The organism is Caballeronia sp. LjRoot29 (genome assembly GCF_964252755.1).
Taxonomy (GTDB): Bacteria; Pseudomonadota; Gammaproteobacteria; order Burkholderiales; family Burkholderiaceae; genus Caballeronia.
Map to the genome: position 1 here is coordinate 1 of NZ_CAXUPU020000007.1, position 57,671 is coordinate 57,671.

Annotated in this window: 47 protein-coding genes; 19 read left to right on the forward strand and 28 right to left on the reverse strand. The window is 61.1% G+C overall.

What is annotated here, in order from left to right; all coding sequences use genetic code 11:
* Positions 1-826: 826 nt before the first annotated feature.
* From ACSQ83_RS10480 to ACSQ83_RS10495, 4 genes are read left to right on the forward strand one after another with little or no spacing between them, the layout of a single operon-like run.
* Positions 827-2,107 carry a DUF445 domain-containing protein gene (locus tag ACSQ83_RS10480; protein ID WP_436228085.1) on the forward strand — a complete coding sequence of 427 codons (1,281 nt, stop codon included), beginning with the start codon at positions 827-829 and terminating at the stop codon, positions 2,105-2,107.
* Positions 2,108-2,167: 60 nt separating this feature from the next.
* Positions 2,168-2,644 (forward strand): nuclear transport factor 2 family protein, encoded by a 477-nt coding sequence (locus tag ACSQ83_RS10485; protein ID WP_414953468.1) that lies wholly within the window; start codon positions 2,168-2,170, stop codon positions 2,642-2,644.
* The gene (locus ACSQ83_RS10490) at positions 2,641-4,632 is read left to right on the forward strand and encodes an amylo-alpha-1,6-glucosidase (protein ID WP_436228086.1); all 1,992 of its coding nucleotides are present in this window, start codon (positions 2,641-2,643) and stop codon (positions 4,630-4,632) included. The genes ACSQ83_RS10485 and ACSQ83_RS10490 overlap by 4 nt, the downstream gene beginning before the upstream one ends.
* Positions 4,633-4,673: 41 nt before the next feature.
* Positions 4,674-7,406, forward strand: coding sequence for an MGH1-like glycoside hydrolase domain-containing protein (locus tag ACSQ83_RS10495; RefSeq protein ID WP_436228087.1), 2,733 nt, complete (start codon positions 4,674-4,676; stop codon positions 7,404-7,406).
* A 57-nt stretch (positions 7,407-7,463) separates the two neighbouring features.
* On the opposite strand, the gene ACSQ83_RS10500 is transcribed toward ACSQ83_RS10495, so the two are convergent.
* Both ACSQ83_RS10500 and ACSQ83_RS10505 read right to left on the reverse strand, forming a co-directional pair.
* Positions 7,464-8,528 carry a TAXI family TRAP transporter solute-binding subunit gene (locus ACSQ83_RS10500; protein ID WP_414953523.1) on the reverse strand — a complete coding sequence of 355 codons (1,065 nt, stop codon included), beginning with the start codon at positions 8,526-8,528 and terminating at the stop codon, positions 7,464-7,466.
* Between the two features lie 189 nt (positions 8,529-8,717).
* Positions 8,718-10,334, reverse strand: a complete 1,617-nt coding sequence (locus ACSQ83_RS10505; RefSeq protein WP_436228088.1) for a hypothetical protein — start codon at positions 10,332-10,334, stop codon at positions 8,718-8,720.
* 561 nt (positions 10,335-10,895) lie between these two features.
* Here ACSQ83_RS10505 and ACSQ83_RS10510 point away from each other — a divergent pair.
* Both ACSQ83_RS10510 and ACSQ83_RS10515 read left to right on the forward strand, forming a co-directional pair.
* Positions 10,896-13,355 carry a putative bifunctional diguanylate cyclase/phosphodiesterase gene (locus ACSQ83_RS10510; RefSeq protein ID WP_436228089.1) on the forward strand — a complete coding sequence of 820 codons (2,460 nt, stop codon included), beginning with the start codon at positions 10,896-10,898 and terminating at the stop codon, positions 13,353-13,355.
* Between the two features lie 74 nt (positions 13,356-13,429).
* Positions 13,430-14,095, forward strand: a complete 666-nt coding sequence (locus ACSQ83_RS10515) for a TenA family transcriptional regulator (protein ID WP_436228090.1) — start codon at positions 13,430-13,432, stop codon at positions 14,093-14,095.
* Between the two features lie 20 nt (positions 14,096-14,115).
* On the opposite strand, the gene ACSQ83_RS10520 is transcribed toward ACSQ83_RS10515, so the two are convergent.
* Both ACSQ83_RS10520 and ACSQ83_RS10525 read right to left on the reverse strand, forming a co-directional pair.
* Positions 14,116-15,699, reverse strand: a complete 1,584-nt coding sequence (locus tag ACSQ83_RS10520; protein WP_436228091.1) for an aldehyde dehydrogenase (NADP(+)) — start codon at positions 15,697-15,699, stop codon at positions 14,116-14,118.
* Positions 15,700-15,756: 57 nt separating this feature from the next.
* A complete protein-coding gene (locus tag ACSQ83_RS10525; RefSeq protein WP_436228092.1) occupies positions 15,757-16,689 on the reverse strand; it encodes a dihydrodipicolinate synthase family protein in 933 nt (310 codons plus the stop codon).
* Positions 16,690-16,809: 120 nt separating this feature from the next.
* Here ACSQ83_RS10525 and ACSQ83_RS10530 point away from each other — a divergent pair, with 120 nt between their 5' ends.
* The 8 genes from ACSQ83_RS10530 (at position 16,810) to ACSQ83_RS10565 (ending at position 22,232) form a co-directional block, all read left to right on the forward strand.
* The gene (locus ACSQ83_RS10530) at positions 16,810-17,769 is read left to right on the forward strand and encodes a LysR family transcriptional regulator (RefSeq protein WP_436228093.1); all 960 of its coding nucleotides are present in this window, start codon (positions 16,810-16,812) and stop codon (positions 17,767-17,769) included.
* Between the two features lie 175 nt (positions 17,770-17,944).
* Positions 17,945-19,177, forward strand: coding sequence for a sensor histidine kinase (locus tag ACSQ83_RS10535; RefSeq protein ID WP_436228094.1), 1,233 nt, complete (start codon positions 17,945-17,947; stop codon positions 19,175-19,177).
* A 56-nt stretch (positions 19,178-19,233) separates the two neighbouring features.
* A complete protein-coding gene (locus ACSQ83_RS10540; protein ID WP_436228095.1) occupies positions 19,234-19,530 on the forward strand; it encodes a type II toxin-antitoxin system RelE/ParE family toxin in 297 nt (98 codons plus the stop codon).
* 10 nt (positions 19,531-19,540) lie between these two features.
* Positions 19,541-19,831 carry a HigA family addiction module antitoxin gene (locus ACSQ83_RS10545; protein ID WP_414953457.1) on the forward strand — a complete coding sequence of 97 codons (291 nt, stop codon included), beginning with the start codon at positions 19,541-19,543 and terminating at the stop codon, positions 19,829-19,831.
* A 65-nt stretch (positions 19,832-19,896) separates the two neighbouring features.
* Positions 19,897-20,061: a hypothetical protein gene (locus ACSQ83_RS10550; protein ID WP_436228096.1), complete on the forward strand. Its 165-nt coding sequence runs from the start codon at positions 19,897-19,899 to the stop codon at positions 20,059-20,061.
* A gap of 131 nt (positions 20,062-20,192) precedes the next feature.
* Positions 20,193-20,918 carry a haloacid dehalogenase type II gene (locus tag ACSQ83_RS10555; protein WP_436228097.1) on the forward strand — a complete coding sequence of 242 codons (726 nt, stop codon included), beginning with the start codon at positions 20,193-20,195 and terminating at the stop codon, positions 20,916-20,918.
* Between the two features lie 59 nt (positions 20,919-20,977).
* Positions 20,978-21,703, forward strand: a complete 726-nt coding sequence (locus ACSQ83_RS10560; protein WP_414953454.1) for a haloacid dehalogenase type II — start codon at positions 20,978-20,980, stop codon at positions 21,701-21,703.
* Between the two features lie 43 nt (positions 21,704-21,746).
* Positions 21,747-22,232 carry an Lrp/AsnC family transcriptional regulator gene (locus tag ACSQ83_RS10565; RefSeq protein ID WP_436228098.1) on the forward strand — a complete coding sequence of 162 codons (486 nt, stop codon included), beginning with the start codon at positions 21,747-21,749 and terminating at the stop codon, positions 22,230-22,232.
* 28 nt (positions 22,233-22,260) lie between these two features.
* Here the strand turns inward: ACSQ83_RS10565 and ACSQ83_RS10570 are convergent, their stop codons facing one another.
* From ACSQ83_RS10570 to ahpC, 9 genes are all read right to left on the reverse strand, one after another.
* Entirely contained in the window at positions 22,261-23,379 is a 1,119-nt protein-coding gene (locus ACSQ83_RS10570; RefSeq protein WP_414953452.1) for an LLM class flavin-dependent oxidoreductase, read from the reverse strand.
* On the reverse strand, positions 23,376-24,608 hold the full coding sequence (locus ACSQ83_RS10575) for an acyl-CoA dehydrogenase family protein (protein ID WP_436228099.1): 1,233 nt from the start codon (positions 24,606-24,608) through the stop codon (positions 23,376-23,378). The genes ACSQ83_RS10570 and ACSQ83_RS10575 overlap by 4 nt, the downstream gene beginning before the upstream one ends.
* A gap of 24 nt (positions 24,609-24,632) precedes the next feature.
* Positions 24,633-25,568 (reverse strand): ABC transporter substrate-binding protein, encoded by a 936-nt coding sequence (locus tag ACSQ83_RS10580; protein WP_436228100.1) that lies wholly within the window; start codon positions 25,566-25,568, stop codon positions 24,633-24,635.
* Between the two features lie 140 nt (positions 25,569-25,708).
* Complete coding sequence (locus ACSQ83_RS10585) at positions 25,709-27,298, reverse strand: rhodanese homology domain-containing protein (RefSeq protein WP_436228101.1); 1,590 nt, start codon at positions 27,296-27,298, stop codon at positions 25,709-25,711.
* The gene (locus ACSQ83_RS10590) at positions 27,295-27,891 is read right to left on the reverse strand and encodes a cysteine dioxygenase (protein WP_414953448.1); all 597 of its coding nucleotides are present in this window, start codon (positions 27,889-27,891) and stop codon (positions 27,295-27,297) included. The genes ACSQ83_RS10585 and ACSQ83_RS10590 overlap by 4 nt, the downstream gene beginning before the upstream one ends.
* Before the next feature lie 14 nt (positions 27,892-27,905).
* Positions 27,906-28,985: an LLM class flavin-dependent oxidoreductase gene (locus ACSQ83_RS10595; RefSeq protein ID WP_436228102.1), complete on the reverse strand. Its 1,080-nt coding sequence runs from the start codon at positions 28,983-28,985 to the stop codon at positions 27,906-27,908.
* A gap of 180 nt (positions 28,986-29,165) precedes the next feature.
* The gene (locus tag ACSQ83_RS10600; protein ID WP_436228103.1) at positions 29,166-29,669 is read right to left on the reverse strand and encodes a hypothetical protein; all 504 of its coding nucleotides are present in this window, start codon (positions 29,667-29,669) and stop codon (positions 29,166-29,168) included.
* 246 nt (positions 29,670-29,915) lie between these two features.
* Positions 29,916-31,505 (reverse strand): alkyl hydroperoxide reductase subunit F, encoded by a 1,590-nt coding sequence (gene ahpF, locus ACSQ83_RS10605; RefSeq protein ID WP_436228104.1) that lies wholly within the window; start codon positions 31,503-31,505, stop codon positions 29,916-29,918.
* A 133-nt stretch (positions 31,506-31,638) separates the two neighbouring features.
* Positions 31,639-32,202 (reverse strand): alkyl hydroperoxide reductase subunit C, encoded by a 564-nt coding sequence (gene ahpC / locus ACSQ83_RS10610; protein WP_414953444.1) that lies wholly within the window; start codon positions 32,200-32,202, stop codon positions 31,639-31,641.
* A gap of 265 nt (positions 32,203-32,467) precedes the next feature.
* Between ahpC and ACSQ83_RS10615 the strand changes: the two genes are divergently transcribed.
* Entirely contained in the window at positions 32,468-33,163 is a 696-nt protein-coding gene (locus tag ACSQ83_RS10615; protein ID WP_436228105.1) for an NADPH-dependent F420 reductase, read from the forward strand.
* Between the two features lie 54 nt (positions 33,164-33,217).
* On the opposite strand, the gene ACSQ83_RS10620 is transcribed toward ACSQ83_RS10615, so the two are convergent.
* A complete protein-coding gene (locus ACSQ83_RS10620) occupies positions 33,218-34,885 on the reverse strand; it encodes an ABC transporter substrate-binding protein (RefSeq protein ID WP_436228106.1) in 1,668 nt (555 codons plus the stop codon).
* Positions 34,886-35,218: 333 nt separating this feature from the next.
* Between ACSQ83_RS10620 and ribA the strand changes: the two genes are divergently transcribed.
* Positions 35,219-35,869: a GTP cyclohydrolase II gene (gene ribA / locus ACSQ83_RS10625; RefSeq protein ID WP_414953441.1), complete on the forward strand. Its 651-nt coding sequence runs from the start codon at positions 35,219-35,221 to the stop codon at positions 35,867-35,869.
* A 23-nt stretch (positions 35,870-35,892) separates the two neighbouring features.
* On the opposite strand, the gene ACSQ83_RS10630 is transcribed toward ribA, so the two are convergent.
* From ACSQ83_RS10630 to ACSQ83_RS10645, 4 genes are all read right to left on the reverse strand, one after another.
* Complete coding sequence (locus tag ACSQ83_RS10630; RefSeq protein ID WP_436228107.1) at positions 35,893-36,630, reverse strand: 2OG-Fe(II) oxygenase; 738 nt, start codon at positions 36,628-36,630, stop codon at positions 35,893-35,895.
* Between the two features lie 118 nt (positions 36,631-36,748).
* Positions 36,749-37,363 carry a recombinase family protein gene (locus tag ACSQ83_RS10635; RefSeq protein ID WP_436228108.1) on the reverse strand — a complete coding sequence of 205 codons (615 nt, stop codon included), beginning with the start codon at positions 37,361-37,363 and terminating at the stop codon, positions 36,749-36,751.
* 128 nt (positions 37,364-37,491) lie between these two features.
* Entirely contained in the window at positions 37,492-37,995 is a 504-nt protein-coding gene (locus tag ACSQ83_RS10640; RefSeq protein ID WP_414951192.1) for a hemerythrin domain-containing protein, read from the reverse strand.
* Positions 37,996-38,046: 51 nt separating this feature from the next.
* Complete coding sequence (locus tag ACSQ83_RS10645) at positions 38,047-40,359, reverse strand: helicase C-terminal domain-containing protein (RefSeq protein ID WP_436228109.1); 2,313 nt, start codon at positions 40,357-40,359, stop codon at positions 38,047-38,049.
* Positions 40,360-40,674: 315 nt separating this feature from the next.
* On the opposite strand from ACSQ83_RS10645, the gene ACSQ83_RS10650 reads away from it, so the two are divergent.
* A complete protein-coding gene (locus ACSQ83_RS10650; RefSeq protein WP_436228110.1) occupies positions 40,675-44,862 on the forward strand; it encodes a CheR family methyltransferase in 4,188 nt (1,395 codons plus the stop codon).
* Between the two features lie 28 nt (positions 44,863-44,890).
* Here the strand turns inward: ACSQ83_RS10650 and ACSQ83_RS10655 are convergent, their stop codons facing one another.
* The 9 genes from ACSQ83_RS10655 to ACSQ83_RS10695 form a co-directional block, all read right to left on the reverse strand.
* The gene (locus ACSQ83_RS10655; protein ID WP_414951194.1) at positions 44,891-46,036 is read right to left on the reverse strand and encodes an acetate/propionate family kinase; all 1,146 of its coding nucleotides are present in this window, start codon (positions 46,034-46,036) and stop codon (positions 44,891-44,893) included.
* Between the two features lie 5 nt (positions 46,037-46,041).
* Complete coding sequence (locus ACSQ83_RS10660; RefSeq protein ID WP_436228111.1) at positions 46,042-48,429, reverse strand: phosphoketolase family protein; 2,388 nt, start codon at positions 48,427-48,429, stop codon at positions 46,042-46,044.
* Positions 48,430-48,595: 166 nt separating this feature from the next.
* The gene (locus tag ACSQ83_RS10665) at positions 48,596-49,045 is read right to left on the reverse strand and encodes a hypothetical protein (protein WP_436228112.1); all 450 of its coding nucleotides are present in this window, start codon (positions 49,043-49,045) and stop codon (positions 48,596-48,598) included.
* Between the two features lie 29 nt (positions 49,046-49,074).
* Entirely contained in the window at positions 49,075-50,373 is a 1,299-nt protein-coding gene (locus ACSQ83_RS10670; protein ID WP_436228211.1) for a PQQ-dependent sugar dehydrogenase, read from the reverse strand.
* An 82-nt stretch (positions 50,374-50,455) separates the two neighbouring features.
* The gene (locus ACSQ83_RS10675; protein ID WP_414951198.1) at positions 50,456-50,623 is read right to left on the reverse strand and encodes a hypothetical protein; all 168 of its coding nucleotides are present in this window, start codon (positions 50,621-50,623) and stop codon (positions 50,456-50,458) included.
* Positions 50,624-50,729: 106 nt separating this feature from the next.
* Positions 50,730-51,095, reverse strand: coding sequence for a DUF3175 domain-containing protein (locus ACSQ83_RS10680; RefSeq protein ID WP_436228113.1), 366 nt, complete (start codon positions 51,093-51,095; stop codon positions 50,730-50,732).
* A 23-nt stretch (positions 51,096-51,118) separates the two neighbouring features.
* A complete protein-coding gene (locus tag ACSQ83_RS10685) occupies positions 51,119-51,727 on the reverse strand; it encodes a UdgX family uracil-DNA binding protein (RefSeq protein WP_414951200.1) in 609 nt (202 codons plus the stop codon).
* Positions 51,728-51,733: 6 nt separating this feature from the next.
* On the reverse strand, positions 51,734-53,278 hold the full coding sequence (locus tag ACSQ83_RS10690) for an FAD-dependent oxidoreductase (protein ID WP_436228114.1): 1,545 nt from the start codon (positions 53,276-53,278) through the stop codon (positions 51,734-51,736).
* Positions 53,279-53,348: 70 nt separating this feature from the next.
* Positions 53,349-54,269 carry a LysR substrate-binding domain-containing protein gene (locus ACSQ83_RS10695; protein ID WP_414951202.1) on the reverse strand — a complete coding sequence of 307 codons (921 nt, stop codon included), beginning with the start codon at positions 54,267-54,269 and terminating at the stop codon, positions 53,349-53,351.
* 107 nt (positions 54,270-54,376) lie between these two features.
* Between ACSQ83_RS10695 and ACSQ83_RS10700 the strand changes: the two genes are divergently transcribed.
* The gene (locus ACSQ83_RS10700; protein WP_436228115.1) at positions 54,377-55,675 is read left to right on the forward strand and encodes an MFS transporter; all 1,299 of its coding nucleotides are present in this window, start codon (positions 54,377-54,379) and stop codon (positions 55,673-55,675) included.
* 155 nt (positions 55,676-55,830) lie between these two features.
* Positions 55,831-56,682, forward strand: coding sequence for an NAD-dependent protein deacetylase (locus tag ACSQ83_RS10705; protein WP_436228116.1), 852 nt, complete (start codon positions 55,831-55,833; stop codon positions 56,680-56,682).
* A 49-nt stretch (positions 56,683-56,731) separates the two neighbouring features.
* Here ACSQ83_RS10705 and ACSQ83_RS10710 read toward each other — a convergent pair whose 3' ends face one another.
* A complete protein-coding gene (locus ACSQ83_RS10710) occupies positions 56,732-57,583 on the reverse strand; it encodes a PA4780 family RIO1-like protein kinase (protein WP_436228117.1) in 852 nt (283 codons plus the stop codon).
* Positions 57,584-57,671 lie beyond the last annotated feature (88 nt).

Consider the following 57,671-nt stretch of genomic DNA (forward strand, 5'->3'; position numbering starts at 1 on the left):
GCGCTTTTAACAGCTCTACCCTAAGTGTCCACAGCGTGCAGTTTCTATTCATGGGTGCCCCAAAAGCACGGTGCTCGCCAGAGCCACGGATGTGTGAACCCCTCCTTCTCGCGAATCCTGACAGTAAAACGCTTCGCCCCGTACGCTCTCGGGCCAGCACTAGCGACTGAACCTGCCCAAGGAGTACCCCGCGCTATCCGCGGAAAACCAACCTCCAATTTGTATGCATGCCGAACCATCTTTTAAACCACCGGGAAATGGATCTGCAGAATGCATAAAGCCTAACCCGGAAAATAACAATGCAAACTGATAGCTAACCCGCGAAGCCCCGCAGCGGCAAATACGCGTGAGGCCGTGCCGGTCCGTGGAACACGGGTGCTTGCCCGAGAGCGTACGGGGCGAAGCGTTTTACTGTCAGGATTCGCGAGAAAGAGGGGTTCAAACATCCTCCGCTCTGGCGAGCACCGTGCTTTTGGGGCACCCATGAAATGGAACTGCACGCTGTGGACACTTAGGGTAGAGAGGTGAAAGCGTTTTCTTTGCTTCGTTTCTTTTTCGCTTTGGAAAAAGAAATGACGTGCCGCCACGCACAGTGGCTAATAGTGATAAAGAAATCAGCCAAGATATAACCTGCGAAGACCTGGAAAGCAGCAACCCGGCATAGACCCTGACCACCACGCCCAAAAACACCACCCTGACCCTGCCCGCTAACGCCAGAACCCAACACCCCAACCTCGACCCATAAAACCCCTTCCGCGAATCCACCGACCTCCAGTGTCACTGGTATGCTGGCGCCCTTGTTCCACCAACAAACCCCCCGACCAAGATGGCAACGCAGGACAAAGCACTCGCACTAAAGAAGATGAAATGGTTCGCCGCCGGCCTTCTCGTCGCGGCGGCCGCACTCTTCGTGCTCGCCAAGAGCCAGCACGACGCCGGCGTCTGGGCGTGGGTCTCGGCTTTCGCCGAAGCCGCCATGGTCGGCGCGCTGGCCGACTGGTTCGCGGTTGTCGCGCTGTTCCGCCACCCGCTCGGGCTGCCGATCCCGCACACGGCTATCCTGCCCGCGAACAAGGCACGCGTGGCCGATAACCTCGCCGAATTCGTCCGCGATAAATTCCTCGGCACCGACGCGCTCGTTGCCCGCGTGAACGCCTTCGATCCGGCCGGCCGCCTCGCGATCTGGCTGGCCGAACCGGCGAACGCGGCATTACTCGGCGCAAAAGCGGTCGCGGCGGCGGCCCAGATGCTCGATTTCGTCGACGATGAACGCGTCAAGACAATGCTCCACGAAGCCCTGCGCCGCCGCGCCAAACAGTTCGACCTGGCGGGCGCGGTAGGCGGATTGCTGTCCACGCTGACGGCGGACCGCCGCCATCAAATGCTGCTCGACGAAGGCCTGCGCGAACTTGCGCAATGGCTAGACCGTGAGGAAGTTCAGGCCATTCTCGCGGCAAAAATCCTCGACGTGGCGGGCGAGGAATATCCGAAGCTGATCGGCATGCTCGGTTTCGTGGGCCTGAGCGCGGAAGATCTCGGCAACAAGTTCGCCGGCGGTCTGGTTCGCGGCGCAAACAAGTGGCTGCACGACATCAGCGAAAACCCGGAACACGAGCGCCGCCAATCTTTCGACCGGACGGTGGAAGCATTCATCGAACGCCTGAAAACGGACCCGGCATTCCGCGCACGCATCGACCAGCACAAGCGCGAATGGCTGGAACGCCCGGAATTGCGCACCTACGTGAACGGCCTGTGGGACGAATTCAAGGACTGGCTGCGCCGCGATCTCGCGCAAGCAGATTCGACGCTGCACAAAAAAGTGACGGGCGCATCGGCATCGTTCGCGGCAGCGCTGGGCAGCGATCCGGCGTTGCGCGAGTCGATCAACGAGCACATGCGCGACGCGCTCAAATCGCTTGCACCGGATCTGCGCGACGGCATTGCCAAGCATATTGCCGCGACCGTGCGCAATTGGGACGACGCCACGCTCGTGCGCGACGTGGAACTGAGCGTCGGCCGCGACTTGCAGTTCATCCGCGTGAACGGCACGCTGGTGGGCGGTGCGGTCGGCCTGATCATTCACGCAGTCTCCATGTTCATGGTTTAAGCTGCGGAATTAGATTGGTGTAGCCGCGGTCAGCTAATTTCCCTCTGGACGAGACCGACTATGACGGACCCGAACGCCGCGTTGATCCAGCGCTTCTACGAAGCCTTCCAGCGTTCCGACGCCGAGGCGATGGCGGCATGCTACGCGCCCGATGTCGAGTTCCGCGATCCGGTGTTCGGCGTGTTGCGGGGCCGCGAAGCGGGAGATATGTGGCGCATGCTGATTTCGCGCGCCGCTGAATTCTCCCTCACTTTCAGCAACATCCAGACTGTCGGCCAGACCGCGACGGCGAACTGGGTCGCGACCTATCGTTTCACGCAGACCGGGCGCAAGGTGATCAACCGCATCAACGCGCGTTTCGCGATCCGCGATGGCCTGATCGTCGAGCATCAGGATAGTTTCGATCTCTGGACCTGGAGCCGTCAGGCGCTCGGACTCAAAGGCTGGCTGCTCGGCTGGTCATCGATCGTGCAAAACAAGATCCGGGCGCAAGCCAGCAAGGGTCTTCGCGCCTACCGGCAGCAGCCCCAAAAATGACACGCCTCGAATGCCCTGCCAGTGAAGGCTGTCTCAACGACGAGTGGCTCGAAGCCGATGCGCTTGGCGGCTTCGCATCCGGCACGGCGGGCACCGAACGGACCCGCAGATATCACGCACTGCTTCTCACCGCCACGCAACCGCCCGCGGGGCGCATGGTGCTGGTGAACGGCGTGGAAGCATGGCTGGAGGACGCCTCCGGGCAGACGCGCGTTCCGCTGTCCATGCAGCGTTATGGCGACGGTTCTGTCTGGCCGGATCCCTCCGAAAGCCTGCTTTCCTTCGATACCGACCCGTGGCCCACGTGGCGCTTCCAGGTCGGCGACAACCATATCCTGACCGCTGAACTGTTCGTCGCGAAGGCAAGTGCGCAGACGGTGATGCGCTGGCGGCTCGACGGCGAGGCATTCACGCTCAAGGTTCGGCCATTGCTTTCCGGCCGCGACTATCACGCGCCGCATCACGAGAACCCGGCGTTCAATTTCAATTACACGGCGACGGGCGATCAGGTCCGATGGCAAGCGTATGGCGACGTGCCGGCGGTGGTCGCGGCATCGAATGGATCGTATGTTCACGCGCCTGACTGGTACCGCAATTTCTGCTATACCGCCGAGCGCGAACGCGGCATGGACTTCAACGAAGACCTCGCTACGCCCGGAATCTTTTCGTTCGATTTATCGCTTGGCGAAGCGGTGCTCGTGTTGAGCGCGAATGAGGGCGCGAAGACCAACGCCGTCGATACCGCGAAGCAGCTCGCTGACATTGAACGAGCCCGCCGTGCAGCTTTTGCAACGCCGCTGCATCGTTCTGCCGATGCCTACATCGTGGCGCGAAACAAGGGCAGTACGATCCTCGCCGGTTTCCCGTGGTTCACGGACTGGGGCCGCGACACCTTCATCGCGATGCGCGGCCTGCTGATCGCATCCGGCCGATACACCGACGCCGAATCCATCTTGCTCGAATGGGCCGGCACGCTCTCTGAAGGCATGCTGCCGAATCGTTTTCCCGACAGCGGCGCGCCGGAATACAACTCGGTGGATGCATCATTGTGGTTTGTGATCGCCGTGCACGACTATCTCGCGACGGGCCACGCTGAACGGGAAGCGCAGGACCGGTTGCAGCAAGCCGTCGATGGCATTCTCGACGGCTACTCACGCGGCACGCGTTTCCAGATCGGCGCCGATCCCGACGATGGCTTGCTGCGAGCCGGCGTTCCCGGCGTGCAACTGACGTGGATGGACGCGAAGGTGGGCGACTGGGTGGTGACGCCGCGCATCGGCAAGCCGGTCGAAGTGCAGGCGCTGTGGATCAACGCGTTGCGCATTGGGTCCGCATGGAATCCGCGCTGGACGGAACCGGCCTCGCGTGCCACGCAGGCTTTTCAGCAACGTTTCACCGATCCGGCTAGCGGTGCGCTCTACGACGTCGTTGACGCCGATCACCAATCCGGCAAGCTCGACCATTCCATCCGTCCGAACCAGCTTTTTGCCGTGGGCGGCTTGCCGTTTGCGGTAATAGAAAATAGCGTCACCGCACGCGCGGTCGTCGATCAATGCGAGCAGCTTTTGCTGACGCCGCTCGGCCTCAGGACCTTGTCGCCGAATGATCCTGCCTATCAGGGCCGCTACACCGGCGCGCCGCTGGAACGCGATGGTGCGTACCATCAGGGCACGGTCTGGCCGTGGCTGATGGGGCCGTTCGTTGCGGCGTGGCTGCGGGTTCACGGCGACGATCAATCAACGAAAGCGGTCGCCCGCGAGCGTTTTGTCAGGCCCCTGCGCGACCATCTGCATGCTGCGGGGCTGGACCATATTTCCGAAGTGGCGGACGGCGACGCGCCGCATACACCCGGCGGCACGCCATTCCAGGCGTGGTCGCTCGGCGAACTCATGCGTCTCGAACGTCTGCTTGATAATCCACTTGATACGCAACTTGATAGTCAACCCGCTGACCCCGCCGATCCTGCCGAGATGCCGCAAACGCGCTAGATTATCGGTCTTTCCGTCACGCTTTTAGTCAAGGACGTCCCATGCCGCCACTGCGCGCCACCAAGTCACTCGACACCATCGAAGGAGCCCGGCTCCATTCCACAGACTGTTCGCGCTGGCAACGCTGGGGACCGTATCTCAGCGAGCGTCAGTGGGGCACCGTGCGCGAGGACTACAGCGAAAACGGCACCGCCTGGGACTATTTTCCGCACGATCATGCGCGCAGCCGCGCTTATCGCTGGGGCGAAGACGGCATTGCCGGATTCGGCGATGACCACCTCAACTGGTGCGTTTCGCTCGCGATGTGGAACGGCGTCGACCCGATCCTCAAGGAACGTTTGTTTGGCCTGACGAATGCGCAAGGCAACCACGGCGAGGACGTGAAGGAGCTGTACTTTTACGTCGATGGCACCCCGACGCATTCCTACATGCGCATGCTGTACAAATATCCGCATGCCGCATTCCCCTACGACGATCTCGTCGCGGAAAACGGCCGACGCGGTGCGGACATGCCGGAGTACGAAGTACTCGACACGGGCGCGTTCGAAGACAACGCGTATTTCGATGTCCATGTCGAGTACGCGAAAAATACGCCTGAAGATATCGTGATGCGGGTGACGGTCGAAAATCGCGGGGATCGCTCCGCTTCGCTCGACCTCCTGCCGCAGATCTGGGCGCGCAATACGTGGTCGTGGCAGCCTTCGAAAAAACCTTCACTGACCTTGCAATCCGATGCAAAGGGCAGCCGCGTGATAGCGCAAAGCGACGGCCACGAGCCACTGGTCGTAACCGCTGAAGCGCGCGGCGACGCCACGGTCAACTGGCTGTTCTGCGAGAACGAAACCAACGTCAGGCGCTTGTTCGGCTCGGAAGGGGCGGGACCGTTCAAGGACGGCTTCAACGACTACATCGTGCAGGGCGAAGAAAGCGCCATTCGCCGCGACACCGGCACGCGCGCCGCCGCGCACGTGCATCTCGAGTTTGCCCCGAACAGCCGCACGGTCGTGACCATGCGCTGGCGCCCGGCGTCGGATGTGGATTGCGACCGGCAACCGCTTGATATCGACGCGCTGTTTGCTCGCCGTATTGCGGAAGCCGATGCCTTTTACGCGGGCCTCCAGCATGAAATTGTTGACGCCGACCAGCGGCTCGTACAACGTCAGGCGCTGGCAGGCATGCTGTGGTCGAAGCAGTTTTACCAATTCGATGTCACGCGCTGGATGGACGGTGATCCGTTGCAGCCGAAACCGCCAGCCTCCCGCAAGCGTGGCCGCGATGCCGACTGGCGGCACTTGTGCAATGCGGACATTGTCTCAATGCCGGACAAGTGGGAATACCCGTGGTACGCATCGTGGGACCTCGCGTTTCATGCGGCCGCGTTTGCACTGGTCGATCCGGCATTCGCGAAGAAACAATTGCTGTTGCTGGTGAAGGACCGCTACCAGCATCCCAACGGGCAACTGCCCGCCTACGAATGGGCGTTCGGTGATGCCAATCCGCCGGTTCACGCATGGGCGACATGGCGCGTTTATGAAATCGATCGCGCCATTACCGGCAAGGCGGATCGCGACTTCCTTGAACTCGTCTTCCACAAGCTGCTGCTGAACTTCTCGTGGTGGGTGAACCGCAAGGACGCCGACGGCCGCAACATCTTCCAGGGCGGTTTCCTCGGGCTGGACAACGTCGGCATCTTCGACCGCTCGGCGCCGCTGCCAACGGGCGGCCGCATCGACCAGTCCGACGGCACCGCTTGGATGGCCGCGTATGCGCTCGACCTGATGCGGATCGCGCTGGAACTGGCGGTCGCGAATCACGTATTCGTCGATATCGGCGTGAAGTTCTTCGAGCATTTTTTGTACATTGCCGAGGCGGTCAGTTGCAGCGATACGTGTGACACCGGTCTCTGGGATGAACGCGACGAGTTCTTCTACGACGTGCTGCAACTCCCTGACGGCACGAGCGTGCCAATGCGCATCCGCTCTATCGTCGGCTTGATTCCGCTGTTCGCGGTCCATGTGCTCGAAGAGCATTTGCACGGCCAGTTGCCGGGCTTGCGGGACCGGCTGACATGGTTCCTCGAGCATCGGCCTGATCTCGCGAAGCTGGTGTCGCGCTGGAACGAGCCGGGCAAGGGCAATAGCCTGCTGCTGTCGGTGCTGCGTGGACATCGGATGAAGGCGCTGCTCAGGCGCATGCTCGACGAAAGCGAGTTCCTGTCCGACTACGGCGTGCGTGCGTTGTCGCGAGTACATCGGGACGCGCCGTTCGTGCTCGAGCACAACGGCGACCGCTTCTGCGTGCAGTATCTGCCGGGTGAATCGGATTCACGCGTGTTCGGCGGTAACTCGAACTGGCGCGGGCCGATCTGGATGCCGGTCAACTATTTGCTGATCGAATCACTATACGAATTCCATCGTTATTACGGCGATGATTTCCGCGTGGAATATCCGACGGGATCGGGCGAGAAGCGCTCGCTGAGTGAGATAGCCGACGAACTCGCGCGCCGCCTGACGCGCCTGTTCCTGAAGGGCAAGGACGGCCTGCGCCCGGTCATGGCCGCGTATCCGCAACTGCAGGCGGACCCGCGCTCGGAAGACCTGGTGCTGTTCCACGAGTACTTTCATGGCGATACCGGCCGAGGCGTGGGCGCGTCGCACCAGACCGGCTGGAGCGGGCTGGTCGCGCTGCTGTTGCAGCCGCGCGTAAGCATGGTCGCGCAGAACCTGCCGGTCGGCGGCGAGGTCTATCCCGAAGTGGAACTGGCAACGAAGTAACCGAAACGACAAAGCAGGCAGGCGGGCTCATTCCGCCTGCCTCTCCCACCGCCCGCGTCATTCGTTATTGCACAACATCAACACCTTTTCTGCATCGGTGCATGGGCGCTTAGGTGCGTGTTGCGTCACGGGCGTAGCCGACTCGCCGCTGCCAGCCGACGCCATCTTCCGGATGCACGCCCGCAAGTGTTTTTCTATCGGCGGATAGTATTTCCAGCCGCGAGTGAGCGGTGGCAATTCCATCTTCACCTGCTTCCATTTCGGATGGCCATTGGCCTGCAGCTCATCGAAGTGGGTGCAGAGCGAGTCGGCAAACTGCGTCATCGCGCCGACGGTACCGCGCAGGTTGTAGTCGTAAGTCACCAGAAACGCCTTGACGGTGAACGTCGGCGAATCTTCCTTGATCCAGTTCGGATAACTCGACGTGCGGATGGTCGCCGGGAAATACGTCTGTTCAGCACGCGCGGTCTCGGGCGCTGAAGGATCGACCTTGAGCAGTTTGATCTGGCTCAGCAGGTCCGGGTTCAGGTCCTGGAACAGCTTGGCCGGCTGCCCCGCGATGATGACCGCCACATCGAGTTTGCGCACGATCAGCTTGGCGAGCGCGTCCTCGTTGCTGTAATGCTGCGCGTTCTGGTCGGGGATCGGGCTGTTGAACATCAGCCTGTAGATCGTGGTTGCCGATTGCGCCGTGCCGCTGCCGATCAATCCGACGCTGATGTTCTTGTCCTTGATCTCATGGATGTAGTTCAAGGGCGAGTCCGCCCGGACTACGAAGTAAATTTCTTCGTTATACAAGGGCATGATGAGCCGCAAAGGCTGGATGATCTTGCCTGCTTCCGTGTTGCCGGCCTTGGCCATATCGAGGTAAGCCTGGTACACGTCCGACTGCACGAGCGCGAATTTCACGCCCGGTTCGTAACGCATGCGCTGCACGTTTTCGGCGGAGCCCTTGGACGCGAGAACGTCCAGGTTCATGCCGATCGGATCAGCCACTATCTTCGACAGGTCCTGGCCTATCTGGATGTAAGTGCCGCGTTCCGGTCCGGTGACGATCTTGTAGTCGGATTGCGCATGCGCCTCCGCAACGAGGCCGGCGAGCCCGAAGAGGGCGAACAGCATGAAGAAGAAAGTCTTGCGCATGATGTCGTGTGAGTCGTTTTAATGTGTTGGCCAACTTTCATTACACGTATAGACCACAGTGGCCTGCGTCTCCCGGCGCGGCCTTCAACCTCCTAAAAGTCTCCTGTTCCCTGTCTCCCGGGTGTTTCTGCAGCGTGTTTCTACCGCGTGCTTCCTACTGCGTGCTTCCTACTGCGGCGTGGAGCGTTGTGCCGGCGACGGGCTCTTGCTCCAGCCCGACTCCAGGATTGCGCGCTCCTCCTCGTCGGCATTGGTCGAATTGAAGGCCGGCACATGCATTGGAGCCGCACTAGTCAGGTTGCGACCTGAGGCGGCCGTGCGAGCCACGGGAGGCGACACAATGCCCGCCCGCACCGGCGCAGCTTCGCTGACCGGTGCGAGTGGCCGTGTCGACGTCGGTGAGGCGGTATCGCTCGGAATCTGGGCCGCGGTCGCCGGAGGATTGCCCACCAATGCGGTAGCGGGCATCGCGTCCGGACCGTCCGGCATCGGGACAAACGCGGGTGCTGCCGAACGAGATGGCGCAGCCTCTTGCAGCAGCGGCGTGCCGGTCGCTGCCGACGTGAGCGGAGCCTGCGAGCCCGTGCTGACGCGCGCCGCTTCTGGCGCGGCCCGTGCGGCGACAGGCGAGCGCTTGGTCGTGACGACCGTGGGTGCGACCGGCGCCGCTGCCAAGGGTGTTTGAATGGGCGTGGGCACTCCCATCGCGGCGACGGCTCGCGCATGCTCGGCCGCCGAGACGCTGACGGCGGGCTTGTGTGTTGACGCAGGCGCAACCGTGGCCGCTACACGCGGAGCGGGGGCATCCATGGGCGCAGGCGTCACTGCTGCCGTGTTCGCATTGTTATGGCGGCCGCCATGCGCCGCCGTGGTCGCGGGAGCGGGCGCGGGTTTATTGAGCCATCCCGAACGGGCGATTGCGTGCTCGACGAGGGTCTGCGCTTCCGCATTGCTGGCATCGATTGTCAGCACGACACGGGCGTTCTGGCGCACGCACAACCATGAGCCGATCGCTTCGCAACTGTGCGCGGCTCGCAGCATCTCGTCTCGTGCGTGTTCCAGGCTAGTGAGGTCTGCCTGGGTTTGCTGCACGTTGGCGGCGCTCAGTTGTGACGCCGGGATCTTCGAGAAACGCCGCCGCGCCGTGGTCAGGTCGCCGCGCGTGATCGCGTCTCGCGCGGCCTGCAGGTTGTCGGTCGCGCTGGCTAGCGGCGTTGCCGCGCGGGAGGAGGTATCGGTGGGCAAGGCTTCGCGGGCGGCGACGGAGGGCGTTGCCGCTGTTTGCGCCTGCCTGGTTGTCATGGCCGTGGCCGCGGCAGCGGACCTCGCCGGGGGCGCTGTGGGCGCTGGCGTATCGTGGGCGGTTTTCATATCGATGACGCCATACGCGCTATGCTCGGCCGGCGTTTCGGAGTGGGTGGTGGTATCAACGCGGCTGCTGCCGCGCTGCGAATAGATCACGCCGCCGGCTACCAGCACCAATGCCACGGCGCCCAGCGTGATGGTTCTCGATACGTCCCAGCGCGGCTCGCCGGTGCCGGCCAGCCCGGACTCGTCCGTCATGCTCGGGTAGGGCGGCGACACGTTCAGGACTTCGCGACGCGCGCCGAAAGGCAAGCGCAGGTTTGTTGAGAGCGCGGTGGTTTTCGCCGCGCTTGAGTCCGGGCCAACCGGGCCGTGATCGGCGCCGCAGTGCGGACACATATCGGCATCGCTCGGGATGTCGTTGCCGCAACGCTTGCAGGTCACGGAATCGGCGGATGTGGGAAAGAAGAGATGGGCCATGCCAGAAACCTCCCGGGACACAAGGGTTGTCCCTCCCGCTTGCGTGTCCGGTTTAATCGGACAATACCGTTACTCGTATGATGAAATGCTTCGGACTCCCTAAGCTAAACAATCGCCGAGAGAGCCGGAATCAATATGTGACATCTCCGTGGCGGCGTCAACACGCTAGGGGATCGATCACGCGGAGCTTGCGCCACAGCGCTTAAATGCCTGCTTAGGCCCCGCCGGTCAAGGCGCTGGCGAACAGGTAAAAGCGGCCGGTGGTTTCGTCGGCGGGAGCCTAGGTTCTGTCCGAATATGGCGCTTTAAGGCACGCCTAAACAGGCCGCTGCGGATTCAAAAACAACAGCTTGAGCCCATTATTCTTCGGTGTTTACGCTGAATAGAACACCCAGTAATAAATTTGAGCCAGACTCGCAATTTGGTAGGATGTAAGCGCGCTGCGAGAGGCTGGGCGCAACACCCCTAAAGCCGCCAAAAATACAAGTGACTCACCATCCGATGCTCGCCGCGTGACCTCGGCAACTCACCCGGCATCGGGCCTGGAGAAGGGACATATCGATGGACATGCCGTCTAAGGGCGAGAATGCGCAGCTCATACGGATCACCTGGCCGTTTCTGGTCGTCATTCTTGTCCTGGTTTCGCTCGCCATTTTCAGTATCGACATCATGTCGTCGGTACGGGCCTACATTGGCGGAGAAAGTATCTGGTCGAAGGGCCAGAAAGATGCGGCTTTCTATCTGAACCTGTACGCCGAAACCGGCTCCGAAAGCAGCTACAAGCAGTATCTGACCGCCATGGACGGCCCGCGCAACCTGCGCACGGCCCGTCTGGCACTCGACCAGCCCAAGGCTGATCCGGTCACCGCACGCCGGGCGCTCATGGCGAGCGGCGTACATCCCGACGACGTCAGCGACGTGATCTGGACCTTCAAGATGTTCCGCCACGTCAGCTATTTCAGCGAGGCGGTCGGCTACTGGACCCGCGGCGACGCCGAAATGGCGAAGCTGGAGCGGGTCGGCAACGAGCTGCACGCGCGGGTCGCGGCCGGCGGCTTGCCCATGACCCTCGTGAGTGCCTATAAAGCGCAGATTGCGACGATCAACGCGACCATCGCGCCGCTCTCCTGGGCTTTCTCTCAGGTATTAAGTACTGCATTCCGTAAGACGGCGTCATTGTTACTGACGGTCGACCTGGTCGCCGCGCTACTGCTCGTGTGTCTCTCAACGGTGCATGTGCGGCGGCTGATCGGCCAGCGCGGGCGCATTGAAGCCGCGCTCAAGCGAAGCGAGGCGCGCGCGAAAGCGACGCTTGGTTCCATCGGCGAGGCGGTGATCGCGACGGGACCCTCAGGGCATATCGAGTTCATTAACCCGGCGGCCGAGCGCATCGCCGGACGTCTGGCGGACGACTGTCTCGGGCGGCCGCTGATCCAGAACTTCAGGTTGCTTCACGCCGATAGCCGCCAGCCGCTCAACCCGATCGAAGACGCCCGGGCGGGCACGCGCCCAGATGGCGAAGCCGCTGAAATGCTGCTGCAGCGGCGCGACGGCGCAGAGATTCGCGTGCAGGCGGTGACGTCGCGCATCAGCGCGGCAGGCGCATCGCCGAACATGGCCGATGAGGAATCCGGCTTCGTGCTGATCCTGCGCAATATGACCCGCGAGTACGAATATATCGAAAGCCTGGCTTGGCAAGCCACGCACGACGGCCTCACGGCGCTCGTGAACCGCGCCGAATTCGAGCGGCGCCTGCAACATGCGCTGGGTACGCGCTGGAGCGAGGTGGCGTCGTGGCTGCCGGCGGCATCGGCGCTCCTGTTCCTCGATCTCGACCGTTTCAAGGTGGTCAACGACACCTGCGGCCACGCAGCCGGCGACGCCATGTTGCGTGAAGTCGCGTTGCGCTTCGAGGCCAGCCTGCAGCCCGACGACACGCTCGCGCGGCTCGGCGGCGACGAGTTCGGCGTGCTGCTGCAGGGTTACGACACCCCGGGCATCCAGGAGGTCGCGGAACGCCTGCGCGCGTGCCTGAATGACTTCGTCTTCAACTGGGAGGCGCAGCCGTTCACCACCAGCGTGAGCGTTGGCGTGGTTGACTTGCGCAACACGGAAATGAGCGTGGAAGAGGCCATGCGGCTCGCCGATATCGCCTGCTACATGGCGAAGGAACGCGGCCGCGACCGGGTGCAGCTGGCGGACCTCGGCGACCGCGAACTGGCGCGCCACGCAAGCGAGGTATCGTGGGGACGACGTCTGAAGCAGGCGCTCGAACACGACGACTTCTGCCTCTACGTGCAACCCATCGTGGCCGTCGGCGAGGGCTTGCCGGCCTCATCGGAAGGGCAGCGCGCCGAATTGCTGTTGCGCATGCTCGACCCGACCGTGACCAACGGCGTGATCGCGCCAACGCTGTTCATTCCTGCCGCCGAGCGCTATGGCCTCATGACGGCGATCGACCGGTGGGTGATCCGCAATGCCTTCGATATGCTGTCGCGTACCCGTCATAAGCGTTTCAAGGAATACGCGATCAACCTGTCGGGCGCGTCGGTCGGCGATGAACGTTTCCTCGGCTTCGTGCGCGAGCAATTTCAGCGCACGGGCGTCTCGCCTGGCATGATCTGCTTCGAAATTACGGAGACCACCGCGATTGCCAACCTGGCATCGGCGGCGCGGTTCATGCACGAACTGAATGCGCTCGGCTGCCATTTCGCACTCGATGACTTCGGCGCCGGCATGTCGTCGTTCGGTTACCTGAAGCATCTGCCCGTGGAGTATTTGAAGATCGACGGCAGTTTCGTGACCGACATGGTGCTCGATCCGGTGAGCCGCGAGATGGTCGCGGCCATCAACGAAATGGGCCACTCCATGAAATGCCGGACCATTGCGGAATACGTGGAAAGCGAAGGGATCCTGCGGGCGCTGCATGCCCTCGGGGTGGATTACGCGCAAGGGTATTACATAGGGCGGCCAACGCTTTGGACAGAGCCGGCCGTCCTGACATTAGCTAAGGAGGCGTAATGGGGGGTGGGTTTACAAGAGAGGGCGACCTCAAGAACACAGCAAGCTACCCACTTTGGTTGCAGGAAGTTTTGTTGGAAACCGGCGCGGCGAAAAACCGTGTGACGTCTCATCCGCTGTTTCGGTCCTTGCGCGACGCCGAGCTTGGCCCGCGTGAAATGCGTGCGTTCCTGATCAACGGCTGGCCGGTGATCAATCAGTTTCCGCAGTACATGGGCATGAACCTGCAGAAGATCGGACCCGAAGAAACGCCGGGCTTGCGTATGGCGCGGCGGTATCTCACGCGTAATATCCGCGTCGAGCAGAACCACGCCGATTACTGGGTCGACTGGGCCGCGGCCCACGAGGTAACGCGCGAGGACCTGCAAGCCGGCGAAGCGCCCGCGCTTGCGTTCGCACTGAGTCACTGGTGCTGGAAAAGCAGCAATGCGGACCCGCTGCATGCGTCGATCGCGGCGACAAATTTTGCCGTTGAAGGGGTGACCGGAGAATGGTCGACGCTGCTTTGCAGCCGCGACACCCTCGCGTATAGCTACCCTGAACCGATCCGCAAGAAGACCATGCGCTGGCTCAGGATGCACACCCATTACGACGACGCGCATCCGTGGGAAGCGCTCGATATTGTCGCCACCATGATGGGCCTCACGCCGCGCATGGCCGACATCCGCGAAGTCAAACGCAGCATCCAGCGCAGTTACGAGTACTTCGAGGTCAGCTTGAACTGCTGCCTCGAAGTGTGATTGCCCGCCGCTTTAGGTCCTTACTTCCCTAACTGCAGCTTGCCGTCGAGCCGCCGGTTCAGACCGAGCGGATTGGCGGTCTTCAATGCGTCCGGCAACAAGCCGTCGGGCATGTCCTGGTAGCTGACGGGACGCAGGAAGCGGTCGATGGCGAGACTGCCCACGGACGTTGATCGGCCGTCGGCGGTGGAGGGAAAGGGGCCGCCATGGACCATGGCATGTCCAACTTCGACGCCCGTACCGAACCCGTTGACAAGAATCCGTCCGGTGCGCCGTTCGAGCGCTGGCAGGAAACGGCGTGCATCGTCGAAATCCGCTTCGTCGATATGCAATGCCGCCGTCAACTGGCCTTCCAATTGTTCGACGAGCTCAAGCACGGTGGCCAGGTCCGGGCATCGGACGATCAGTGAAGCCGCGCCAAAGATCTCCTCATGCAATTCCGGGTTAGCGCGGAACGCTGCAGCGGTGGTCGAGAACAACGCCGCTTGCCCTTGCGTCGCGCCTTTCGCTGCACAACCTCGCGCGAGTGTCTGGACCTCGCCGTGTTCCGCTGTCTTGTTCACCGCCGATTCGTAAGCCTTGTGAATACCCGGCGTCAGCATCGTGGCGGCCGGCGTCTCGCTCAACGCAGCACCGGTTGCTTCGATGAACGCATTGAGCTCGGGGCCATCAATTGCCAGCACCAGGCCAGGGTTCGTACAGAACTGGCCGGCACCCAGCGCAAGCGAGCCGGCGAAGGCCTTGCCGATCGCCGCGCCGCGGTTTTTCAACGCGTGCGGGAACAACAAAACCGGGTTGATGCTGCTCATCTCGGCGTAGACCGGAATCGGTTCGCGACGCGCCGCTGCCAGCTTCATCAGCGCCGTGCCGCCGCCGCGCGAGCCGGTAAAGCCGACTGCCTTGATGCGTCGATCCGAGACGAGACCCTGGCCGATGTCGCGGCCGCTATCGAAGAGCAGGGAGAATGTGCCTTCCGGCAGACCGCAGTCCGCGACCGCTTTTTGCACGGCGCGTCCGACCAGCGCCGACGTCCCCGGATGCGCCGAATGCGCCTTCGCGATCACGGGACAACCGGCGGCCAGCGCGGAGGCAGTGTCGCCACCGGCAACCGAGAACGCCAGCGGGAAGTTGCTCGCGCCGAACACGGCGACGGGGCCGAGGGGCACATAACGCAGGCGCAAATCGACGCGCGGCAGCGGCTTGCGCTCCGGTTGCGCCGGGTCGATACGCACGCCAAGGAAATCGCCTTCGCGCACGACCGCCGCGAACATGCGCAACTGGCCGACGGTCCGGCCGCGTTCGCCCTCGATGCGTCCGCGCGGCAGGCCGCTTTCGGCTACGCAGCGGTCGATCAGCACATCGCCGATATCGAGGATGTTCTGCGCGATCGTTTCCAGGAACCTGGCGCGGGTTTCAAGCGGCAGTTCGCGGTAGATATCCGATGCTTGCCACGCTAGCGCGCAGGCTTGCTCGAGTTGATCGAGCGACGCGCCGCCGAAGGCGGGCGCGAGCGGCTCGCCCGTCGCGGCATCGATACCCTTGATTGAGCCGTTCGTACCGTGGACGGATTGTTTGCCGATCAGCAGGTCGCTGGAAATTTCCATGATGTTTCGAATCCTGTTGGTGTAATTGAGCGTGCGGATTGCGTTACTTGGCGCGTGCTATTTGCCCCAGCTCAGCACGAGCGGATCGAGGCGGCGCGCGACTTTCAGCAAGCCGGCGCGAGTCGATGGATGCATCGCGGCAAAAGGGTGACGCGTGGTGTCGGAGCGGATCACGCCGCCCTCCATCATCAGCGCCTTGCAGGCGGCGAGACCGCATTGGCGGTTTTCGTAGTTGATCAGCGGCAGCCATTGCTCATACAGCTTGGCGGCGCCTTCCGTATCGCCCGATGTGTAGGCGTCGACGATCTTGCGAATCCCGTCCGGATAACCGCCGCCGGTCATCGCGCCGGTCGCGCCTGCATCGAAATCCGGAATCAGCGTGATGGCTTCCTCGCCATCCCACGGGCCGATGATCGCGTCGCCGCCCAGCTCGATCAGTTCGCGCAGCTTCGACGCCGCTTGCGCCGTTTCGATCTTGAAGTACGACACGTTCGCAATTTCCTTCGCGAGCTTCGCCAGGAACGGCGCGGAGAGGGGCGTGCCGGCGACCGGCGCGTCCTGGATCATGATCGGGATATCGATGGCGTCGGACACGCGGTTGAAGAACTCGTAAATCCCGCGTTCGCCCACACGGATGGTCGCGCCGTGGTACGGCGGCATGACCATGACCATCGCGGCGCCGGCGTCCTGCGCGGCGCGGCTGCGGGCCGCGCAGACATCGCTGCTGAAATGCGTGGTGGTCACGATCACCGGCACGCGGCCGGCCACGTGCTCCAGCACAGCTTTCTGTACGGCGGCGCGTTCGTCGTCGGTGAGCGCGAATTGTTCGGAAAAGTTGGCGAGGATGCACAGGCCGTGCGATCCGGCGTCGATCATGAAATCGATCGCGCGTCGCTGGCCATCGAGGTCGAGGCGGCCGGTGGCGTCGAAGACGGTCGGGGCGACCGGGAACACGCCGCGATAGATTGCGCGGTTAGACGGATTGGGCATCAGGAGTCTCCATTATCTATTTGAGACAACTATAGGGGCTGGTTCGAGGCGCTGTATAGTGAAACCTTTCCATCTAGTGATCGCTTTTGCGACTCACCCTTAAGGTTCGTAGAACGCGCGATGAAATCCACGCTGGATGTATTGATGGGCCGCTTGCGCATGAAACAGTTGCAGTTGCTGATTGCGCTGGACGACCACAAGTCGCTGCACAAAGCCTCGAGCGCGATGTCGATGACGCAATCGGCCGCGAGCAAGGCGCTCGCCGAGCTGGAATCCATGCTGGAAGCGCCGCTGTTCGAACGCGCGAAGAAAGGGCTGGTGCCCAACCAGTTCGGTTTTTGCGTGATCCGCTACGCGCGGCTGCTGGCGGCCGACCTGACCTCGCTATGCCAGGAAGTCGCCGATATCCGCTCGGGCACGGGCGGCCGTCTGGCGGTGGGCGCGATCATGGGGGCGGTGCCGGATCTGGTGGTCCCGATCCTGAACGAGTTGCAGGTGAGCAACCCGGGTTTATCGATAGAAATAGTCGAGGACACCAGCGCGCGGATGCTGGCGCTGCTCGACGAAGGGCGGCTGGACTTGGTGGTCGGCCGCTCGATCGTCAGCGATGAACCCTCGCGCTACATGTATCAGCCGATAGGCGATGAACCCTTGTCCGTGGTGGTGGGCTACGACCATCCGCCGTTTGCAGCCAATGAGCTGACCTTTGCCGATCTGGGCGGGCATCGCTGGGTCACGTATCCGAGCGCCATGCCCATGCAGGCGCTGTTGCAGCGCGAGATGGACCTGGCGGGCGCGCAGGCGCCTTTAAGCGCGATCTCGACGGCGTCGACCTTCGTGACAGTCGCGTTGCTGCAATGTAGCGCCGACCTGGTTTCGGTGCTGCCGGCGGGCGTTGCCCGGCTGTTTTGCAAGCATCGCATGCTGCGGACGCTGCCGATCGGCTTCAAGTCGAAATCGCAGACATTCGGGATCGTGACGCGCAAGGTCGGCGTGCTGTCGCCGTCGGCGCGTCAGTTTGTCCAGCGCTTGATGGACGCAAGCGCGTCGATGTCGCTCGCGACGGCAAGCCGGGACTGACTGCTGCCGGGCACGCGCAAAGCAATCCGCTTCCCTCGGTTACGTCGTCTTATACTTTACTCACTCGCATCCAGTATCCGGACCGAGCGTTCCGGCGGGCGCCATCCATCCCGCCGGCATCAGCACGACCCAGGCGCCGACCCGGCGCTCACCATCAAGCTTACGGATCTCGGGCATGAGCCATATCACCATCGGCGCCTTGAACGGCCTCGCGACCGCTTTGCGCGGCCGACAGGCGGAACTCACCGAACGCTGGATGCAGATCGTCTTCGGCGACGCAGAGGTAGAGCATTCCGACGATCTCACCTATCGGCAGCTTGCCGATCACGTCCCGCGCATTTTCGATGAAATCTGCCTCGTGCTCGAATCGCAGGACATGGATACGCAGGAACATGCGATCGAACATGACGCGCGCGAACACGGGAAATGGCGCTGGCAGCAGGGTTATCGCATTGACGAACTGGTTCGCGAACTGGACTTGTTTCGTCAGGTGCTGCTCGCGGCCATTGGCGAGTACGCGGAGCACGACCACTCATTCGATCGCAAGCGCGAGGAACGCGCCCGTCTGATCACCGACCAGACGCTCAGTTTCGTCACGCTCACGTCCGTTCGCGAGGCGGTGGGCGAGCGCGACCGGAAACTCGACGAATACACCGGCATGCTGGAGCGCGCGAATCACGAACTGACCCTGCGGCAGAAGTTGATCAGCGACCTTTACGAAACCCGCATGCAGGTCGCCCGCCGCGTGGCGCATGACCTGCGCAATTTCCTGAATGTGTTTGCCACTGCGCTGCAACTGATCGGGCGCTCGCAGGCGAAAAACGAAAGGGCGATTGCGCTCGCCAAACGGCAAGTCACCGACATGGCCACGCTCGTCGATGAAATGGGCGAATACTCGAAAGTGCTGGGCGATGATTCCATCCTCACGGTCGAGCGTTTCGACCTGAACGAATTCTTCGATGAACTCATGCAACTCTGCCACGGGTCCGCCAATGCGAAGGGGCTGACGCTCAAGGGGCGAGTTGATCCGGCATTGAGCACGATCGCGTCCAACCGGCTGAAGATGAAGCAGATCGCGCTGAACCTGCTGTCCAACGCGATCAAATACACGACTACGGGTGAGGTGGAACTGGCGATCGTCGTGTCGGGCGCGAAGCACTGGACGCTGCGCGTGTCGGACACCGGTGCGGGGATCAGCGAAGAGGATCGCGAACGCGTGTTCGAGGAATTCGAACGCGCGGCGTCCGACGAGATTCCCGGCACCGGGTTGGGGCTGGCGATCGTGAAGGAACTGGCGCTCGAACTGCAGGGCGTGATCCGCTTTGAATCGTACAAAGGCCGCGGCAGTGTGTTCGAAGTGCGTTTTCCGCTGGTGCTTGAAATTGGTGGCGGGGCGGCGGTGGTTTGAATCGCGCACAATCGGTCGTTCTTCTATTTCGTATAGCGTTCGTGTACACTATACGAATGATCAAGAGCTTTCGACACAAAGGGCTGGAGCGGTTTTTTATGACCGGATCAGAAGCCGGGAGTGCCGCCGCCCATGCGGAGAAACTGCAGATTCGCCTGACGGCGCTGCATGCTGCCACGGGTCCCGAGGATATGAACGCAGCGGCGTGGAAACTCCACGCGCTCGCCGGCCGGAACGCGAAGAAGCAGGATGTCGAAGGCCACTGGTCAATATGGATAACCGGCAATTGGCGTCTGACGTTTTTTTTCGAAGGAACAGACGCTGTTCTGGTTGATTACCAGGATTATCACTAAGGAGCCCACGATGACATCAATGCATGACCCGGCGCACCCCGGACTGGTGTTGCGCGACTACCTGGGCGAACTCAGTATCACGACTGTTGCCGAGCGGCTGGGCGTAACGCGTGCCGCACTTTCTCGCATACTCAACGGTCACGCCGGCATTTCAGCTGAGATGGCTATATTGCTCGGTGCGGCGCTCGGAACGTCGGCCGAAATGTGGGCCATCATGCAGGCGCGCTACGATCTGTGGCAGGCGCAACGAAAACCGCATCGGAAGATCAAGCCGTTCCCCGAACTGGCACGAGCGGCCTGACCCGCGAATTGCCGCATCACCTGAACCGCCCTCGAGGCGGTTTTTTTTCGACCGGGCGCTATAACATGCGCGGTGTCGGCGATAAAGCCTTCGTGCAGGATCTGCAAAAGGCAGCAGACTGGCTGGCGGCCCGCAGCGTGCTGCCGCAGAAAATTAACGTGTCGGATTATTGCGAAGGTTTGATGCGGCATCTGTCCTCACGTTTCGTTCCGCCGATGCTGGAAACCTGACAGCAGAATCTGCTGTCGGCCCGCTTTCACAAGAAAGCAGATGCTGCAGCCGATCCCGACATCAGTAACGGCTGCTGTCGTGAGTCAATACACTGTGGCCTCAACCTGTGAACAACTGAGGGCAAAGTGTTATGAAACTCACCGACTTCAATACGCTGACGTTTGACTGCTACGGGACCTTGATCGATTGGGAGACCGGGATCTTCCAGGGTCTGCGTCCTCTGCTTGATCGCGTCAAGCAGCCGCTGACGCGCGATCAGGTCCTTGAGGCCCATGCGCGGCACGAATCCTCGCAGCAGAAATACACGCCTGCCAAGCGGTATCAGGAACTGCTGACTATCGTCTACAAACGACTGGCCGAGGAATGGCAAGTGCCGGTTACGCTGGACGACTGCGTAGCGTATGGAAAGTCAGTTCAGAACTGGCCGGCTTTCGACGATTCGGCAGAAGCCTTGCGATACCTCAAGCAGCATTTCAAGCTCGTCATCCTGTCGAACGTCGATAACGAAAGCTTTACTCACAGCAATGCGAAATTGCAGGTCGAGTTTGACGCAATCATCACCGCCGAAGACGTGGGTTCGTACAAACCGTCGTCGCGTAATTTCGACTACATGCTGGAGAAGCTGGGTGATCGTGGAATCAAAAAGGAAAATATCCTGCATACCGCCGAGAGCCTGTTTCACGATCACAAGCCGGCCAACGAGTTTGGCCTGGCATCGTGCTGGATTTATCGCCGGCACGACAAGGAAGGCTTCGGTGCGACAATGAATCCGGGTCAGCAGCCTAAGGTGGACTTCCGCTTCAACAGCATGGCGGCGCTCGTGAAAGCGCACCAGGAAGCCTTGCTGCAAAAGTAATGCTTGATCGTGACTGACGCTCGCCGTAGTACAACGCGTTTTATTTTCTGGAGGTTCAAGTGCGACTCACTGATTTCAGGGCACTCACCTTCGACTGTTACGGCACGCTGATCGACTGGGAACGCGGAATAACTACCGGCGTTGCGTCGCTGGTCAACCGCGTTGACCAGCCGTTGACGCGTGACGACGTGCTCGAGGCGCACGCGCGCCACGAATCATCTCAGCAACGCTATACACCGGAGATGCCGTATCGCGATCTGCTCGCGGTCGTGTTCAAGCGGCTCGCGGAAGAATGGAAAGTACCCTATTCAACGGATGAGGCTGTCGCATACGGCTGCTCAGTCGCTCAGTGGCCCGCTTTCCCCGACTCCGCAAGCACCCTGCAATATCTGAAGAAGTACTTCAAGCTGATCATCCTGTCCAACGTCGACAACGAGAGTTTTGCCGCCAGCAGGTCGATGTTGCAAGTAGACTTCGACGCGGTCATCACAGCGGAAGATGTCGGCTCTTATAAACCGTCACATCGCAATTTCGATTACATGCTTGAACTGCTTCCTTCGCTTGGCGTGCGAAAGGAAGAGACGCTGCACGTTGCGGACAGCACATTCCACGATCATGAACCGGCAGCCGAGCTTGGCATAAAATCCTGCTGGATCTACCGCCGGTTTGAGCAAAGGGGCTTCGGTGCCACAATGCGCACGATCAATGAACCGCCGGTCGAGTTCAAATTTACGAGCATGGCGCAACTGGTGAAGGCGCACCACGAAGAGTTAAGCGGAGGGTGACCGGATAGACCCGCCTGAAAATCACCGGACGCGAGAGCACCACATGACCACTCGACAGAAACTGGATCGGATCGACATCAAGATCCTGGCGGAACTGCAGAAGAACGGCAATATAACGAATGCGAACCTGGCCAACGCGGTCGGGCTATCGCCGAGTCCGTGTCTTCAGCGAGTCAAACGGCTCGAGTCGTCGGGCATCATCTCCGGGTATGGCGCGCACCTTAATCTTGCCAAGCTGACGACTACGGTGACGGTGTTTACCGAGGTGATGCTGCAGGATCATCGGCGCGAGGACTTCATCCGGTTTGAAGCGAATGTCCGGGCGATCGACGAGATCATCGAATGTCATCTCGTCAGCGGAGGTTATGACTATCTGCTGAAGTTTCTCGTCGGCAATATCGGCCACTATCAGGAGGTCGTGGAACGCCTGCTGGATCTCAACCTCGGCATCGAGAAATACTTCAGCTATATCGTCATCAGGTCGCCGTTTGTGAAGCACGTCGCGCCATTGGACAGACTGCTGACGTGACGAACAATAAAGTTCGTCACGTCAGCGTTCAGGCCTGCACCGCTTCGCGTTCTTTGTTGCTCGTTTTGCTGTCTTCCTGTGCGACTGCCGCACGCACCAGCGGCAACAGATCGCGCCCATAACCTAAAGCATCTTCCAGAGGATCGAAACCTCGGATCAGGAACGTCGAGATACCCAGGCGGTAATACTCAATCAACGCTTCCGTCACTTGTTCGGGCGTGCCGACCAGCGACGTGGAGTTGCCGGCCGCTTTTGTCAGCGCGGCAATACCGGTCCAAAGACGCTTGTCCACCACGGACCCTTTCGCGGCTTCAGCAAGCAGGCGCTGCGCTCCGACGTTCTTGGGTTCAGCCGGACGGCGAGTAAAGTTAGGATTGCTTTTCACTACCTCGGTCGCGCGTGCAAGGATCGATTCCGCACGCGCCCAGGCAGCATCTTCTGTTGAAGCGATGATTGGACGCAGCGAAAGGCTGAAGCGGATAGCGTTCTCACGCCCATACGGTTTGGCGGCCGCGCGCACTCGTTCGATGGTCTCGGCGACCTGCGCCAGCGATTCGCCCCACAGCGCAAAAACGTCGGCATGCTTGCCCGCGACCTGAATTGCTGCTTCTGATGAACCGCCGAAATACACCGGCAGGTGCGGCTTCTGCAAAGGACGAATGAGCGACCGGTGACCCTTCACCCTATAAAACGTGCCCTCATGATCAAACGGCGTTTCGCTGGTCCATGAGCGCTTCACGACATCGAGATATTCATCGGTGCGTTTGTAGCGGTCGTCGTGTTCGAGGAAGTCGCCGTCGCGTTGCTGTTCGGTATCGTCGCCGCCCGAGATGATATGCACGGCGGTGCGGCCCGCGCTGAAATGATCGAGCGTGGCGAGTTGACGGGCGGCGAGCGTCGGCGCGACAAAGCCCGGGCGATGGGCAAGCAGGATACCCAAGCGCTTCGTCTGTTGCGCGACGAACGACGCAATCTGGAAGCCGTCTGGCGACGCACTTGAATGAGCGATCAGCACGCGGTCGAAGCCACCATATTCATGCGCTTGCGCGACCGCGGCAATGTACGGCGGGTTAACCGCGGGTCCTTGCGGCAAGTGGATTTCGCTTGATTCCTGATGGCTCACATAACCGATGAATTCAACGCTCATAGTGGTGCTCCCTTGATAGATTGTCTGGCCTGAAGCGCGGCGAATCCGGTGCGCCCGAATGCACTGAGGAGTGCGTCGTTTTGCGGCGTGTGAATGCGCGAGCACAGCACGTCGCGATGATGGCGTTCAAGCGGGTTGTTGCGGCTCAGCCCCGGATTGCCGCTGGCCTCGACCGCGAGTTCGACGGCCGTGATGGCGTTCTGCGTCACGAGATATTTGATGGCGGGCGCTTCATGCAGCGGAATGTTGCCGTTCGAGCCGGCATCCAGCAGCACACGGTTATTAAGCAGCAATGCGTCGATACGGCCAAGCGTCTGCTGGAAACTGCCCAGGCTCGACAGCGGCGCACCCAGGTTGGCGGGTTTGCGATCAGAGGCCCACGATGCAAACCAGTCGCGCGCAGACTGGGCGACGGCATCGTAGATCGATGAAAGCAGCACGTTCATCCACAGCGTGGTGAGCGGGTCCATGCCGCTCGCGGCGATCTCGGGAGAGTTGAAATCGACTGCATGAGCAGCGGGAACACGGACGTTCTCGAAGATCACTTCGTGACTGCCGGTTGCACGCATGCCAAGGTGATTCCACGGCTCGCCGAACCGGATTCCCGGTGTGTCCCGATGCACGAGGAACGTTCCCACGCGCGGCGGGTTTTCGTCCGTGCGGCCCCAAACGGCGAACCATGTCAGGCCCGGACTGCCGGTCGAATAGATCTTGCTGCCGTTGAGAATCCACGCGTCGCCGTTGTGGGTCAGGCGTCCGATCGTGCCGGGCAAACCGCCGCGAGAGGGCGAGCCCAACTCGGGCTCCACGCGCAGCGAGTTGATGAGTGCGCCGTTTTCCACTGCATCACGGGCGACTTGTTCCTTCAGCGCTTGCGGCCAGTTTGGGTTGGCCTGCAGGCGCAGATGATAGAGACATTGCATCACGAGGATCAGCGCCGTCGACGGCTCGCCACGCGCAACCGCACGCACCACCTTGAGTACTTGCGGGAGCGTAGCTTGGCGCCCGCCAAGTGCTTGCGGCACCGTCAGCGCGAGCAAACCCGCGCTTCGCAAACGCGCGAGGTTGTCGTGGGGAAAGATCGCGTCACGATCCAGCGCGCCGGCGCTCGCAGCAAAATCCTGAGTGAGCGCGGCCAGCCATTGGCCGGCGGCGGGACTGTCGAGATCGGCGAGAGCCTCAAGTGCTATCGGGTCCTGCAACGCTGTGGGCGGATGCCGTACGGTCATCGGAAAGTCCGTTATTGACGAGTGTTAATGCGCGGTGAACTGGGCGTCGAAACTTGGCGTGACGTCGAGAGTCGTCTTGATCACGCCCGCGCGAACGTAGAGATCGGCGGTGCGCTGCTGCTCGGCGATCACCTTGCTGTCGATCGTGATTGGCTTCAACTGCGCCCGTTGATACACCACCTTCAGCACATCGGCGGGCAGGTGCGTGACGCGCGACTGGATAGCCGCGACTTCGTCAGGATGCGACAACGCCCATTGCTGACCGGCCGCTACGCGGCGCAGGAAGTCATCTATTTGCGCGCGTTTGGTCTTGATCGATTCATCGGTAGCCGCCTGAAAGCTCAGGCCCGATGAAAGCCCCACACCATTCGCGATGCTGCGATTGTTATCGCGCAATTCACCGAGCGCGACATACGGGTCCCAGGTGGACCACGCATCGACGTCGCCCGACTGGAGCGCTGACTTCGCATCGGCGGGTTGCATGAATGAGAGCGTCACGTCAGAGAGCTTGATGCCCGAGCGTTCGAGCGTCGCGATGGCCAGAAAATGGCCGATGGAACCTCGCGTGGTCGCAATGCGTTTGCCCTTCAGATCGGCTGCACTTTTGATGGGAGAGCCGGCCGGCACGAGAATCGCAAGGTCGACCGGTTGCGAGCGGGTTGCCGCTACCGCGCGCACACGTGCACCGGCGGCGTAAGCGAAGATCAGCGGGGCGTCGCCGAGACCGCCTATATCGATTGCGCCTGCATTCAAGGCTTCGCCGAGCGGTTGCGCGGCCGGGAAGTTGAACCATTCGATCTGGTACGGCACGTCTTTCAACTGGCCCGATGCTTCGAGAATGCCGCGTGTCTGCAACTGCTGGTCGCCGACTTTCAGAACAGGCTCAGCTACCGAAGCGAGCGGATGCAGCGCGGTGAATGAGGCAAGCGCGGCGATCAACAGGAGGCTGCGTCGTTTCATGAATCTTCCATACAGGAAAAGACATTAACGATACGATTCACCGCGGCATTAGACAAACGCGTTGTTCTGCTTTGCTAATCGCTGGAGTTGGAATGACGCGGTTCGGGCCGCGTCAGGCTGTTCGCTTGAAAGCTGTTGTTTCAGATCGCGAAGAAACCGTGCGTACCGTCACGTTCGAGTTGTGCGACGAGGCCGTACTCCCACTCAAGGTACGCGTTCATGGCTTCGCGCGGAGCGTCGGTGCCTTCATACGGACGCCGATACCGGTCGATACGCGGCGATGCCAAATGTGTGTCGCCTTGGGCAAGGGGCAGGCCTGCCGCAATCCACGCAGCGGTGCCGCCTTCGAGCAGCAGGACAGGCTTTGATGTCAGCGCCGCCACGTCCGGTCGGGCGAACGCAGCAAGTGCGCTCGATCCGCAGGTGACCACGTATTGCTTTGCGTCCGGCAACGCGGGCAAGTCGAGCGCTAGCCGGGAGCGCACGGTCCACCACGCGCCTGGAATGTGTCCCTTCACATGGCTGGCGCTTGCCGTGAAGTCGAGCACGATGGTCTGACTCGCGGGATCGTCAAGCAGGGCAGCGAGTTCGTTCGCGGTGATCGCAGGTGTGGGTGCAGGCAGCGGTTTTTTAACGCGCCACGGACCTTGTTCAGTCAGGTCGGTGCTCGTTGCATCGTCGACTACATGGACGTCGATGTTCATCTGCGCGAGCCATGATGCGGTCATGTTGGCACGCACGCCGTCGTCGTCGAAGAGGACCACGCGCGCGCCTCGAACCGGCGCAAACATCTCCGTTTCCTGCACGAGCTGGCCGCCCGGCGCCCCTTGAAAATCCGCTGCATGGGCGTGCTCGTATTCGGCTGGCGTGCGGACATCGAAGCGATAGGTCGTGCGGTCAGCATCGTCCGCCCAGCGCTTCGCGTCCGACAACGTCGTGCGCTTCACGCCTGCGCGATCGGCTACGGCCCGCGCCGATTCGCGCGAAGCGGCGTCGGTGCGGCCGTCGTCGGTCGCAAACTGCCGCGCGCTGCCATGCGCGAGCGATTGACCCGCGAGCAGCCAGCCGATCGTGCCGTTGCGCAACGCCGCCACCGGGTTCGGAATGCCCGCATTCACGAGCGACTGCGTGCCGATAATGCTGCGCGTGCGCCCCGCGCAATTCACGATCACGCGTGTCCTGGGATCTGGTGCGAGTGCGCGGGCACGCAACACAAGTTCAGCGCCCGGCACGCTGATGCTGCCGGGGATGTTCATCGTCTGATATTCGTCGTAGCGGCGTGCGTCCAGCACGACTACGTCGTCGCCGCTTTTCAGCAACGCGTCGACTGCTTCCGCCGATAACGCCGGCGTATGCCGCTTCGCTTCCACGAACTCACCGAACGCCTTGCTAGGCACGTTGACGTCGCGGAACACCTCGCCGCCTGCACGTTCCCAGCCTCTCAGGCCACCTTCGAATAACGAAACATTGGAATAGCCGAGTTCTTCGAACTTGCGTGCAGCGCGCTCCGCGAGACCTTCGCCGTCATCGAGCAGAACGATCGGGACGCTCTTACGCGGCAGCTTCGTGAAGGCATCAAGTTCGATCTTGGACAACGAGAGGTTCGCGGCAAACAACGGATGGCGTTGCGCGTGCGGATCTTCTTCGCGGACATCGAGGAATGCTATTTCGCGCTTTGAAAGCAGGGCGTCGCGCACGTCGTCGAAGCTGCGCTGGGGGATGGCGCTCATGAGTCGAGTCGTTCCTTCGAAAGGTTCCAGAGGTTGGGGAGCGTGTCGTTTGTATAGCCGGAGATGAAGGGCTTTGGCGGACCGTCAGCGGGATAGACGTGCCGCGAGATGCCGCCGATATTCGCACCGTATACATGGATGCTGATGGACACGCGGTCGTCAAACGCATTGCTCACGCGATGAATATCGCCAACAGTCGGTGACACCGCAGCCACCGCGCCTCGTTCGAGCAACTGGTCTTCGCCCGATATAACCAACGCGCCGTCGTCGTTGCGTACATACGAGCGTGCAACTTCCGCGCCGCGCAATACACCGACGAGGCCCCATACCGTGTGATCGTGGACGGGCGTTTGCTGACCCGGTCCCCACACGAAACTGACGACCGAGAAACGGTGACGGGCATCGGCATAAAGCAGGAATTGCTGGTAGTAATCAGGCGACGGTTGCGAGTAGGCATCGGGCAGCCAGTCGTCTTCGGCTATCAGCTTGCCGAGCGCAACGGCCCCTTGTTCCAGCAGGTGCGCTTCAGGCAAATTTGAATCGACGAGTTGCGCAATCTCGCTTATGAATCCGCGCAGTTTTTCATGGCTCATTGCTGACTGTAGCGTCACGCCGCGTGCGCAATGTGGGATGTCAGTTCACGCGTGGCCGGGATCAGCTCGCGTCCGTAATCGAGCGCGTCTTCCAGCGGATCGAAGCCGCGAATCAGGAACGTGGTTACGCCGAGCGCGTGATATTCGGCCAGCGTTTGTGCCACTTGATTCGGAGTGCCAACGAGTGCCGTTGAGTTCGACCGGCCGCCGATCTCCTTCGCCACGCCGGTCCACAGGCGATCATCGGCCCGCACGCCGTCTCCCGCCGCGGCGAGCAAGCGGCGCGCGCCTTCGCTTTGCTGTGGCGTTGCTACACCGAGACCTTGCACTGCACGCAGGCGCCGCGTTTCAGCAAGAATGTGATCTGCGCGTTCCCATGCGGCCTTTTCTGTTGCCGCAAGAATTGGGCGGAACGATACCGAGAAGCGCACGTTATTGCGGCCATGCCTGGCCGCTTCCGCGCGGACGCGGGTGATTTGTTCGCACACTTGTTCTTTCGATTCGCCCCACAGCGCATAGACGTCTGCGTGCTTGCCCGCAACCTCGATAGCCGGCGCCGATGCACCGCCGAAATAGATCGGCACATACGGAGCTTGCTTGGGCTTGACTTCGGAGAACGCTTTTTCGAAGCGGTAATAGCGGCCTTCGTGATCGAAGGGTTCGGATTCGGTCCATACGCGCCGCAGGATCTGCAGGTATTCGTCGGTGCGGGCGTAGCGTTCGTCGTGCGAGAGAAAGTCGCCGTCGCGGCGTTGCTCGACGTCGCTGCCGCCCGAGATGAAGTGGACCGCAAGGCGCCCGCCGCTGAGCTGGTCGAGCGTGGCGAGCTGGCGTGCGGCCAAAGTTGGCGCGACGAATCCCGGGCGATGCGCGAGCATGAAGTGGATGCGCTGCGTGACGCCGGCCGCATAGGCGACGGTCAGCATGGCGTCGGGGCTGGTCGACTGATAGGGCACGAGAATGCGGTCGAAGCCGGCTTTTTCGTGCGCCTGGGCGAAGTCGCGAAGGTAGTCGATATCGATTGCCGGACCGTGCACCAGATGCGTCTCCGACACTTTTTGCTGCTGGATCATGCCGATGAATTCGACGCTCACGAAAGACGCTCCTCGTTGATCCACACTGTTGGGCAGTGCGTGAAGAGAGGCTTCAGAACGCTGCCGATAGCTTAAAAGGCTAACACCGGCTGACGCAGATCTTAAATATCAAAACGAGCTAAACATATGGGGCAGGGCGCTTGCCACGATGCGTGGAGGGACCGGGATGCCACGCAGCCATTACGCTCCCTTGGTCTTCCCCGATGACCCCGACTTCGCAGCCGGCGACCGTGCCCGCCACCTACTAGTCATCTCTCTCCCTGCGACTTCATCCATTGCCACCGCGATCAACTCGACCCGTTGCTCGCGCGTGAAACTCGCATAGGCCACGCCATCGATCACGCCGTGTTTCTTCAACAGATGAACGGCTGCGGACCGGTTCGCCTTCTCCAGCTCCAGGTCTTCCTGCGCGCTGAGCAATGCCGCTGTCAGACTCGCGACTGCCGCTTTCTCCTGCGCGACGTCGAATTTCATCAGGTCCATTTTGACGTCGATGCCAGGCGCATCCGATGACGTGCCAAGTCGCAATTGCGTCAGTTCGCGTTTCAAATCGCTTTCCCGGCGAAGCGCGCGCTCGAGTTTTTGCGCCATGCCGGGGTCTGATCGCCCGTGGCCGCGAAAGAGCGTGCTGAAGGTGTTTCCGAGAATTCCCATACCGTCATGACCTCGAGATGATGTGTTCATCGGCGTGCATTTGGTGTGAGAACGGAGTCTCACTCCCGGTATCTACGGCAGCGTGCGGCGAATCTTTAGGCTTTTTAGCAACCGCATAATTAACGGTATTTTTTACACGATGAAAGCCGGGGGAGAGACGAAAAAACGCCCGATAATCAATATGATAGATGATTATCGGGCATTCCGATGCAGCAATCAGACAGGGCTCAAACAGCTGTCCGTAAGGTAAAACGCGTCGAGTTATTCAGATGTTCTTCAAGCCACCGCTTCTTCGGCTTCAGCCTCGACCGTTTCCGTTTCCGAATTCCGGATCAGGTAATCGAATGCGCTGAGGGATGCCTTGGCGCCTTCGCCGACCGCGATCACGATCTGCTTGAACGGCACGGTGGTGACATCGCCGGCCGCGAACACGCCCGGCACGGACGTCGCGCCGCGCGCATCGACCACGATCTCGCCGTGACGCGACAACTCGACCGTGCCCTTGAGCCATTCCGTATTCGGCACCAGCCCGATCTGAACGAATACACCTTCCAGCTCGATATGTTTCGCTTCGCCCGAACTCAGGTCCTTATACGAGAGACCGTTGACCTTCTTGCCGTCACCGGTGACTTCCGTGGTCTGCGCCTGCGTGACGATAGTCACGTTCTTGAGGCTGCGCAGCTTGCGTTGCAACACGGCGTCGGCACGCAACTCCGTGCCGAATTCGAGCAGCGTCACCGTGCTGACCAGTCCAGCCAGATCGATCGCCGCTTCAACGCCCGAATTCCCGCCGCCGATCACTGCAACACGCTTGCCCTTGAACAGCGGGCCGTCGCAATGCGGGCAATACGCCACGCCGTGATTGCGATATTGCTTCTCGCCCGGCACGTTGATTTCGCGCCACCGGGCACCCGTGGCCAGCACGATCGTCTTCGCTTTCAGCACCGCGCCGTTGGCGAGGCGCACTTCGTGAATCTTGCCCGGCACGAGCGCTTCGGCACGCTGCACGTCCATGATGTCGACGTCATAGCTTTTCACGTGCTGCTCGAGCGCCGTGGCGAATTGCGGTCCTTCGGTCGCTTGGACCGAGACGAAGTTTTCGATGGCGAGCGTATCCAGCACTTGTCCACCAAAGCGCTCAGCCGCCACGCCGGTCGAGATGCCCTTGCGCGCCGAGTAGATAGCTGCCGCCGCACCGGCAGGTCCGCCGCCGACGATCAGCACATCGAATACGCCTTTCTTTTCGAGCGCTTTCGCGGCGCGGGCCCCTGCGTTGCTATCGAGCTTCGCAAGAATTTCCTTCACGCCGGTGCGGCCTTGGCCGAATACTTCGCCGTTCATGTAGACGGTCGGGACGGCCATGATCTGGCGCTGCTCGACTTCGTCCTGGAACAACGCGCCGTCAATAGTGACCTGGCGAATACGTGGATTGATGAGCGCCATCACGTTCAGCGCCTGCACGACTTCCGGGCAGTTCTGGCACGACAGCGAAATATACGTTTCAAACTCATAGTCGCCGTCGAGTTCGCGGATCTGTTCGATCACGGCGTCGTCAAGTTTGACCGGATGACCGCCGGTCTGGAGCAGCGCCAGGACCAGCGATGTAAATTCATGGCCCATCGGAATGCCCGCGAAACGGATACCCGTGGGTTTGCCCGGTTCGCCGATGGAAAACGAGGGTTTGCGATGCGTATCGTCGCGCTGCTCGATCACCGCAATGCGGTCCGACAGCGTGGCGATTTCATGCAGCAGCCCGTGCAACTCGATGGATTTCGGCGAGTTGTCGAGCGAAGCGACGATCTCGATCGGCCGGCTGACCTTTTCCAGATACGCTTTCAACTGAGTCTTGAGGTTGGCTTCCAGCATGGCGGTTTCGAGTCCGTTTAAAGATGATTTTTGTGCAAAAGACGTGCTGACAGACATCCGGGCCGCGAACGGCCCGGATGGTACAGCGCATTACAACGAGGATTTAAAGCGGTGAATGAAGCGGTAAAGCAGCTTAGATCTTGCCAACGAGGTCGAGCGACGGCGTCAGCGTTTCAGCGCCCGGCGTCCACTTGGCGGGGCACACTTCGCCCGGGTGTGCAGCGACGTATTGCGCTGCCTGCACCTTGCGCAGCAGCTCGCCAGCGTCACGGCCGATGCCGTTGTCGTGGATTTCGCACAGCTTGATCTCGCCTTCCGGGTTGATCACGAACGTGCCGCGCAGCGCCAGACCTTCTTCTTCGATCAGCACGTCGAACGCGCGGGAGATGACCAGCGTCGGATCGGCAATCATCGGATACTTGATCTTGGCGATCGTGTCAGACGTGTCGTGCCATGCCTTGTGCGTGAAGTGCGTGTCGGTCGACACGCTGTAGATTTCCACGCCCAGCTTCTTGAATTCAGCGTAACGGTCGGCCAGATCGCCGAGTTCCGTCGGGCAAACGAACGTGAAGTCAGCCGGGTAGAACACCAGGACGGACCATTTGCCCTTCAGGCTTTCTTCGGTCACGGTGGTGAAGTCGCCGTTGTGATAAGCGTTGGCTTTGAACGGTTTGACCTGGCTGTTGATGATCGGCATTGCGTGAGTCCTTGTGTTAAGTGGTTAAGGAGAAGTGAATGAAGTATGAAGGGAGGCACCCGATATGGAAAATCGAATGATTTAATGGGGTCGATGTGGTGAGGCTATCAGGGTTAACGTGGAATCAGCGTGGCATATCGGGGCGGCATTTTAGCGCCGCCACGAAGCAGCTGCCAGCCCCATAGCTGCCGCAAGGCCAACGAACACGACGGGCATGGGCATTGCGCGCATCCCGCTTCAGCTAACCGAATCAACAGGAGGGTGTATGAAAATTGGCATCATTGGCGCGGGTAATATTGGTCGCGTGCTGGCGCTGCGCTGGGTCGAGCGGGGGCATGAGGTCCTGATCGGCAATTCGCGCGGGCCGGATACGCTGGCCGACGTTGCCAACGAAACCGGCGCGAAGCCAGCGGAACTTGCCGACGTGGTCCGTGGCGCCGCTGTAATCGTCGTCACGATCCCCGAAAAGAAAGTGTTGAATCTGCCGAAGGGCTTGTTCGACGGCGTGCCGGAAACCACGGTCGTGATCGATACCGGGAATTACTATCCGCGTGAGCGCGATGGCCGTATCGACGGAATCGAGTCCGGCATGATGGAAAGCGAATGGGTCGAGCAGCAGCTCGGGCGTCCGGTCATCAAGGCTTTCAACAACATTTACGCGGCGCATTTGCGCGATCTCGGCAAGCCCGAAGGCACGCCGGGACGCATCGCATTGCCGGTCTCGGGCGATGCCGCCGATGCGAAAGCCGTCGTGATGCAACTGGTGAACGAGATGGGCTTCGATCCGGTCGATAACGGCAGCATAGGCGACTCCTGGCGTCAGCAGCCGGGCACGCCGGTCTATACGAAGGATTTCGACAGAGAAGGCCTGAAGGCCGGTTTGCAGAAGGCGGAGCGGGCTCGCACGCCGCAATGGAGCGCGACGGACAAGAGCCCTGGCAGCTTTGAAAAACCTGCATGAAGCTGAACGGCGACGGGCCTCTCAAAGCCTGTCGCCTTGACGATGCAGCTCGCGTTAGTCTAGCGAGATCCCGTCGAATCGATGACCGCCCAGCGGACTGATCTCGTAGCCCTTCACGTCTTTCGTCATCAACTGAAACGCGTTTGCATGGGCGATCGGCGTGTACGGGACCTGATCCTTGAACACGACCTGCGCCTGCTCATACAGCTTGGTGCGGGTCGGCTGGTCGGTAATCAGCCGCGCTTTGCCGAGCAGATCATCGAATTGCTTGTTGCACCACTTCGCCACGTTGCTGCCATGCACGGCATCACAGCCGAGCGTCGTGCCGAGCCAGTTGTCCGGATCGCCGTTATCGCCCATCCAGCCGTAAAGGATGGCGTCGTGCTCGCCGCCTTCTTTCGCGCGCTTGTTATATTCGGCCCATTCGTACGTGACAATATTCGCTTTCACGCCAATCTTCGCCCAGTCCGATTGAATCAATTGCGCCATCAGGCGAGCGTTCGGGTTGTAGCCGCGCTGCACGGGCATGGCCCATAGCGTGATCGAAAAGCCGTTTGGAAAACCCGCTTGTTTCAGCAGATCACGCGCTTTCGCGGGATCGTAAGGTGCGTCCTTCAACGCCTTGTTATACGACCATTGCGATGGCGGCATCGGATTCGACGCCACGGTCGCGGCCCCGTCGTAGACGCTCTTCAGGATCGCCGGTTTATCGACGGCCATGTCCAGCGCACGACGCACCAGCACGTTATCGAGCGGCTTGTGCGTGGTGTTGTAGCCGACATACGCCACGTTGAAACCCACTCCCGAGAGCAGCGCGAGTTTCGGATTGCTGCGCGCGGTCTGGATATCGGCGGGGCGCGGGAAGGCTGTCATCTGGCATTCGCCGCTCGCGAGTTTCTGCATGCGCACAGCGGCGTCCGGCGTGATGGCGAACACCAGTTTCGCGATATGCACGTCCTTCTTGTTCCAGAAGTCCGGATGCGCGTCGTATCGGATGATCGCGTCTTTCTGATAGTCACGGAACACGAACGGGCCGGTGCCCACGGGCTTCTGGTTCAGGTCTTCCGTCTTGCCGGCCTTCAGCAACTGGTCGGCATATTGCGCCGACACAATGGAGGCGAATTCCATCGCTATATTGCGCACGAACACCACGTCCGACGTGTGCAGCGTGAAGCGCACGGTGTAGTCGTCGAGTTTTTCAACCGATGCAATGTTCTTGTCGTAGCCGAGATCGCTGAGATACGGGAAGCTGACCGGATGCGCCTTCTGGAACGCATTGTCCGGATCGATCATGCGTTTGAACGTGAAGACGACGTCGTCCGCATCGAAGTCGCGCGTGGGCGTGAACCAGGGCGTGGTCTGGAACTTGACGCCGTGGCGGAGATGAAACGTGAAGGTCTTGGCATCGGGCGACTCGTCCCATGACGTGGCCAGGCCCGGCACCAGGTTGAGCGACCCGCGCTCGAACTCGACCAGGGTGTCGTAGACTGCGTGCGCGCCGGCGTCGAAGTCGGTGCTGGTGGTGTACTGCGCGGAGTCGAAGCCGGCCGGACTGCCTTCCGAACAGAACACCAGCGTTTTGCCCGCCGCGTGGGCTGTGCCGGCGAGGGCACCGAGGGCACCAAGCGCCGCGAACGCGCAGACGGCGCTGCAAACAGCGGTGCGGGCCAGCTTGCGGGCAGGGGCGAAGAACGAGTCGGACGGCAGGCTTTTATGTGGCATGTAAGGTCGATGAAGGTTGAGGGGCGGCGCCCGGAGGCGACCAGTCGTGCCTAAGTAACCGCATACTTTACCAACCAGGGAATTTTTGACGAAGCGATACGTTCTTCTTTAGATAGTTCGAAACCAGCCATCGCCATTCAGGGCGAGTTCATGCACCTTTTCGCTCGGCTTTTCACGCAGCCGCCTGGGAACCCTGAACCCGCAGGCTGCAAATATTTCCCGGGCGTTTTAACATGTCGGACCGGGCGCTCCCGCTTTTTTGCGGCTTCTTGCTAAAGTTACCGATTAATGACCGGCACGCGGCCCACGCCCTCCTATGCAGTACAAGAGAACATGAAAAACGTTTCTGATTCACCGGCAGCCACTGCCGAAGCAGCCCACGAAGAATGCGTCGAACTCGTGGCAAAGGCCACGATTCCCACGCGTTATGGCGTGTTTGAGTCGCATGTGTATCGCGTGACGAGCACGGGCGCCGAGCATCTGACGCTCGTCATGGGCGATGTCAGCCACGGCGAATCCGTGCTGTGCCGGTTGCATTCCGAATGTGTCACGGGCGATGTTTTTGGCTCGTATCGCTGTGATTGCGGTGAGCAGCTAGATCTGGCGATGCGTTATATCGCGGCTGAAAATCGTGGAATATTGCTGTATTTGCGGGGTCATGAAGGACGCGGCATCGGGCTGGCGAACAAGATCCGCGCGTATGCGCTGCAAGAGCAGGGGTATGACACTGTCGACGCCAACCTGCATCTCGGCTTGCCCGACGATGCGCGGGAATACGACTCGGCGGCAGCTATCCTGCGCGCGCTCGACGTGCGCTCGGTGCGCTTGATGAGCAACAACCCGTCGAAATTCGACACGCTGCTCAAGCACGATATCCCGGTCTGCGAACGGGTGGCGCTGGCCATTCCCGTGCGTGAGGAAAACGAGCGCTACATCAAGACGAAGCAGGTTCGCTTCGGTCACTACTTCGACGAAAACGAATAGGTAACTGCAGGGCGCCTTGAGCTTCAAATTGCGTCGTGGAAAATAACGCCCACCGTATGCCGGTGCCCCGATCTCAGCCGGCTCACGCCGTGCCTGAGATTCACGCGATACGCTCCGCGCGTTCCATTCACCGGCCGGTTATGCACGGCAAAAATCACGGCGTCGCCTTGCGCTAGCGGTACGACTTCGGCCCGCGACTGCATGCGCGGCCGCTGCTCGGTCATCACAAACTCCCCGCCCGTAAAATCCTGCCCGGGTACCGACAGCAGACACGCGAGCTGCAGCGGAAACACGTGCTCGCCGTACAAGTCCTGATGCAGGCAGTTGTAGTCGCCCTGCGTGTATTGCAGGATCAGCGGTGTGGGGCGAAGCTGGCCGGCCGCGTGGCATCGATCGATAAAAGCGGCGTGGTCCGGCGGATAGCGCGTGTCGATACGCATGATCTCGTTCCATCGGTTAGCAATGGGAACAAGATGCGGATACACCGCTTTGCGTAAGGTGCCGATCACATCAGGCAGCGGATAAGCGTAGTACTTATACTCGCCGCGCCCGAAGCCGTGGCGTGCCATGACTACGCGGCTCCGATACAACTCGTCGCGCGCATAAAGCGCTTTCAACGCGTCACATTCCGCTGGCGTGAGCAGGCGCTCGACCGTCGCGCAAGCGAAATTATCCAGTTCCTCTTGAACCGCATGCCAGTCGATGGCGTTCACGCGGGCTTCGATATTCGTCGCCAGAGCATCCATTGGCAGCATCTCCATGCAGGTTTCGATGACCGCAAGTGTCCGCTGCACAGCGCTTTAAAACACCCCGAATGTTGCGGTCATATTAGATATGCGGAAAACATATGATGAATAACCCAGGGCTTTTCCGGGCGCATTAGTGGTTCACCGGTGATGAATGCGCCTCAGCGGAATCGCGCGATGCCGCGTCTCGAAGGCGAATGATGGTTTGCCGCGATGTGCTGAGCACCCGCGCGATGGCCGTCACGGTGCTGCCCGCGGCAAGCGCCTTCAGTGCTTGTTGCCGTTGTGAGTCGGAGAGCGAGGCGGGCCGTCCCTGATGGGTGCCGTCCTTCTTGGCAATCGCGGCCGCGTCGAGCGCGCGTGCGCGTTTGGCATCGCGTTCCAGTTCGGCGGAAAGCTGCAGCATGCGGATGGGTGAGCCTTCGCCGCTCGCGCAAAGATCGGCTTTACCGGCCTCGAGGCAGAAGACGTGCGCGCCTTTCCCGGCCAGCGCGGTGAGCGTAGACACAGAGTCGCTGATGCTGCTTCCCAGGTAACCGAGATGCGCGACGACCAGCGTGTCGCCGGGTTTAATGCGGCGGATAGCGCGCTGGAGCGCGGGGCGCGACGTGGCGTTCACGGCGTGGCTGCAGTTATCGACCAGGACGCAACCCATGTCGACCAGGAAGCCGGCCGCGTCGATCTGGAACAGGTCGTTGTCGCGGCCGTCCTGATTGCCGGCGGTATTGATGTACACGATGAGGGTCACGAGCGCGCTCCGGTAGTGCTTCGCATGGTCCGCCGGGAGCGCTGCAGAGGCGCTCCCGGCTGCTGCGGCTTGCTGCATGTTAGCAAACTGCCGGACGATGCGCGGCACTCGGTATCAACGCTGCCGCCTCAATTCTGCAGTGCGACTTTGGTGATCTTGCCTTGCAGCGCCTCGCGGCGTGTCGCGATCCGCTCACCGAGTTTCCCGAGATCGAGCTTGGTCTTGCGCAGTTCGGGGAACAGCTCCGACTCCTCTTCCTCCACATGGTGATTGACGCTTTCGGTCAGGACCTTGAAGGTGGCGTTGAAGCCTTCGTCGCCGGCTTTCATCGTCGAGAATTTTTCGATCAGCGTCTTCACCAGGAAGTGCTCGATGACTGCTTCGTTGACATCGTCCTTGTTGTCTTCGCCCAGCGCTTCCTTGGCTGCCGGATAGAGGATTTCCTCTTCCACCATGGCATGCATGGTGAGCAGTTCGCATGCGCGTTGCACGAGCGTCGACTTGCGTTCCAGGTCGTCATCGTCGGCGCGTTCGAACGCATCGAACAATTTTTCTACCGCTCGATGTTCTTCTTCAAGCAGCGTCAGCGCATCCTGCCGGGTCGTGTGAGTTGCAGCCGTAGTGACAGCCATGATGATTCCTCGCGTGGGGTGGGGCAGGTCGGGGTGACTCGCTCGCAAGAATCACAGCAATGCGGATGCCCGAGCAACAGGTGCCGAAGTTACGGTGTGCCGGACGATCTCCACCCGCCACCACGCGGGCAGCAGGCGGCGCACGTCGGCGCGGGCAAAGCGGTCATCGATGAGATACAACACGCCTTGATCGGTCTGGCCTCGAATCACGCGCCCCGCGGCCTGTACCACTTTCTGTAGCCCGGGAAACAGGTACGTGTAGTCGAATCCGGCGCCGAACTCTTCGTCCATGTGCGCTTTCATCTGCTGGTTGACCGGATTGAGCTGCGGCAGTCCAAGGGTCGCGATGAACGCACCGATCAACCGCGTTCCCGTCAGGTCGATTCCTTCCCCGAACGATCCGCCGAGCACGGCGAAGCCGATACCGCGCCCTGTTTGCGTGAAGCGCGCGAGAAAAGCTTGCTGATCCGCTTCGCTCATTGAACGCGATTGCGTCCACACCGGAATGTCGGGGTGCTCGCGAAGCAGCGCGTTGGCGACCTGATCGAGGTAGTCGAAGCTGCTGAAGAAACTCAGGTAGTTGCCGGGCGCACGCCTGTACTGCGCCGCGATGAGATCGACGAGTAATGGTACGGATTCCTCTCGATTTCGATATCGCGTGGAAACATTCGCTATGGCGCGTACCTGCAACTGATCCTCGTGAAAGGGTGACTCCACATTCACTTGCAGGCAGGTGTCGGGAAGACTGAGCATGTCGCCATAAAAATGCATGGGCGTGAGCGTGGCCGAGAAGAGCGCTACCGAATGCGCGCGGGCAAAGCGCGATTTCAGATGCGGCCCGGGAACACGGTTGCGCAGGCATAGAACGGTATTGCGCCGCGTCGCACCGTGCGGGGACAAAGTGGTATCGAAAAGAGTGTGGGTGTCGAAGCGCTCTGCAATGCGCACGAAATGAATGGCATCGAAGTAAAAGCGCAGCGTTTCGTGATCGAGGCCTGCAGGTTGTTCGGTCACGAACTCTATGACTGCCCCGATCATGTTGTCCAGCGCTTCAATGAAGCGTCCGGGCAGGGCCGCATGCACGTCGTAATCGGTTTCCTGCGCGCTGGAAATCGCTTTCCATTCCCGCGCGATCTTGTCGAATGCGCGCTTTAACGGTGGCGGCACGGTGCGGCGCAGGCCGCGAAAACGTGCTTCATCGAGCGTGGCCGAATACATCGCGCGGGCGCGTTCAACCAGGTTATGCGCTTCGTCCACCAGCACGCCGACACGCCATTCCTTCGACTCCGCGAGGGAAAACAGCATGGCGTGCGTATCGAAGTAATAGTTGTAGTCGCCGACAATGACGTCGCTCCAGCGCGCCATTTCCTGGCTCAGGTAGTACGGACAAACAGCGTGCTCAATCGCAATCTCGCGCAACACATGGCGGTCCAGTTGCGCCACTCCAAGAGCAGCGGTTCGCGCGGCGGGCAAGCGGTCATAGAAGCCGCGTGCGAGCGGGCATGATTCGCCGTGGCAGGCTTTGTCGGGGTGTTCGCAAGAGCGGTCACGCGCGACCAGTTCGAGCACGCGCAGCGGTGTGTTGCCGCCAAGCGTGGTGAGTGCATCAAGCGCAAGTTGCCGGCCTGAACGCTTCGCGGTGAGGAAGAAGATCTTGTCGAGCTGTGCGGCGGGCCATGCTTTCAGTAGCGGAAACAAGCTGCCCAGCGTCTTGCCTATACCCGTTGGCGCTTGCGCCAGCAGACTGCGCCCGTGCAACGCGCAACGGTAAATTGCTGCCGCCAGTTCCCGCTGTCCCGGATACAAAGACGCGTGAGGGAAAACCATGCCCGCCAGCGCGCTGTGCAGTTTCGCGCGATGGTCGAGTTCCTGTTGCGCCCAATCCAGAAAACGCTCGCAATGCTCGTGAAAGTGATCGCGGAGTGCGTCGGCGGAATGCAGTTCGGTGAACACCGTCTCTTCCTCGCTGTCGATATTGAAGTAGACGAGGGCAACGCGCACTTCCTGCAGATCAAGCATTTTGCAGCACAGCCAGCCGTAGATGCGCGCTTGTGCCCAATGCAGATGCCGGTGGTTATCCGGGACGGCGCTGAGCTTCCCGCGAAACGTCTTGATCTCTTCCAACTGGTTCAGGCCGGGGTCGTAGCCGTCCGCACGACCGCGCACGTGCAGTGGACCAACTTTATCGGAAAGGCTTAGTTCGGCCTGGTAGCGCTCGCCGCGTCGCGCAGTGACGAGCTTATGCCCCGCCATGCCCTGTTGCGCAGTAGGCGACGGAGTGAAGCGCAAGTCGAGGTCGCCGCGCTTGGCAGTGAACTCGCACAACGCCCGTACTGCGATGGAATAGGCGGGTTGATCGGACATGATTACTGTATAAATATACAGTAATATTATCACGACGTATTCGTCCGCTGAAGCGGTCAACAACCCCGGATGATGCAGCAGCCAGATCATTGGCAGTGCCTTTACGTCCGCAAAAAATGCCGCGTAAATATAATGAGCGCCGCCTGCGCCTCTGGAGATAAAAGCCAGATAAAAAGCCGGATGATCCGATCCCCTCCGCCGCAAGATGCGCGTGTCCGATGAGCGCTGCGTCGCCCATGCAGTAGAAAGCACGTTCGTTCAAACGCGTAGTGGTATCTTTAATCTGTCAAAGCACCCCGAACCGAGGCCCCTGGAGTGAGCGAAACTACAACATCAACGGCGCCGCCGGCAGAAGACGACGAGCCGGGCGCGGCTCATAACCCGAGTTCGCTGGATTTCCCCGTTGTTGGGATTGGCGCGTCCGCAGGGGGCGTGCAGGCGTTGTTGCGCTTCTTCGAGAACGCGCCGTCCGACATGGGCATGGCGTTTGTCGTGGTCCTGCATTTGTCGGCCACGCATGTCAGCAGCGCGGACAAGGTGCTGCAGAACGTGACCCGCATGGGCGTGCGGCAAGTCAGCGGGCCGACCAGGATAGAAGCGAACCACGTCTACGTCATCGCACCGGGCAAGAGCCTGACGATGGCGGACGGTTTCCTGAACGCACGCGACGCCGAGCCCACGGCGGGCCGGCCGGTCAGTATCGACCGGTTTTTCCGGAGCCTGGCAGATGCGCATGGTCAGCGGGCGATGTGCATCGTAATGTCCGGCACGGGCAGCGATGGTTCGGTCGGCATTGCCAACGTGAAAGAAAAGGGCGGCGTGACGCTCGCGCAGGAGCCCAACGACGCCGAATACTCAGAGATGCCGCAGAACGCGATCCTGACAGACCAGGTCGATCTCGTGCTGCCGGTGGTGGAGATGCCGCAGCGACTGCTCGACATATGGAACAACGCCAAGCGCATCGCGCTGCCTGAACTGGAACCAGCCACGTTGAGTCCGGACGACCGGGCCGACCGGGGTGAGGCCGAACTTGCGTTGCAGGCCATTCTGGCAACGTTACGCACCCGCACCGGCCACGATTTCCGTTTCTACAAACGTGCAACCATGCTGCGCCGGATCGAGCGGCGCCTGCAGGTCAACGGCGTACCCGACCTGATTGCCTACCGTGATTTGCTGCGGGATAACTCGCGCGAAACGGCGGCCTTGCTCAAGGACATGCTGATTGGCGTGACCAGTTATTTCCGCGATCGGGAAGCGTTCGAATCGCTCGAGCGCGGCGTATTGCCGGCCCTGTTCCAGAACAAGGCCGACGGCGATCAGGTTCGCGCGTGGGTCGCGGGATGCTCGTCGGGCGAGGAAGCGTATTCGCTCGCCATGCTCCTGTGCGAGCAGCGCGAAGCATTACATTCCTCAGCCAATATCCAGGTGTTCGCCACGGATATCGATGAAAGCGCCGTCGCGCGCGCGCGGGCCGGACTGTACCCCGAGTCGATCATGACCGATGTCCGCCCCTCTACGCTGCGGAAATTTTTCACCAAGATGGATTCGCGCTACGAGGTCGTGAAAAGCGTGCGCGAGAAGATCCTGTTCGCCATGCATAACGTGCTGCGCGATCCGCCGTTCTCGCGGCTCGACCTGGTCTCCTGCCGCAACCTCCTGATCTATCTCGACCGCGGTGTGCAGAACCAGGTGCTGGAAATGTTCCACTACGCGCTGTACCCCAACGGGTATTTGTTCCTCGGCACGTCGGAGTCGGCGGACTCGGTGGAAGAACTGTTCAGCGTGGTCGACAAGAAGAATCGTATCTATCGGGCAAAGGCGGCGAAGCTGCCGAACCGTCCTACGCTGGGCGCGCCTTCGCTGCTGTTGCAAGGGCGCTTCACGCAGGACGAGGAAGCAGGGTCGGCGCTGGTCCCCGGGCGCCGCAATTTCTCATTCAGTGCGCTACATCAGCGTGTGCTCGAGCAATACGCGCCGCCCAGCGTGATTGTCAACCGCGATTCGAAGATCGTGCATATGTCGGATAACGCGGGACGTTTCCTGCGCTATGTCGGCGGCGAACCGTCGAGCAACATGATTGCCGTCGTGCTGCCTGAATTGCGGCTCGACTTGCGTACCGCGTTGTTCCAGGCCGCGCAGACGGGCAATAGCGTGGAAGCACGGCGCGTCAAGCTGCAGCGCAACGGACTTCCGTCTTACGTCAACATGACCGTGCGTCCGTTCCACGACGCCGCTGCCGACGCCGACTTCCTCCTCGTGCTGTTCGACGAGGTCCAGGAGGCCATGACAGAAGACCGGGCCGCGGTGACGTATCAAACGGGTCACGACACCGTGATGCAGCAGCTCGAACAAGAGCTGCACTCGAGCAAGGAACAACTGCAGACCACGATCGAGCAGTACGAGACGTCGATGGAAGAATTGAAGGCATCGAATGAAGAATTGCAGGCGATCAACGAGGAGTTGAGGTCGGCGACGGAAGAGCTCGAAACCAGCAAGGAAGAGCTGCAGTCGGTGAACGAGGAGCTCATCACGGTCAACGCTGAATTGCAGGCGAAGATCGAGGAGACGGGCAAAGCCAATGACGACCTGGAGAACCTGATCACCTCTACGGACATCGCCACTATTTTCGTCGATCGCGCGATGTGCATCAAACGCTATACGCCGAATGCGGCCACGGTGTTCAACCTGATCGGCGCGGATGTCGGGCGCTCGTTGTTCGACATTACGCACCGGCTTGTTTATCCCGAACTGGCCGACGACGTCAGCGCGACGTTCCAGTCGTTGCGCCTGACCGAGCGCGAAGTCGCCACGTCCGACGGCCGCTGGTTCCTCGCGCGCGTGCTGCCTTACCGGACGGCAGACGACCGGATCGACGGCGCGGTGCTCAGTCTCGTTGAAACCACGGCGCGCCGCCGCGCCGAGGCAAACGTGCGGGCAGGCGAGGAGCGGCTGAGACTCGCGGCGCAGACGACGAACGACTTCGCGATCATCGTGCAGGATCCAGAGGGGCGCATCGTCAGCTGGAACGCCGGCGCCGAGCGTGTCTTCGGTTATACGGCAGCCGAGGCGGTCGGGCAGGATATCGACGTGATCTTTACTGCTGACGATCAGCAGGCGGGTATGGCGGCCCACGAACGCGAGGTCGCACAACGCGATGGCCGTGCCGACGATGATCGCTGGCTGGTCTCAAAGGGCGGCCGCAAGGTGTATTGCAGCGGCGTGGTGACGCCGTTGTCCGATCCGAAGTTCACGGGTTACGCAAAGATCGTGAGGGATCTCACGGACCGCAAGACGCAGGAAGACGCACGCCAGTCGCAACTGGCGGAGGAGCGGGCGGTGCGGGCGCAGGCGGAAGCGGCGAACCGGCTCAAGGACGATTTCCTGGCCGTGCTGTCGCACGAATTGAAGCACCCACTCAACCTGATTCATGTGAAGGCGGAAATGTTGCCGCGCATTCCCGAAGCGCGGGGCGTACCGGCGATCCAGCAGACAGCCGACGCAATCCAGCGCGCGGTGCTCGGTCAGGCGAAGATCATTGACGACTTGCTGGACCTGTCGCGTGTGCGTACCGGCAAACTGGCTTTGAACCTGGCAATGGGCGACGTCGCGGCCATGCTGAAGACCATCGCCGACGCCATCGAGGCGGACGCTGCATCACGGGGCATAACGCTGTCGTTCGAGGGTCTGGATGAACCGGTGTGGACCAAGGTGGATCCGGTGCGTTTCGACCAGATCGTGTGGAACCTGCTGAGCAACGCGCTGAAATTTACGCCGCGCGGCGGCTCGGTGTCCGTTCGCCTCACGAGTGAAGAGGACCAGTTGCGTATCGATGTCACGGATACCGGGTTGGGGATCGAAGCATCGGTGTTGCCGCATATCTTCGAGATGTTTTCACAAGGCAACGAAGCGCGTCGCAAGACAGGCGGCGGCATGGGCATCGGCCTCGCGCTGGTCAGGCAACTCGTGGAGACGCATGCGGGAAGCGTGCTTGCACAATCCGACGGCGAAGGCCGCGGCACGCGCATGAGCGTCTGGCTGCCGCTCGTCGACGGCCTTCCCATTGGCAAGCATGCGCCGGATGAGCACGGCGGGTCGCTGGCGGGCGTGCGTATGCTGGTCGTCGACGACGACTCTGAAACCGCGAGCTCATTCGCGGCGTTGCTGGAACTCGAAGGCGCGCTGGTCGCTACCGCGCATGACGGCGACAGCGCGCTTCCGCTGCTCGAACGCAACCACGTGGACCTGCTGGTCTGCGACATCAGCATGCCCGGCATGGATGGCTACGATCTCATGAGCCGGGTCCGGGCGAATCCCCGCCTGGCACAGTTGCCCGCTATTGCGCTAACGGGCTACACCGTGGGTAACGATGACGAGCGCGCACGCGCGTCGGGCTTCGACCTGACGCTGGTCAAGCCGGTCTCGCTCGAAGCGTTGGTTGCCGCCGCCGAGCAAGTGTTTTTCTGGCGCGGTGCACATGGCGGTGGCACGCACGAGCGTCGCTGAGGGGCGATCAACCTGAACTGACAAGTCGCTAGGAGGCGGCCGGCTGCTTGAGCAACGTGCGGCAATGACGCGCAATCTGCCGCTCTTCCTGGGTCTCGATCACGTCGAACTGAACATCGAGAAATTGAAGTCCGTCGCAAATGCGTTCACGCACGGCCGCAGCGTGTTCGCCAATACCACCGGTGAACACCACGCGGTCGAGGCCGCCCATCAACGCGGCATACGCACCGATAGCCTTGCGCACAGCCGTACAGAAGATATCGATGGCAAGCTCCGCATCAGCGTCGCTGCGTTGCAGAAGCGCCTGCATGTCATCGTTTGAATTGGAGAGACCCTTGAGGCCGCTCTCGTAATTGATCAGGTGTTCGAGCGCATTGGCGTCAAGCGTTCCGGTCCGCATCAGATAAACGACCACACCAGGGTCGATGTCACCAGTGCGTGTTGCCATGGGAATGCCACCCGTAGGCGTGAGACCCATGGTGGTATCGATTGAACGGCCATCGCGAATCGCGCAGAGGCTCGCGCCGCTGCCAAGATGCGCGACCACGAGGCGCGCCGGAAGATCGTTGCCGAGCGTAGCGACGATCGACTCGTACGAGAGCCCGTGAAAACCATATCGGATCACCCCTTCTTCAGCGTAGTGTTTCGGCAGCGCGAGGTGAGTCGCGCGCGTAGGCATGGTCCGGTGGAACGCGGTGTCGAGGCAGGCGTAATGCGGCACGTCGTTGAAAATTTGCTGCGCCAGATCGAGCAGCTCCAGCGCTTGCGGCAGATGCAAGGGCGCAAATTGCACCGCATCGCGCAGGGTCTGTTTCACCTCGGGCGTGATCAGCGCATGGTCGGTCAGGTGCGGACCGCCATGCACTACCCGATGCCCCACCGCGGCCAGCGGCTGGTCGAGATGCGCATGCAGCGCGTCGGCCACGCGCTGCAACGCGTCGTGCTGCGACTCCATCACGTGATTCTGCGTGACATCGATCGCACCATCCGATGAACGCATGGTCAGCGAGCCGTCGTCGCGGCCTATGCCTTTTGCACTGCCAGTCAGCCACGGCGTTTCGTCGCTGTTGTCCGGTGTATTAGCCGAAGCATTGCCGGACTTCTCGCCGGGCATATACACGCCGAATTTAAGCGACGACGAACCGCTGTTCAGCACCAGGATTCCCAGGGTCATGGTCGTTAGCCTTTCCAGACCCAGTTGCGGATTTCATCGCGGTCAATGCCTTCCGCGTGGGCGTAAGTAATGCTCGCGTTGATCTGATCCTTGAGCCAGTTCTTCGTGTGAGCGCCGGTATCGCGAAGCCGCGGGACACGATCGATCACGTCGATACACAGCGAAAAGCGGTCGACCTGATTGATGATCGCCAACTCGAACGGCGTATTGATGTTGCCGCGTTCACGATACCCATGCACGTGCATGTTCTCGTGATTCGTGCGGTTATACGTGAGCTTGTGAACGAGCGACGGATACGAGTGGAAGTTGAAGATGACCGGCTTCTCGCGCGAGAAAATAGAATCGAAATCGCGACTGGACAGACCGTGCGGATGGTCGGTGTCGGGCATCAGGCGGAACAGATCCACTACGTTGACGAAGCGGATCTTGAGGTCGGGGAAATGTTCCTTCAGGATCTCGACGGCCGCAAGCGATTCCATGGTGGCGATATCACCTGCGCTGGCCATCACCACGTCCGGTTCGCTGTTCTGGTCAGTCGACGCCCAGTCCCAGATGCCAATACCCTTGGTGCAATGCGCGAGCGCAGCGTCCATGTCGAGGTACTGCAAATGCGGCTGCTTGTCCGCGACAATCACGTTGATGTAGTCGCGTGAACGCAGGCAATGATCCATCACGCTCAGCAGGCAGTTTGCATCGGGTGGCAGGTAGATGCGCACGACTTCTGGACTCTTGTTCGTGACGACATCGAGGAAACCCGGGTCCTGATGGGTGAAACCGTTGTGATCCTGACGCCATACCAGCGACGTAATCAACAGGTTCACCGATGGCACCGGCGCACGCCAGTCGAGTTCGAGCTTCGATTTTTCCAGCCACTTGGCGTGCTGGTTGAACATGGAATCGATCACATGCACGAAGGCCTCGTAGGTCGCGAGCAAGCCGTGCCGGCCCGTCAGCACGTACCCTTCGAACCAGCCTTCCAGCGTGTGCTCGCTGAGCATTTCCACTACGCGACCGTCAACCGATAACGCGCCGCCGTCGCTGTCTTCCGGCTTGATCTCGGCGATCCAGCGTTTGCCCGACGCTTCGTACACGCCATCGAGTTTGTTGCTGGCGGTTTCATCGGGGCCGAACAGCTTGAAAGTGCTCATGTTGCGCTTGATCACGTCGCGCAGCCAGGTTGCAAGCACCGCGGTAGGCGACTGGTAGGTGCCAGCGGGATCCTTGACCTTGAACGCATAGTCGCGGATATCGGGCAGGTCCAGCGAGCGCCTGAGACGGCCGCCGTTCGCATGCGGATTCGCGCTGATGCGGCGATCGCCCTTCGGCGCAATCGCGCGAAGTTCTTCGATCAGCGTGCCGTTTTCGTCGAAGAGTTCTTCGGGTTTGTAGCTGCGCATCCACGCTTCCACGATCTTCAGGCTCTTCGCGTTGGTCACCGGATCAAGCACCGGTACTTGATGCGCGCGCCAAAAATCTTCGACCTTGTGGCCGTCGACCTCCTTCGGGCCGGTCCAGCCTTTCGGCGAACGCAAGACGATCATTGGCCAGCGCGGACGCGTGGTGTCGCCAGTCGAACGGGCGTGTTCCTGGATCGCGCGAATCTCGCCGATGCAAGTCTCAAGCGTCTCGGCCATCAGTTGATGCATGACAGCGGGATCGTTGCCCGAGACAAAATGCGGTTTGTACCCGTAACCGGTCATCAGCGCTTCGAGTTCTTCTTGCGGAATGCGCGCGAGGATGGTCGGGTTCGCGATCTTGTAGCCGTTCAAGTGCAGGATGGGCAGCACTGCGCCGTCGACTATCGGGTTCAGGAACTTGTTCGAATGCCACGACGTGGCGAGCGGGCCGGTCTCGGCTTCGCCGTCGCCCACTACCACTGCGACGATCAGGTCGGGGTTGTCAAATGCCGCGCCAAAGCCGTGCGAGAGGCTGTAGCCCAGCTCGCCGCCTTCGTGAATCGAGCCCGGCGTTTCAGGGGTGCAATGCGAACCGATGCCCCCGGGTGACGAGAAAGCGCGGAACAGGCGCAGCATGCCGGTTTCGTCAGCACTCCGATCCGGATAGACCTCGGAGTAATACCCTTCAAGGTACGAGTTCGACAAGGTGGCGGGTGCGCCATGGCCCGGTCCCGAGACATACATGACGTTCAGGTCGTCCCTCATGATGAGGCGGTTCAGGTGCACCCACGTGAACGACTGGCCGGGGTCCGAACCCCAATGTCCGAGCAGGCGCTGCTTGATGTGCTCCGCCTTGAGCGGCTCGCGCAGGAGCGGGTTGGCGCGTAAATAGATCATGCCTACCGACAGATAATTGCAGGCGCGCCAGTAAGCGTCGATCTTGCGCAATTCGTCGGCGGAAAGGGGGGAGGAGCGGGGAGTTGCCTGTGTGTCCATATCGTGTCCGTTGTATCCGTTGGTTGGAGGGCGGTGTCACTCGATCCGGCGGGTCACTCTGCGGGTCGCTCTTTGCTAAGGGATTCAGGCGCTAAAGCATTCTGTATTGTGCCGCGTGCGGCAGGTTCACGGTCAGCCACGACCATGACATGGATCAAAGGCAATGCTATGACTGGCGGCCTTTACGCGGAGAGGTTGCATGCAGGAGCGGGTTGAAGCCGGCGGACGGCGCGGTCTTGCGCGCGGTTTTTGCAGCCCTTTTCCGGCCACTGCCGCCTGATAACTGGTTGATCAGATCGCTGTCGGGTTCGTCGTCGGACGGCTCCTCGGGCTCCTCGGGCTCCTCGGGTTCGTCGCGCTCTTCAGTACCGATACCACCAATATGCCCGATTACTGCAAAAAATTCCTTCGACGCATTGCGTAAGGTTCGTCCCGGCATCATGGTCATGGCGACCACTTCGTGCAGCGATTTATCGTCGATGGTGCGAAGCCGGGGCGAGGTATTCCAGTTGATCGCGCTGTTGGCAAAACCAGCTATGACACGCTGCAGCACGGCGGGAGCAAGCACGCCGGCGTCGTAAAGACCGATCAGCGTGGCTTCGGCGGCGGCGAACAACCCGTTCCCCGGGGCGGCGCGCTTTGCCATCAGTTTTGCGCGGACGATGAAGACGGCGTGACGCGCCAGACTGCGTTGCCCACGTCGTCGGCGACCAGCAATGCGCCGTCGTGGTCAAGCGTCACACCGACCGGACGTCCACGTGCGTCGCCTTCCGGCGAAAGGAACCCGGTGAGAATATCTTCGGGCGGTCCCGACGGTTTTCCCCCGGAAAACGGCACGAAAATCACCTTGTAGCCACTGCGCGGCTTGCGATTCCACGAGCCATGCTGTCCGATGAACGCGCCATTGCGATACTTCGCCGGAAACAAGGTGGCGTCGTAAAACGTGAAGCCCAGCGGAGCGCCATGCGACCCCAGCGCGTAGTCAGGCGGTATCGCCTTCGCGACCATGTCGGGATTTTGGGGCTTCACGCGGGTGTCGATGTGCTGGCCGTAATAACTGTAGGGGAAGCCGTAAAAAGCGCCGTCTTTCACTGCTGTCATGTAGTCGGGGACAAGGTCGTTTCCTAGCTCGTCGCGCTCGTTGACCACGGTCCAAAGCGCACCGTTCTCAGGGTTCCACGACATGCCGTTGGGATTGCGCAGACCCGATGCGAAGATCCGCGATTTGCCCGTCGCCCGATCAATTTCCATGATCGACGCGCGTCCAGCCTCCGCCTCGATGCCGTTCTCGCCCGCGTTGCTGTTCGATCCAACCGTGGCGTAAATGAGTTTGCCGTCGCGGCTTGCGATCAGGTTCTTGGTCCAATGATGATCAATAGGTCCTGCCGGCAGGTCCGTGAGTTTTTCACCGGGCCCAGTAATCGACGTGTCGCCCGTGTGGTATTTGAAACGCAGTATGGCGTCGGTATTCGCCACATAGAGATCGTCGCCGACCAGCACCATGCCGAACGGAGAATGCAACTTGTCGATGAACACATAGCGCTGGTCTGCCACGCCGTCATGGTGGCTATCGCGAAGCAGGACGATGCGATCCGGGCTTGCAGTGGCTGCGCCCGCGCGTTTTTGGAACTGTTTCGCAACCCAGCCCTTGAAGCCGCTCTTCGAATCATGAACGGCGGGCGCATTGCTTTCGGCCACGAGCACGTCGCCGTTGGGCAGCGTGGTGAGCCAGCGCGGATGATCGAGTCCCTTGGCAAACGCCGTTACGCTGAAGCCCGCTGCGGCGGCCGGCATGGTGCCTTCGGGCCAGGGTTTCGCGGGCGCTACGTTGAGCGTGGGGATCAGCGTCGTATGCGGGGGAGGGAGCGTGGGATTCGGGCCATAACCCATTGCGGTGTTGTCTGATGCGTTCGCGCAACCGTCCAGCAATATGACAGCGCTCAGGCTTGCGGCGCACAGGCTGGCTGTCAAAATTGTTCTGAGCACTCGTCGTTGCGGGAAGGATAACGGGCGGCTACGAAGGTCATCACGCACCGCCAATCCCCTCGACTACTTTACCGGTGCCGTTGCACTGTTCGCACTTCTGGCCGTCCTCTTTTCCCGAACCGTTGCATGCAGGACAGAGATTTTCGCCGGTTCCAGGCGTGCCGGGCGCAGCTTCGTCGCCGGGATTCAGATCGGTGTTATCAGGCATGGCGCCTCCTTGGGTGACCGGCAGGTGCGCATCGGTTATGCATGTCTGGAGCGAGCGCCTGAAGCAAGGTAGCAAGGCGCATTCCACCGATGCTTCCGCGCCGCCATCACGGCTTGCGGCCGAACGCTTCACGCAGGCGCTTCTTGGCATTATCCAGCGTGGTACGACGCGATTTCGGCAGGTTTCGTCCTGCACGATTGATATAGAAATTCAGCATCGACATGGCGGACTGGAACGGCGTGCCTTTACGCCGATTGCTGCGCGTCGACGACTTTTTCAACGAATCAGCGATCTCCTGCGCGCTGCCTTCCTTGAAAATCTCATGCTGGATATCCATTGCATCGCTCGTTTCCATCACGTGATGCGACCAGCGTTTGGCGTTCGATCGGCTCGTCGATTTTGGCTTTGCACGCGCATGTTTCTGACGCGTGGTATTGCGTTTGCCATTGCTGCTCTTCGATCCGGTTGCCATGTTATTGCTCCCTTTCTTTGGAATCAATCTTCAATCAATCGATGGGCGTGTTTGAATGCCTCCACAATCGCGCGATACGCACTCTCGCGTGTCCCGGCATCGGGGGCTCGGAGCGCATACGAAGGATGAAAGGTTGCGATAACCAGACGCCCATCGTGCTCGATCGCATCGCCCATTGAAGCCTGCAATTTCACGGCCGGTTTTTGCAGTACGGACTTCAACGCGGTCGCACCCAACGCGACCACGACCTTCGGATCGTGTTCTGCCAATTCCCGTTCGATCCAGTAGTGACACGCGTCCACTTCCCGCTGTGCGGGCGTCTTGTGCAACCGTCGCTTGCCGCGCGGCTCCCACTTGAAATGCTTGACGGCGTTGGTCACATAAACCCGGCTGCGGTCCACGCCGGCTTCATCGAGCGCGCTATCCAGCAATGCGCCGGCCGGACCGACAAACGGCTTGCCTTGCAGGTCCTCCTGATCGCCGGGTTGTTCGCCAACGAGCATCAGTGGCGCATGCCGTGGACCCGCTCCCGGGACCGCTTGCGTGGCCGCTTCCCACAACAGGCAGCGGCGGCATTGATCGAGGTTTTCCGGTTGCTGGTCCGGACGAATGCCGATGGGCCGGGTTGCCATGACACATCAACCGGCGGCGGCGCTGCGCGCTTGCGCGAGCGTCAAGGGGACCCGCATGGCTTCCGCCAGCCGCGCGGAGGGCGCTTCGCGGTCGCATGCAACGGCCGCCGCAACGTGACCATCTTTCAGCAGATACGCAATGAACGCGAGAGCGTCGAGATCGCCGTCGATCACCACTTCGTCGTGCTCGCTCGCATGGCCGAGATATTCGAGGCGCTTTTCGAAGTGATAGGTCCAGAAATACGGCACGCCGGTGTAATGTTCATCGCCGCCGGCCATGTTCAGCGCAGCGACACGCGCTTGTTGTTGAGCGACGCGCCAGTGTTCTATGCGCAGCGTTTTGTCGGAGCGAGGCAGGGGGAATTGCGCGATGTCGCCTGCCGCGTAAAGACCCGGCGCGAGACCGGCGACTTGCATCGATGAATCCACGGGAATGCCGCCGTCATCCGCTAACTCGACGCCATGCAGGAAGTCGGTAGCCGGGCGCACGCCCGTACCGATGATCACCACATCCGCCGGCAATTTTTCGCCGCTTTTCAGTTCGGCCTCTTTCACGACGTCATCGCCCAGGAACGCCGTGACTTTCGACTCCATGCGAAAGACCACGCCGTTTTTCTCGTGCAGGCGTTGAAACATGCGGCCTAGTTCATCGCTGAATTGCGAGCTGAGCGGGACCTTTCCAGGCGCGACGACGGTCACATCGATCCCTCGTTTTCTCAGCGATGAAGCCACTTCCAGCCCAATGAAACTTGCCCCCACGATCAACGCTTTCTTCGCGCCTTCGAGCGAGGAAAGAATCATGGCGGCGTCGTCTCGCGAGCGCAGCAGGAAAACGCCGTGAAGGTTGGAACCGGGCACATCCATCGGCTTGGGGATGCCCCCTGTGCAGATCAGCGCGGCGTCGTAATGCAGGATGAGTTCGTCAGGCAGATTGATTTGCTTCGTGCCGGCGTCGAGACTTTCGACGTTTGCTTCAATACGCTCAATCCGTTGCGTCGACAGGAAATCGTCGGGCAATAGCGGCGGGATTTCCTCGGGCGGCATGTCGCCGGCAAGCACGAACTTGCTGAGCGCCGTGCGATCGTAGGGCATGCCGTGCTCGGGTCCGATCAGTACAAGGCGGCCTTCGAAGCCGGCTTCGCGCAGCGTGGCGCAAGCGGCTGCACCCGCTGCGCCCGCACCGATCACGACCATCGTGCGGGTGTCCGCCGTCGGCGTGCGCGCGGGTTCGTCTTGCGCGTGTGGAGAAACCAGTACGTCGCCGTTTTCAATAGTGACCGGATAGCGTTTCAATCCAGTCAGCGGCGGCGGCTCGATCAGGCTGCCGTCGGCAACCGCGAACGTGCCCTTATGCCACGGGCAAACGATGCGGCCGTTACAGATCGCGCCCTCCTCGAGTGGCGCGCCGGCGTGCGGGCAATCCGCTGAAAACGCGTGTACCTGGTCGCCTTCGCGGACCAGCAGGATGGGGGTATCGGCAATGCTTACGCGCGTGCCCCGGTCCTCTCGAAGATCATCGAATCTTGCTGCTCGCTGCATGGAACCGGCCATTTTGCACTCCCGTCAGTCGTTCTCCGGGTTTCAGCAAAAAGCGGGCCGTCGAATTTGGGCGCAGCGCCGCTCACGCCGCGATCCGGTCCAGCGACGCCGCGTCGCCTCGTACGGATTGAAGGATGAGCGCGGCGAGCTGTTGCACCGGCGGCGTGGGCGTAACCGACGCGCGCACAAGCGACAGCGGCAGCGACGGCAGCGCGGGCAAGCCCAGATCGCGGCCCTCGAATGCACTGACGGAAGCGGGTAAGCCATAGCGCGTGCGCACGGTCAGTCCAAGTCCCGCTGCCGCGGCGGCCCACAGGCCGGAGAGACTCGGACTCGTGAACGCGACGCGCCAACGGATGTTCGCGCGATCGAGCGCGTCGGTGGCGGCGCTGAAGAACAGGCAGGCGCGATCGAACGCAACCAGCGGCAGCGGTTCTGCCGGATCCGGATTCCACGGCAAGCTTGATGAACCGATCCAGCACATCCCGGGCTCGGCGATGATCTCGTGCCGGTCGCTGCCTGGAAGTTCATGGGCCAACGAGACCGCGTCGTCCCAGATCAGCGCAAGGTCGAGGTCGCTCGAATCGATCCGGCTGAGCAGTTCCGTATTGCGCGCGACCCGTGCTTCGATCCGCACTTTCGGATGCGCTCGCGAGAACCGGCCGAGGACATCGGGCAACATCGCTTCGCCGAAATCTTCTTGGAGCCCAAGCCTCACCCAGCCTTCGAGGTCGGGGCCACGCACGGCGACAGCGGCTTCGTCGTTGAGATCGACCAGCCTGCGCGCGAACCGCAGCATGGTTTCGCCCGCTTCGGTGAGCGCCAGATTGCGGCCGGCTTTCTTGAACAGCGGCGCGCCCGATTGCTCCTCCAGTTTCTTGATCTGAGCGCTGACGGCCGAGGTCGAGCGCCCGACGCGGTCCGCCGCTTTCGCGAAGCTTCCCAGTTCCATGCCGACCACGAAGGTCCGCAGCGAAGCGACATCGAAATTGGTTTGTGACATGGTCGATCATCCTGTTTTGTCGAATTATCGATTCAATATTACTTGATATTCAGGACGATGATAAACCGCGATACTGAGTTCATCGACAGCATTCACGAGAGAAAAGCATGGAAACTCAGTCCGCAATCCCCTTGCCGGCCATGCCGCGTCGCGCGCTGGACGCGTCGCACCGGTGGAAAGTGCTGGGCGTCGGCGTGGCCGCGAACGTGAGTTTTTCGGCTGCCGTCGCGGGCATTCCCACGACCGCCGTCTGGCTGCGCGCGGATTATCACCTCAGCAACGCAGCGCTGGGATTGGCGCTGGGGGCCATTGGGCTGGGTACCGCGCTCTCGGAGTTGCCGTGGGGTGTGGCTACCGATCGCTGGGGCGACCGGCCCATTTTGCTGACTGGTTTGACTGCGACCGCTGCCGCGCTGCTCTCCATGATGTTGTTCGTCGTGCCGTCGCAAGCGGCAGTTCCGGGCTTGGTATGGCTGGTGCTGTCGATGTGTCTGGTTGGTCTGATCGGCGGGAGCGTGAACGGCTCCAGCGGGCGCGCGGTCATGCGCTGGTTCCAGGAAGGCGAACGCGGCCTGGCCATGAGCATTCGCCAGACCGCCGTGCCGCTGGGCGGCGGCCTGGGCGCGTTGGTCCTGCCCTGGCTTGCCTCCACAGGCGGGTTCCGGCCGGTTTTCGGGGTGCTGGCGGTCATGTGCGCGGTCTCGGGCGTGCTCACCTGGTTCTGGCTGCACGAGCCGCCCGAGGTGCCTGTCGTGGCGCATGCCGGTTCGAACGCGACTTCACCGCTGTCAGCCGCGGCGATTGTCAGTCCGCTGCGTGACGGGATGATCTGGCGTGTCGTGGCGGGCATCGGCATTTTGTGCGTGCCGCAGTTCGCGGTGCTGACTTTCGCCACCGTGTTTTTGCATGACTTCGGACACGTCGGCATAGCAGGCATTACCGCGACGATGGTCACCGTCCAGCTCGGCGCGATGATCATGCGCGTCGCGAGTGGCCGTTTCACCGATAAACGCGGCAACCGGCGAGGATATCTGCGTGGGTCGACGCTGGTCGCGGTGGCATCGTTCGTGATGCTGGGCGCTGCGGTTACGTTCGTTCACCGGATGCCGGAAGTGTTGCTCATGGGGTTGATCGCGTTTGCCGGGATCTGCGTGTCCGCGTGGCACGGCGTGGCGTACACGGAACTCGCGACGCTGGCCGGCAAGGATCGCGCGGGCACGGCGCTTGGCATGGTCAACACAGCGGTGTATTTCGGCTTGTTCCTGACGCCGCTGTGCATCCCGCATTTGCTTGCGGCCGGATCGTGGGGCGTTGTCTGGCTCGCTACGGCTGTCTGCGCATTGATCGCCTATCCGTTGTTTCCGAAACCGGTGAAGTCAGTGAAGCTCGCGGCTCGGGTGTTGTAACGAATCGGCCGCGGGCCAGTCTCAATGCGAAAGGGGCGGGGGCTATTCGTCTACAAGTTGGGGACTTTATTTCGACGCTCCACGTCATCACTGTGGTGCAAAGGGACCGAACCGCGTTTCAGCAGAAAAAGCGCGTTGCCGCTACTATTCCGAGGATGAAAAATCTGCCTGATTACGCGTCTCAAGCGCTTTTAAACCCTCTCTACGATTTCGTCGAACGGCATCCTCGGCTGTTCATTTTGTCGGGTGCCGGAATTAGTATGGAATCCGGAATACCTTGCTACCGGGATACGGAAGGGCAGCGTACCGGTCGAGCGCCTATCCTGCTGAAAGATTTCATGGGCTCGGAGTTTTCCCGCAAACGATATTGGGCGCGCAGCATGATCGGCTGGCCGCTGGTCGCGGGTGCCGCACCGAATCCCGCGCATCTCGCGGTTGCGAGGCTCGAGCGCCTGGGTCTGTTCGAGCGACTTGTCACGCAGAACGTCGATGGATTGCATACGAGTGCGGGCAATACGGACGTCATTGAACTGCATGGGAATATCGGCCGGGTGCGGTGCATGGAATGCGGCGATGAAATCTCACGCGCCGCGCTCCAGCAGAGACTTATCGCCGATAACCCGAGCTTCGTGGGTCTCGCTGCGTTGCCAGTAGCGGATGGCGATGCGCAACTTGAGGGTTATGACTTCGACGCTTTTCACGCGCCGTCTTGTACGCGCTGCGGCGGTTTGCTCAAGCCTGACGTGGTGTTTTTCGGCGAAGGTGTGCCACGGGGTCGCGTGGACGCGGCGGCTGCGGCTCTTGAACAGGCCGATGCCATGCTCGTGCTTGGTTCATCGTTGATGGTGTATTCGGGATTTCGCTTCTGCGAGTGGGCCGCGCGTGCCGGCAAACCGATTGCCGCGGTCAATCTTGGGAAGACGCGGGCTGATGCGCTGTTGCAACTGAAGGTCGAAGCGCCATGTGGGTTGACGCTTGATGCGCTGGTGAGGGAATTGGAAGCGTAGGGGTGGACCGAAGCCCGCCAAACGCTCCAAAAACACCAGCGCGAGAGACCTACCCATCGAGTTCCTGCTCACGTCTAACCCGGGCTTCCTCTTCAAGCCGAATGTCTTCAATTTCCTGCATGACCGCTTCGAGATCGACCGGTGTGGTGTCCACTTCCACGTGACCCGTAAGCTTTGTATCGACGGAGAGCAACCCCGCCTCATACAACGCCCACATCTCCTTGCCATAACTTGCCTTCAGCAATTCAGGCGCGAACTGGCCGAAATAAGTCGCGAGGTTATCGACGTCACGTTGCAGCATGGCTGCCGCTTCGTTATTGCCGGCGGCATCCACGGCCTGCGGCAAATCGATGATCACCGGACCGTCGGCGGCCAGCAGGATGTTGTATTCGGAGAGATCACCGTGAATCATGCCGGCGCACAACATGCGGACGACTTCACTCAGTAGCAACTCATGCAACCCAAGCGCGCGCTCGTGGCTCATGTCCACATCGTTCAGACGCGGCGCGACGTCGCCCTGTGCATCGACGACCAGTTCCATCAGCAACACGCCATCCGTGCAGATGTACGGTTGCGGCACGCGCACGCCGGCATTGGCGAGGCGGAAGAGTGCGTCGACCTCGGCGTTTTGCCACGCTTCTTCCTGCATCTGGCGGCCGTAGCGCGTGCCTTTTTCCATCGCGCGCGCTTGCCGGCTGTTTTTCACCGTGCGGCCTTCGCGGTAGGAAGCGGCTTGCCGGAAGCTGCGCTGCTTCGCATCTTTATAGACCTTCGCGCAACGGGTGGAGTCGCCGCTGCGCACGACGTAGACGGTTGCTTCCTTGCCGCTCATCAACTGGCCGATCACTTCGTCGATCAGACCTTCTTCCAGCAACGGCAGCAGCCTTTTCGGAGTTTTCATACGGCCACCGCATAGAAGAGGACTTCGCGGAAGGCGCGAAGGGGGTGGCAGGCGGGGAGGCGGGAAATTGGAATCATGGCGGATTATA

Coding starts and splice junctions, on each gene's coding strand:
- ACSQ83_RS10480 (WP_436228085.1), top strand. CDS start 827: ATGGCAACGCAGGACAAAGCACTCGCACTAAAGAAGATGAAATGGTTC.
- ACSQ83_RS10485 (WP_414953468.1), top strand. CDS start 2,168: ATGACGGACCCGAACGCCGCGTTGATCCAGCGCTTCTACGAAGCCTTC.
- ACSQ83_RS10490 (WP_436228086.1), top strand. CDS start 2,641: ATGACACGCCTCGAATGCCCTGCCAGTGAAGGCTGTCTCAACGACGAG.
- ACSQ83_RS10495 (WP_436228087.1), top strand. CDS start 4,674: ATGCCGCCACTGCGCGCCACCAAGTCACTCGACACCATCGAAGGAGCC.
- ACSQ83_RS10500 (WP_414953523.1), bottom strand. CDS start 8,528: ATGCTGTTCGCCCTCTTCGGGCTCGCCGGCCTCGTTGCGGAGGCGCAT.
- ACSQ83_RS10505 (WP_436228088.1), bottom strand. CDS start 10,334: ATGGCCCATCTCTTCTTTCCCACATCCGCCGATTCCGTGACCTGCAAG.
- ACSQ83_RS10510 (WP_436228089.1), top strand. CDS start 10,896: ATGGACATGCCGTCTAAGGGCGAGAATGCGCAGCTCATACGGATCACC.
- ACSQ83_RS10520 (WP_436228091.1), bottom strand. CDS start 15,699: ATGGAAATTTCCAGCGACCTGCTGATCGGCAAACAATCCGTCCACGGT.
- ACSQ83_RS10525 (WP_436228092.1), bottom strand. CDS start 16,689: ATGCCCAATCCGTCTAACCGCGCAATCTATCGCGGCGTGTTCCCGGTC.
- ACSQ83_RS10530 (WP_436228093.1), top strand. CDS start 16,810: ATGAAATCCACGCTGGATGTATTGATGGGCCGCTTGCGCATGAAACAG.
- ACSQ83_RS10535 (WP_436228094.1), top strand. CDS start 17,945: ATGAGCCATATCACCATCGGCGCCTTGAACGGCCTCGCGACCGCTTTG.
- ACSQ83_RS10540 (WP_436228095.1), top strand. CDS start 19,234: ATGATCAAGAGCTTTCGACACAAAGGGCTGGAGCGGTTTTTTATGACC.
- ACSQ83_RS10545 (WP_414953457.1), top strand. CDS start 19,541: ATGACATCAATGCATGACCCGGCGCACCCCGGACTGGTGTTGCGCGAC.
- ACSQ83_RS10550 (WP_436228096.1), top strand. CDS start 19,897: ATGCGCGGTGTCGGCGATAAAGCCTTCGTGCAGGATCTGCAAAAGGCA.
- ACSQ83_RS10555 (WP_436228097.1), top strand. CDS start 20,193: ATGAAACTCACCGACTTCAATACGCTGACGTTTGACTGCTACGGGACC.
- ACSQ83_RS10565 (WP_436228098.1), top strand. CDS start 21,747: ATGACCACTCGACAGAAACTGGATCGGATCGACATCAAGATCCTGGCG.
- ACSQ83_RS10570 (WP_414953452.1), bottom strand. CDS start 23,379: ATGAGCGTTGAATTCATCGGTTATGTGAGCCATCAGGAATCAAGCGAA.
- ACSQ83_RS10575 (WP_436228099.1), bottom strand. CDS start 24,608: ATGACCGTACGGCATCCGCCCACAGCGTTGCAGGACCCGATAGCACTT.
- ACSQ83_RS10580 (WP_436228100.1), bottom strand. CDS start 25,568: ATGAAACGACGCAGCCTCCTGTTGATCGCCGCGCTTGCCTCATTCACC.
- ACSQ83_RS10585 (WP_436228101.1), bottom strand. CDS start 27,298: ATGAGCGCCATCCCCCAGCGCAGCTTCGACGACGTGCGCGACGCCCTG.
- ACSQ83_RS10590 (WP_414953448.1), bottom strand. CDS start 27,891: ATGAGCCATGAAAAACTGCGCGGATTCATAAGCGAGATTGCGCAACTC.
- ACSQ83_RS10600 (WP_436228103.1), bottom strand. CDS start 29,669: ATGAACACATCATCTCGAGGTCATGACGGTATGGGAATTCTCGGAAAC.
- ahpF (WP_436228104.1), bottom strand. CDS start 31,505: ATGCTGGAAGCCAACCTCAAGACTCAGTTGAAAGCGTATCTGGAAAAG.
- ahpC (WP_414953444.1), bottom strand. CDS start 32,202: ATGCCGATCATCAACAGCCAGGTCAAACCGTTCAAAGCCAACGCTTAT.
- ACSQ83_RS10615 (WP_436228105.1), top strand. CDS start 32,468: ATGAAAATTGGCATCATTGGCGCGGGTAATATTGGTCGCGTGCTGGCG.
- ACSQ83_RS10620 (WP_436228106.1), bottom strand. CDS start 34,885: ATGCCACATAAAAGCCTGCCGTCCGACTCGTTCTTCGCCCCTGCCCGC.
- ribA (WP_414953441.1), top strand. CDS start 35,219: ATGAAAAACGTTTCTGATTCACCGGCAGCCACTGCCGAAGCAGCCCAC.
- ACSQ83_RS10630 (WP_436228107.1), bottom strand. CDS start 36,630: ATGGAGATGCTGCCAATGGATGCTCTGGCGACGAATATCGAAGCCCGC.
- ACSQ83_RS10640 (WP_414951192.1), bottom strand. CDS start 37,995: ATGGCTGTCACTACGGCTGCAACTCACACGACCCGGCAGGATGCGCTG.
- ACSQ83_RS10645 (WP_436228109.1), bottom strand. CDS start 40,359: ATGTCCGATCAACCCGCCTATTCCATCGCAGTACGGGCGTTGTGCGAG.
- ACSQ83_RS10655 (WP_414951194.1), bottom strand. CDS start 46,036: ATGACCCTGGGAATCCTGGTGCTGAACAGCGGTTCGTCGTCGCTTAAA.
- ACSQ83_RS10660 (WP_436228111.1), bottom strand. CDS start 48,429: ATGGACACACAGGCAACTCCCCGCTCCTCCCCCCTTTCCGCCGACGAA.
- ACSQ83_RS10675 (WP_414951198.1), bottom strand. CDS start 50,623: ATGCCTGATAACACCGATCTGAATCCCGGCGACGAAGCTGCGCCCGGC.
- ACSQ83_RS10680 (WP_436228113.1), bottom strand. CDS start 51,095: ATGGCAACCGGATCGAAGAGCAGCAATGGCAAACGCAATACCACGCGT.
- ACSQ83_RS10685 (WP_414951200.1), bottom strand. CDS start 51,727: ATGGCAACCCGGCCCATCGGCATTCGTCCGGACCAGCAACCGGAAAAC.
- ACSQ83_RS10690 (WP_436228114.1), bottom strand. CDS start 53,278: ATGGCCGGTTCCATGCAGCGAGCAGCAAGATTCGATGATCTTCGAGAG.
- ACSQ83_RS10695 (WP_414951202.1), bottom strand. CDS start 54,269: ATGTCACAAACCAATTTCGATGTCGCTTCGCTGCGGACCTTCGTGGTC.
- ACSQ83_RS10700 (WP_436228115.1), top strand. CDS start 54,377: ATGGAAACTCAGTCCGCAATCCCCTTGCCGGCCATGCCGCGTCGCGCG.
- ACSQ83_RS10705 (WP_436228116.1), top strand. CDS start 55,831: ATGAAAAATCTGCCTGATTACGCGTCTCAAGCGCTTTTAAACCCTCTC.
- ACSQ83_RS10710 (WP_436228117.1), bottom strand. CDS start 57,583: ATGAAAACTCCGAAAAGGCTGCTGCCGTTGCTGGAAGAAGGTCTGATC.